Below are 57279 nucleotides of genomic sequence, written 5' to 3' on the forward strand. Positions count from 1 at the left end.
GTTGCCGTCATCCCGTGCGCCACGATCGAGGCGCAGACGATCACGCTCCCAACCGTCCAAACCGCCTCAATCCCCGTTTGGCGCGCGGCGAAGTTGGCGTAGTAGAGCGCAGCAATGCCGATGGGGCCGAACCAGCCCAAAAACAGTGCGTCTGCCCCCGTTTTGAGCTTCGGCAGCAGCGGGCGGAGCGCCAACAGGGCCGGAAGGCGGCGCAGCAGCAGAATGGCGAGCGCCAGCAGTGCCAGCGGCCATCCCAACGCCTCCCACTGCGACCACGGCAGGGCCAACCCGAACAGCAGAAACACCGGCAGCGTAAAAAAAGCGATCGAGGGCTTCGGTAAAGCGTTCCTCTTGCGCGCGCTCGGTGGCGCTGACAGCGCGGTTGAAGGCCACCCCCGCCACGAACACGGCCAGAATGCCGTCGCTGCCCAAGGTGCGAGTGGCGCCCAGCGTGACCCGAGCCAGCGCGATCGCGTAGGACAGAAAGGATGGCTTGTCGATCATGCCTTGGGCCTCAGCCCAATGCAGCAATCGGCCGGCGCCCCAACCCAGCAGAACGCCAAAGCCAACGGCAAAGCCCACCTCCCACACAACGGCACGCAGCGCCCACTCGGAGGCAGCCGCCAGCGGCGAGGCGGCGGTCAGCGCCAGGATGGGCAGCGACACGATGGGATAGGCCAAGCCGTCGTTGGCCCCGGATTCGGCCGAGAGCAGGTCCCGAAGGGCGGCAGGCAGCAGCCGTTGCGGAATCTCGCCAGTAACGATCGAGCTGGCCACGACGGGGTCGGTCGGCGTGATGGCAGCTCCAATCAACAGGGCCACGCCCAGCAGCCCGTAGACCAGCAGGCTGCCAGCCAGCCACATCAGCAGCATGACCGCGCCCAGCATGATGGCCATCGGGCCAGCATGGCGCCGAACGTAGCCCCGCGGGAGAGGGCAATGCCCATCAGGCCCACCGCCAGGGTCAGGCGCGCGGCTTGCTCCAGCACGAAGGCGCGATCGCCGAGCGCGTCCGGCTCGAGCACGCCCAACCCCTGCGGGCCCAGCAGGATGCCAGCCACCATCGACACGAGCGGGTCCGAAAGGGCCGTGCGCCGCAGTACCCCTGAGACCAGGCCTAAGCCCAACACCAAGCCTGCAACGGCAACCAGGATGAGGTTGAAGGTATCCATTCGGGCGACCTGGTTGGCTCCCCGCCGGCCTGGCCTAGCTCAGTTGTTGCCGTTAGTCATGCCCGTCCCATCGGTGCCGCTGCCTTCGCTGGCCGTCGATCGCGACTGCCGGGCTTCTGCTGCCGTGCGAGCTTGCTCGCCGCCGCCAAAGGACCAGAGCGCGATCGCCGCTTGCGCGCGCGTGACAGCCTTTTGAGGCTGCAGCAAGCGAGTGTAGCCCAAAACGTGCCGGATGTTGGAGCGCTCGCCCAGTTGGGCGTCGGCCAACACCGCCGGCCGCACGCGCTCGGGGATGCTGTCGGCATCCTGAAAGCCCCATTCTTGCTGGATGGCTTCCACCGAGGCCGAGGGCAACCCCTGGCGCACATCCAGCGGGACTTTCCAGGCCAGCAGCGTCGCCCGCGAGAGCGGATTGTCCGGGTTGAACGCTGCGGCGCCAGCATCCCCGCTCAAGCGCGAGGCAATCAGGCCGGCTTCGGCCAGGCCTTGAATGGGCCCAAACGCAGGATGCGTGGACGGCACGTCGCTAAAGGCCGGGCGATCAGCGCTCGAGACCGGGCGCACTTGCTTGCCGGGCTGACCGGCGTAAATCCGGTTGTTGGCTCGCAGCAGCCACTGCGCGAACGTATCGCGCGCGATGGGCCTATTGGGCTGAAAGTTGCTCAGATCGGGCTGCGAGTCCGCGTTCTGGTTGCCCGAGCCAGTGGTAAATACGCCCAGCGCCGCCAGATCGCGGATCTTTTGGCGCCACTGCTCGTTCTCCAGGCGCGAGAGCGAGGCCTGCTGGCCCGAATCGGCATCCGTTTGGCTGCCGTTTTCGGCATCGCTGGAGTCGGCGGCCGCTTGCTGGGTGCCAAATTGATAGCGGATGGCAAACGTGGTTGCCTGCTCCGAGGCCGCGCCATCGGCTGGCGCTCGGTCTGATGCTGCTCGGTCCGTTTCCTGAGAGCTGCCGTTGTGCGCAAACGGGATCGTGACCGTCACCCGCAGGTCTTGCTGGCGAGCTGCGACGGTATTGCGCGACTGCTGGCTGCCCTCAATGGGCGTCCAATCCCCTTGTTGGAAGGCTTGGCTATAGAACGCCAACACCTCATCGACCGTATCGGCCGTTCGCCAGCGGGAGCGGCCGCGCTCGTCTCCGTCGCGCGTTTGCGATTGGGCCTCGACGAGTTCGGCATTGGGATAGCGCGGAATGGCTTGGGGGATGGCATTGGCCTCGGTTGGTGCCGAGCCATCCTTGCTGTCGGATGACTGCTGCTGCTCGCTTTCGCGGTCGGTTTTGAGCTTGGGGTCGGCCTGGAATAACTCCTGCATCGACCCGCCGCTGCCGCACGCGCTCAGCAGCGCCAGCAGCGATAGGGCCAGGAGCGGCTGCCGCACCCGTGGCAGTGCAGCCAATCGCGAGATAAGCGACAGCAACCGGGAGCGCTCGAGTTCAACGGCTCCAAGCTAACGCAGCGCCACGCTGCCGTCACGCGGGCAAATCAACTGCGGGGCCACCGCCGGGCCAATGACTGCAACCTGCCTCGGGCATCGCTGGGCACGATTTGCGAGCCGTAGCGGGTCGCGTAAGCCTGGGTAAACTCCGCGCCCAACAAAAAAATCTGGGCTGAGTAATTGACCCAAGCCAGTAACACTACCAGGGCCCCCGCCGCCCCATAGGCCGAGCCAAAGCCGCTCGTTTCCAGATAAAGCCCCAGCAGGGCTTTGCCCAAGGTAAACAGCACGGCAGTCAGGACTGCCCCCACCCCAACATCGCTCCAGGCGATCCGCACATCCGGCAAAAATTTATAGATTGTGGCGAACAGCAGCGTGACGATCGCAAAATCCAGCAAAAACGACAGCGCGCGCCACAGCCATAGCAGATCCCAGCCCAGCAGGGATTGCCCTTCGAGTTGGCTCAGGGCCGAGATGGAAGCGCTCAGCAGGAGCGACAGCAGTACCAGTAGGCCCACCAGCACGACCATGACAAACGACAACAGCCGCTTGCCGATAAAGCCGACAATGCCGCGCTGCGACTGCTCGAGCCAAATCGTGTTGAGGGCATCTTGCAGTTGGGCAAAAACCCCTGAAGCACCAAACAGCAGCACTAGCGCGCTGAGGGCTGATGCCCAACTCCCGGGCTCGGGCGGGCGAGCGCCCTCAAGCACATTCACCAGCAGGCGCGCGCTCTCGGGGCCAACCAGGGCCTGGACTTGGCCGACAATTTGGCCGCGCGCTGCCGCTTCCCCCAAAAAGGTCCCTGCCATTGCCAGCGCCAGCACCAGCAGCGGAGCGAGCGAAAAGACTGCGTAGTAAGCCAGGGCAGCGGCCAGCTGCGGCGCTCGGTCGGCCAGCCATCGGCTGAGCGCCGTTCGGCAAAGCTTTAGAATAGCGTTGGGATGCATGCAGCCCGTCAATCGGCCATCCGGCCTTAGTTTGGCTGCCGCTGCAAGCTGGCATCAAGGCGGCGTCCGCTGCGAGCGCTGCCGACGCCACGCCCCCTTGCTGGCCCGGACGAATTTGCCATGACCGCCACAACGACCGCGCCTGACAGCGAAACGTTTCCCTTAGCCGCTGTCGTGGGACAAGATGCCATCAAGCTGGCCCTGCTGCTGGGGGCTGTCGATCCGGGGTTGGGCGGCATTGCCATTGCCGGGCGCCACGGAACGGCCAAATCAGTCATGGCGCGCGCGCTGCACTCGCTGCTACCCCCGATTGAGGTGGTGCAAGGGGCGATCGCCAACTGCGATCCCTACGATCCCGGCTCCTGGGACGACGACACGCGCGCGCGCTACGGCGCAAGCAATGGCGTTCCCACTGACGTTATTCCTGCCCCCTTCGTCCAAATCCCGCTGGGGGTGACCGAAGATCGCCTGCTGGGCTCAGTCGATGTGGAAACCTCAATGCAGCAGGGGGAGCCGGTGTTTCAACCTGGCTTGCTGGCGCAGGCGCATCGCGGCGTGCTGTACGTTGACGATTTCAACTTGCTCGATGACGGCATTGCTGATCGCCTACTGGGCATCCTCAGCGAAGGCTGCAACCGCATCGAACGGGAAGGGATCAGCATCCAGCATCCCTGCTGCCCCCTGCTCATTGCCACCTACAACCCCGAAGAAAAACCGTTGCGCCAGCACTTGCTGGATCGCCTGGCCATTACGCTCTCGGCCGACGGCGTTCTGGGCCTAGACCAGCGCGTGCAGGCTGCCGATCGGGCGGTGGCGCACGCCGACGATCCGCAAGCGTTTGCCCGCCAGTACGGCGAGGATCTGGATGGCCTGCGCACTGACATCATCCTGGCCCGGGAGTGGCTGCAAGAAACCGAGCTGACCGCCGAGCAAACGCGCTATCTGGTGGATGAGGCCGTCCGCGGCAGCGTGGAAGGGCACCGCGCCGAGTTGTTTGCTGTGCGGGTTGCCAAGGCTGCGGCCGCGCTAGACGGCCGCACCACCGTCACCGGGGACGATCTGCGCCGCGCCGTCGAGTTGGTCATCCTACCGCGCTCGAATTCGGTCGAGGCGCCGCCGGAAGAAGCACCGCCGCAACAAGACCCCACCCAGAGCGATAGCGAGAGCGAGCAGCCAGAAGAGCAAAACGGCAATGACGAGACGGAGTCCTCCGAGCCGAGTGAGCCGCCGGCGCAATCCGCCGAGTCGCAAGAGCAGGATGGCGGCGAGAGCGACGAGGATGAGGCCGACTCGGAACAGCAAGCCCCCAGCTTGCCGGAGGAATTCGTCTTCGATCCCGAAGGTGCGGTGGTCGATCCCAACCTGCTGTACTTTGCCCAGCTGGTGCAGCGGCAGCAGCAGGCCAACTCGGGCAATCGCGGCCTAATTTTTTCCGAGGAGCGAGGCCGCTACGTTAAACCCATCATGCCACGCGGCGAAGTGCGGCGGATTGCCGTGGATGCCTCGCTGCGCGCGGCGGCCCCCTACCAAAAGGCGCGCCGCCAGCGCCATCCGGACCGCAACGTCATCGTCGAGCGCGGCGACTTGCGGGGCAAGCGCCTGGCCCGCAAGGCGGGTGCCTTGGTGATCTTTGTGGTCGATGCCTCCGGCTCCATGGCCCTCAATCGCATGCAGTCGGCCAAGGGCGCCGTGCTGCGCCTGCTCGCCGATGCCTACGAGCAGCGCGACCGGGTGGCGCTCATCCCGTTCCGCGGCGAACGGGCCGAGGTGTTGCTACCGCCCACGCGCTCGATCGCCATGGCGCGGCGGCGCCTGGAGACGCTGCCCTGCGGTGGCGGATCGCCGCTCTCGCACGGGCTGACCCAAGCCGTCCATATTGGGCTCAACGCCCGCAGCTCTGGCGATGTCAGCCAGGTCACCATCGTGGCGATCACCGACGGTCGGGGCAATATCTCGCTCGCCCGCTCCATGAGCGAGTCGCCATCGGAAGGCGAAGGGCCGGATATTAAGACCGAGCTGCTCGATATCGCCGGCCGCATCCGCCACTACGGCATGCATTTGTTGGCCATCGATACCGAAAACAAATTCGTCTCGACCGGCTTTGCCCAGTCGTTGGCCGAGCGCGCCGGCGGTACTTACTATCACCTTCCCAAAGCCAGCGATCGCGCGATCGCCGGCATGACGCAGCAGGCCTTGGCACGCTAGCCGCATGTTCGCCCAGCCCGAGTTTCTAGCTTTCTCCAGCCACGGCCACCTGTACCTCAAGCCCATCGGCCACTACCGCTTTGCTGCCGATCTGGCCGCTGCCCCGCTGAGCGGCTCGGAAGTGCCCGAAGCGGCCAAGCACTTTCCGGTGGTCTTTGCGCGCGAAGGCGAGTCGCTGCTGCCGCGCGCCATTTTCTCGGTGCGCGCTGGGGAAAATGCCTTTGTCGCAGCGGATGGCACCTGGCAAGCGCCCTACGTGCCGACCTACGTTCGCTGCTATCCGTTCGTTTTGAGCCCCACCCGATCGGGCGACCGCTTTGCCATTGCCATCGACCGGACCGCTCCGCAGCTCCAAGCAGCCGATCGAGCCCATCCCGACAGCGACCCCCTGTTCGATGCCAGCGGCAACCCGGCCCCAGCACTGGAGCGCGTCAAAGCGCTTTTGATCCAGTTCCAGCGGGATTGCCACCAAACCGAGCGCCTCCTGAGCCCGCTAGCCCAGCGGCAAGTGTTGGTTGCCCGCCAGTTTCAGCTCAAACTGGGCGAGGAAACGGCCAGCACGCTAGGCGGATTTCGCACCCTCGATCCGCAGCAGCTGGGCGCCGTTGACGATGCCACCCTAGCCGAGTGGGTCCGCAACGGGACCACCGGGATTGCGTTCGCCCACCTGCACTCGCTCAGCAACATGCGGGGACTGGCCGAGCGCCAAAAGGCGCAGCTGGCAGCCGAAGCCCGCTAGCCGGGCGCTGCTGCGCTTGCCAGGCGGCACGCATGCGCGTTAGGAAGGGGCGAGCGATAAACGCTTGCAGGAGGCATTCCTATGGCACTCTCACCCGGGACTCAGGCGCCTGATTTTAGCGCGCAAGACAGCGAAGGCAACACGGTATCGCTATCGGACTTTGCCGGCAAGACCGTCGTTTTGTACTTCTACCCCAAAGACGACACCCCGGGCTGCACCAAAGAAGCGCAGAGCTTTCGCGATCGCTACCCGCAGTACCAACAGCGGGATATGGCCGTGCTGGGGGTCAGCCAGGACGATGCCGCCTCGCACCAAAAATTCAAGGAGAAGTACGGCCTCCCGTTCACGCTCATTGCTGACCCGGATGGCGCCATCAGCCGGGCTTACGACGTCGATCGCGGCGGTAGCGCCCAGCGGGTAACTTACCTCATCAACGCCAACGGCACCATCGACAGCGTCGACACCAACGTCAAAACCGAGACGCACGCCGACGATCTGCTCTCGCGCGTCAGCTAGCGCGCGCCGTCCCCCAGGGCTACTGGCTGGCCTCAGCCTGTCCGCTGGGGGACTCTTGGGCCGATTGCTGCTGTAGCGCTCGCTGCTGCTGCTGCTTGAAGCGCTCGCTGGCGGTTTCCAGGTTGCTGCGGTTCTGCTGCTGGAACCGACCCATGCTGGGCCGCTTGCCCCGCTGCGCCTGGTGGATCAAATCCATGGCCGATAGGCCGCTGCTCCCCAGGCCGGGTTGCGTGGCGCTTCGTTCGTTGTCCGGAAACGGACTGCTCTCAGCGGAGGCCGATTGGGCGCAACTTGCGGCTGGGGCTGCCACCGCAGCGGCCGCGACCCCGAGGCCGAGGGCAAAGCGGAGACCGTGCAATCTTAGAGACGCGAACATGGCAACTGAGCTGCTAAGGCGGCAAGCAAAACGACGCTGCCTCGATTCTAATGGGTTCCTGCCCGCTTCAGGCAAAGCAGCGGCGCAGCAGGGGCTGGATCGCTAGCGATACGGCTGCGGCAAAGCCCAGCAACACTGCTAGGGCGCTTGCCAAGGTGACTTCGCCCCAAGGGGCTTGCAGCACAGCGCTCCCCCAGGCCCAATCCGGGTTGAGATAAACGTAACGGATGGGCGCGATCGCGTAGGTGAGCGGGTTGAGGCTGGCAACCCACTGCAGCCAATCGGCCATAAAGGCAAGCGGTGCCAGCGCCGTACTGGCAAACAGCAGCGGCAAATTGAGCACGAAAATGACCGCAATCAGCTGAACGTGGCCGGGCAAGGCAAACGCCAGGCCCAGGCTCAGGGCCGTGATGCCGGCGGTAACGGCCAAAACCACCGCCGTGATCGTCCCTAGCCCGGCCGCGCCGGGCAAGCCGGCTCCCAAAGCCGCGCTGGCAGCCACGATCGCCGCGGTCTGGATGGCGCTCAGGCTCAGAATGTAGAGCGTGGAAGCCGCCACAATGGAGTAGCGCGATGCCAGCGGCGCCACCAGCAGGCGATTGAGAAAGCCGAACTCGCGATCGAACATTACGGGCAACCCGGCATTGAGGGCGCCCGAGAACGCCGTAAACACGATGATGCCGGGCGCCAGAAACTGCTCGTAGCTGACGTCGCCCCCCAGCATCCCGGCAGGCGCCCGCTCGAACAGGGCCCCAAACAGCACCAGCCACATCAGCGGCTGCAGGACGCCGGCCACCAGCGTTGAAGGCCGGCGCCGCAGCTGGACGAACAGTCGCCAGGTGAGCGCGAGCGTCTCTCGAACGAACTCGCCAAGCGGGTTGCCAGGCGTCGCTGGGGCCGGCTCCTCATTGGGGGCGAGCAGGGCTTGCTGGCGTTCGGCGCTGGCAGTGGGTTGCATCGGGGATCGCCTCCTGCGTGTCAGCGAGCGCGGGCGTTAGCGGCCGTTGCCGGTAGCGGCCAGATCGGCATCCGCCAGGGTGCGGCCGGTCGCGACTAGATAGACATCATCCAAACTGGGCTGGGACTGCGCGATGCTAAAGGTGGGTAAGCCGGCTTCCTGCAGCGATCGCTCGATGGCCGGCAGGACATCGCCATCGCGCGCGACTACCAGATTGAGCGAGTTGCCCTGGGCCGTATTGACAATTGCGGTTTCGACGCAGGGCAGCGATTCCAACAGCGCGCGCGCCTGCTGGGCCTCGCGCTCGGGCGTGAACTCGCGCAGGCGCAGCGTCACCCGATCGCCGCCCAGGCGAGCTTTGAGCTCCGCTGTGGTTCCAGCATCGAGGGTGCGGCCGCGATCGATGATGGCAACTCGGTCGGCGAGCGCATCGATTTCTTCCAGGTCGTGGCTGGCCATCAAAACCGTGGTGCCCGCCGCGCGCAACTGGCGCAATAGGTCCCACACGACCCAGCGGCTCTCGACATCCAGTCCGGCGGTGGGCTCATCCAGCACTAGCACGGCCGGTTGGTGCAGCAACCCAGCGGCCAAATCCAGCCGCTTGCGTAGGCCACCCGAATAGGTCCCCGTACGGCGATGGGCGTACTCGCTCAGCCCCAACAGCGCCAGCAGCTGCTCGATGCGCTCGCGCGCCACCTGCCGGGGGAGGTGATAGAGCGCTGCTTGCAGCTGCAGCAGCTCGCGGCCGGTGAGCACTTTATCCAGCGCGACTTCTTGGGCGACGTAGCCCAACTGGCGCCGCACGCCCTTAGGCTCGTGCTGGACCGAGCGGCCGCAGACCTCGATGGTGCCCCCATCCGGCTGGCTGAGCGTGCAGAGGCAGCGAATGGTGCTCGTTTTACCGGCCCCATTGGGCCCGAGCAGGCCGAAAATCTCGCCCGGTTGCACCTGCAGCGAGACGCCTTGCAGGGCAACGACCTCGCCGTAGCGCTTGTGCAGGTCTTCGATGCGGATGGCAGCCGGCATGGCACTCGCGGCGGTGGCCTCGATAAGGAATGTCCCTGCTAAATAATTTTAAGCACTCGCAACCCAGCCCGCTAAGGCGCGATTGCGGCACTCAAGGCCTCGGCTAGGGTGGCCGTCAACCGATGGGTGACCGGCAAGCTATCCACCACCAGCCCGGCACACAGCAGCATCATGTAGGAGATGGAGTACTTGAACAGCGACCGCGCCAGTTGCCGGTCGGCCGGGGCCTGACTGAGCTGCCAAGCCTTAACCAGCAGGATGGTCCCCAGCGCAAGTGCCAAGCCCCCATAGAGCAAGCCGGCAGCGCCCAGCGGATAAACCAACAGCAGCGTCATGGGCACTAGCAGCGCGGCGTAGGCCAGAATTTGCCGGGCCGTGTGGGCCTCACCGGCAACCACCGGCAGCATGGGCACGCCCACCTGGGCGTAGTCATCGCGAATTAGCAGCGCCAGCGCCCAAAAATGCGGCGGCGTCCAGACAAAGACGATCGCAAACAGCAGCAGCGGCGTCCAGCTCAAATCCCCCGTAACGGCCGCCCAGCCCACCAGCGGCGGCACAGCGCCAGCCGCGCCCCCAATGACGATGTTTTGGGCGCTGCTGCGCTTGAGCCAGTGCGTATAGACCAGCATGTAGATGCCAATGCCGGATAGGGCGAGCGCCGCGCTGAGTAGGTTGGCCCCCGCAGCCAGCAGGCCAAACGACAGGGCCGCCAGCACCAGGGCAAAGATCAGCGCGTGGCGCGATCGCACGCGACCGGCCGGGATGGGGCGCGTGCGGGTGCGCGCCATGGCGTCGTCAATGTCGCGATCGTAGATGCAGTTGAGCGTTTGGGCCGAGGCAGCCGCCAGCGTGCCCCCGGCCAGGGTGACGGCCAGCAACCCCGGATCGATGCGGCCCCGTGAGGCCAGCCCCATGGCTGCTACGGTTGTTGCCAGCAGCAGCGGAATGATGCGCGGCTTGGTCAGCTGTACGTAGCTTCGGATGGCCTCACCGACGGTCTCGTTGCGTTGGGGAAGGCTCGTCCCTGCCATAGCCAGCGTGGGGTGAGGCGTTCAGCCGCTCGGCGCAGCCAGCGGGCGAGCGGCAACAGCGCGATCGCGGGCGGCCAAAACGGTTAGTGCCACCAGCGAGCCTAACAAGGCCGCACCGACGGTTTGGTGGGTGACCGTCAGCGGTTCGGCGCGCAATTGCAGGTGAAACGTTGCAAATCCGAGCAACACCTGCAGGACTAGCAAGCTACCAGCCAACGCCGAGAGCCTCCGAAGCAGCGGATGCAGCCCGGGCGTGCGCCGTGCCACTGCCACGAGCGCCAGCGTTGCCACCGAGGCCGGAATGAAGCCCAATAGGTGGCCGTTCATGACCCCGCAAAGCTCTGAAGCGCCCAAGCAGCGGCTAACTGCCCAACGGGCCGCAATCGAGCCGCCTAGCAGGCTTTGCAGATAAACCAAAACCGCGGCAATGCCTGCCATCCAAGGCAGTTTGGGAGCAGCTGCCGTTCCTTTATAGGGGGTCAGCGCCGTCCCCATGGCAATCAGCAGGCCAAAAACAAGCAAGGCCATCCCCAAATGCGCCGTTACGATGTCGGCCTGCAGTAGCTCGGTAACGGTGAGGCCCCCGAGAATGCCTTGCGCAACAACCAGCAGCAGGGCCAGCGCCGCCGTTCGAGGCAGCCAGCGCGGTAACCGGTCCCGGTACCGCCAGCAGAAGCCCACCAGCGCGATCGCGCTAATCCCGATCGCGGCTGCGTCCGCGCGATGGAGCCACTCCAAAAAGACGCGCCAGCTCATTTGCTCGGCCGGAACGAGCTGGCCGTAGCACAGCGGCCAATCCGGGCAAGCTAGTCCTGCTTCGAAAACGCGCGTTGCGCTGCCAATGGCCATCAAAACGAGCGTGGCAGCTGCGATTTGCCAAATCAGGCGCCGAATTTGGCGCTCGGGCTGCTTGCTGCCATCGGGGGTAGCTGCCAGAACCGACTCGCTCATGGGGACCTAGCCTTCGTTCGCGACGGGCGGCGCGGGCTAACCTACGATTAACCTAGCATCCGCCTTCGCGGGGTTGCCGTGGCTGTCCCCTGGGCCAGGGCTGTTTTAGGCTAGAGCTGGCGAGCCGCACGCCCGAGAGGTCAGCCGTGAGTACTGCTACCAAGATCGGTATCGGGATTGCCAGCCTAATCGCAGCGGCCCTGAGCTTTTGGTACGGCCAAAATCACGGCCTGCTGCCGGAAGCTGCCTCTGGAGACGCCCGCGAGATCGACGATCTGTTCGATCTGATGATGACGATCACGACCGGGCTGTTTTTGCTCATCCAGGGGGTGCTGATCTTTGCCGCCATCCGGTTTCGCAAGCGCCCGGACGACGAGACGGACGGGCCGCCTGTGGATGGCAACGTGCGGCTGGAGGTGACCTGGACGGCCATTCCCACGGTCATCGTGTTGATCCTCTCGGTGTACAGCTTTGAGGTCTACAACGCCATGGGCGGCTTCGATCCCGCAGCGGCCCGGGACGCGGGTCCCAATACGGCTGCCGAACGCCTGGAGGCGCAGCTGGCAGCTGCCGAAGGGTCGCGACGCAATTTGGCGCTAGGGTTGGGGGCTTCCCCGCTGGAGCAGCAAGCGGGCGTCAAGCCGCTGACTGTTGAGGTCAAAGGCATGCAGTACGCCTGGATCTTTACCTACCCCGAACTCGGCATTACCGCCGGCGAGCTGCGCGTTCCCACTGGCCGGCCGGTGGAGCTCAAAATTACGGCCAGCGATGTCATCCACGCCTTCTGGCTGCCCGAGTTTCGTATCAAACAAGACGCCATCCCCGGCCGCCAGAGTCAAGTGCGCTTCCGCCCGGATCGGGTTGGGACCTATCCCATCGTGTGTGCCGAGCTGTGCGGGCCCTACCACGGGGCCATGAAATCGCAACTGCGCGTTCAAACGCCAGAGGCCTTCCAGGACTGGATGCAACAGCGAACGGTGGCCCAGGCCCCCGAATCCCAACGCGCGGCCCGCGATCGCTCGGACCGCGAGTTTCTAACCCCCTATGCCGAGCGCATGGGAGCCGCTGCGACGCTCGGCGAGGGGCTTGAGCCCCAGGCAAGCGCTGCAGCTACTGTAGGGTTGGGCGATTAGGTTCGCCCTACAAGCGAGCCATCCAGCCAGCCGTTAGCGAGGCCAAACTATGGCAGCTCAAGCTACTATCCCTGCAAGCGCTCCGCCCTCGCCATCCCACCCCCAACGGCGCTGGTGGCACTATTTCAGCTTCAACACCGACCACAAGGTCATCGGCATCCAGTACTTGGTGACCTCGTTTTTGTTCTATCTAGTCGGCGGCGCCCTGGCCGGGGTCATGCGCACCGAGCTGGCGACGCCGCAGCCCGATGTGGTTGACCCGGAGCTCTACAACCAGCTGTTTACGGTCCACGGCACCGTGATGATCTTTTTGTGGATCGTTCCGGCTGGGGCCGGGCTAGCCAACTACCTGCTCCCGCTGATGGTGGGAGCGCGGGATATGGCCTTTCCCCGGCTGAACGCCGCGGCTTTCTGGCTGATCCCGCCGGCAGGCCTGCTGCTGCTGGCTAGCTTCCTGGTAGAAGCACCGCAAGCCGGCTGGACCTCCTACCCGCCGCTGAGCTTGGTGATGGGCAAAGTCGGCGAGGAGATTTGGATCCTGAGCCTGCTGCTGTTGGGGACCTCCTCCATCATGGGGGCGATCAACTTCATCACCACCATCGTGCGGATGCGCACCCCCGAGATGGGCTGGAACGACATGCCCCTATTTTGCTGGTCCATGCTGGCCACGTCGTTGATGGTGCTGGTCGCCACGCCAGTGCTGGCAGCCGCGCTGATCCTGCTGTCGTTTGACTTGCTGGCCGGGACCAGCTTTTTCAATCCGGCTGGCGGCGGCGATCCGGTAGTCTACCAGCACATATTCTGGTTCTACTCGCATCCGGCGGTTTACATCATGATCCTGCCCTTTTTTGGGGTCATCTCTGAGGTGCTGCCGGTGCATGCGCGCAAGCCGCTGTTTGCCTACCGCGCCGTTGCTTACTCCAGCTTGGCTATTAGCGTTTTGGGGCTGCTGGTGTGGGCCCACCACATGTTTACCAGCGGCACGCCGGCCTGGCTGCGGATGTTTTTTATGGCAGCCACCATGCTCATTGCCGTCCCCACCGGCATTAAGGTCTTTAGCTGGTGCGCCACGCTCTGGGGCGGCAAGCTTCGGCTCAACAGCGCCATGCTGTTTGGCATGGGGTTTGTCTCGTCGTTTTTGATCGGCGGGTTGAGCGGCGTCATGCTGGCCTCGGTGCCGTTTGATATCCACGTCCACGACAGCTACTTCATCGTTGCCCACCTGCACTACGTTCTCTTTGGCGGCAGCGTCTTGGGGGTCTTTGCTGCCATTTACCACTGGTTCCCCAAAATGACGGGCCGCATGCTCAACGAAACCTGGGGTCGGGTGCACTTTGCCCTGACGCTTGTGGGGCTGAACCTGGCCTTTTTGCCCATGCACCAGTTGGGGTTGATGGGCATGAGCCGGCGCATCGCGCTCTACGATCCCCAGTACGAGACCCTCAACGTCATTTGCACGGTGGGCTCCTACATTTTGGGCGCCTCGACGCTGCCATTTTTGGCCAACGTGGTTTGGTGCTGGTGGCGGGGGCAGCCGGCGCCGTCCAATCCCTGGCGGGCGCTGACGCTGGAGTGGCAGACCGCATCGCCGCCCGAGATCGAAAACTTTGAAACGGAACCGGTCTTGTGGTCCGGACCCTACGATTACGGCATCGAGCGGGCGTATTTGCCCCCATCGACGGCCGGCTCGTCCCAATAAGGCTCGGACCCAGGCGGGAACGATGGACTGGGCGGCCCGCCTGCTCCCTGCTCGACGCGCTAAGGATAAGAACTGGCATGACAGGCTCGACGGTGGGCGAATCCCAGACGGTGCTGGGCGAGACTCAAGCGCCAACGGCGGCTGCCGAGGAACCGGACCATCGCCTGTTTGGCGTTGTCCTGTTCCTGGTCGCCGAGAGCGCCATCTTTCTAGGCTTTTTTGGGGCTTATTTGATTTACTACTCGACCATGCCCCAATGGCCGCCGCAAGGAACGCCCGAGCTGGAGTTGGCCTTGCCGGCGGTCAACACGGCCATCCTGGTTGCCAGTAGCTTTGTCATGCACCGCGGCCAAAGCGCCATCAAGGCCGATGACTTGAGCGGGCTGCGGTTTTGGTTCGGGCTAACGGGCCTGTTGGGCGCGATCTTTTTGGGCGGCCAACTTTACGAGTACGCCACTGTTGAGTTCGGCCTGACCGCCAACTTATTTACCAGCGCGTTTTTCGTGCTGACCGGCTTTCACGGCTTGCACGTCACGTTCGGGTTGCTGCTCATTGCCTTGGTGCTGGTGCGCACGCAGCGACCCGGTCACTACAGCAGCCAGCACCACTTTGGGGTCGAGGCTGCCGAGCTCTACTGGCACTTTGTCGATGTTGTTTGGATCGTGCTGTTTGGGCTGGTCTATCTGCTCTAGAGCGTGACAAACTCCTCGGCCACGGTGGGATGAATGCCCACGGTGGCGTTGAAATCAGCCTTGGTCGCGCCCATTTTGAGTGCGATCGCCACACCCTGCACGATCTCGGCGGCACCCTCGCCCACCATGTGGGCGCCCAGCACGCGGTCGGTGCTGTGATCGACCACCAGCTTGACTGTGGTCTTCTCGTCCCGATCAGTGAGGCTGAGGTGCGTGGCGCGAAACCGCGCCCGATGCACCGCGATCGCCTCACCGTAGCGCTCGCGCGCGAGCGCCTCCGTTAAGCCCACCGTGGCGGCTTCGGGGATGGTGAACACGGCCGAGGGGACGTTTTCGTAGGCCATGACCCGATCCTGGCCGCCGAACTCGGTATCGGCGAGGGCGCGCCCCTCATTGATGGCCACCGGCGTTAGGTTGATGCGGTTGGTGCAGTCGCCCACGGCAAAGATGTGGGGCTGGCTGGTGCGGCTGTAGTCATCGACGCCCACGGCGCCGCGATCGGTCTCGATGCCCGCGTTTTCCAAGCCCAGGTTCTGTAGGTTGGGGGCGCGCCCGGTGGCGGCCAGCACGGCATCGACCGTGACGGTCTGGGCGTGGGCCCCTTGTGTAGTGACCTGGTAGCTGCCATCGGCCTGCTTGTCGATGCGGGCCACATCGCTCTCGGGGAGCAGTTGAATGCCGCGCTGCTGCATGGTGTCTTGCACCCCGGTGCGGATGTCGCTATCGAAGCTGCGCAGGATCCGCTCGCGGCGCACGATTTGGGTTACTTCGCTGCCCAGGCCGTGCAGGATGCAGGCAAACTCGGTGGCAATGTAGCCGCCCCCGACGATCGCAACGCGTGGGGATTGCTGGCGCAATCGGAAGACGTCGTCCGAGACCAGGGCGTGCTCCATGCCAGGCACCTCCGGCTTGACCGGGTGCCCGCCCACGGCGATGGCGATTTTGTCGGCGCTGACCTTGCGATCGCCGAGGTCGATGGTGTGGGCATCCAGCAGCTTGGCGTAGGCATCGAAAGCCTCCACCCCGGCTTTGTCCAGCGTGCGCTGATAGACCCCGTTGAGACGCTCGACTTCGCGGTCGATCGCCGCCACTAGATGCGCCCAGTCGAAGCTGGGTTGGCCCAAGCGCCAGCCGTAGCTGCGGGCGTCTTCAAACCCGTCGGCCAAATGAGCAGCATGGACCATGAGCTTTTTGGGAATGCAGCCGCGGTTGACGCAGGTGCCCCCCAAGCGATCGACCTCGGCAAGGCCCACTCGCGCCCCATGACCGGCTGCCCGGCGCGCTGTGGCAATGCCACCCGAGCCGCCGCCAATCACAAACAAATCGTAGTCGTAAGGCATGGTCCCCCAGCGCTGCGCTCGTCCCCGCCCAGGCTAGCGCACCTTCAACCGGCTATTGCTGCGACTCGGAATCGGTTTTGGGCTTGGCGGCAGCCGCCGTTGCCGAACGCTTTTTGCTGCCCCGCTTCCCGCTCTGGCGCTGCTGCGACTGCGTTTTTTGCTGCAGCGAGGCCCGGCCGTTGCGCACTTCCTGCAGCGAGCTGCTCAGGTAGCGCTCCAGCTCGTCCAGAATGGCCTCCGCGTAGCGATCGGCGCCCTGCTCGATCTGCTCGCACTCGGCGCGGGTTTGCTCGCGCTGCTGCTCGAGCTCGCGCTGGGTTTGCTGGCGCAGCCGATCGAGCTCGGTTTGGGTGTGATCCTGCAACTGCCGGCACTCTTGCTGGACTTGCTCGCGGATGCGCTGGGCGTCTTGCTCGGCCTGCTGCACGATACCGGTTTCGTCTTTGATTTGGGCCGCTTGCTGTTGCGCCGCCTCAAGGATGTTCTGCGCTTGCGACTCGGCCTGCTGCAAGATTTCGTTTTTCCACCGGACGATCTCGACGGCTTCATCAAAGGCCGCCGGCAGGTTCATGCGGACGGCATCGAGCTGCTCGAGCAGCCGCCCCTCGTCCACTAGCGTCCGCCGGGTCAGCGGGATGCGAAAGCTATCCAGAATTAAGGCTTCGAGCCGGTCCAGCTGTCGTTGGACGTCGAACCCGGCCGATCGCGACTCAGCGGATTGCTCCGACGATTGTCGCTCGGGGGACTGGGCGTCGGCGGGGTCGGCGCGTGACATCGATATAGGGCTTGCGCGACATTCGGCGGCGTCAGGTGCTCGACCGAGCCACCAAACTGGGCGATTTCTTTCACTACGCTACTACTTAAGAAACTATATTCGTTGGAGGTCGCCAAAAAAACCGTCTCTAGCTGCGGCCCGAGGGTCTGATTGGTGTGGGCCATCTGCAACTCTTTTTCAAAGTCGGAGAGCACGCGCAAGCCGCGCAGCACAACGCTCGCGCCGCGATCGCGGGCGTAGGCAACGGTCAACCCGCTAAAGCTATCGACCTCAACATTGCTCAAATGCTGGGTGGCCTCCCGGATTTGGGCCATGCGCTCCTGGGCCGAGAACAGCGGCTGCTTGTTGGGGTTGCGCAGGACGGCAACGATGGTGCGCTCGAACAGTCGGCTGCCGCGCTCGATGATATCGAGATGGCCGAAGGTGACCGGGTCGAAGCTCCCCGGATAGATCGCAATCAAAAGCGTGGGTGGGGCCAGCGACTACAGTGGGGATTATAGCGGGAGGGGCTCGGGCATCCGCTCATGCCAGCCGATCGAACCACGGCCGCCGATCCCCAACAGCAGCTGGCGCAGGCCGAGGCATACTTGCAAACCTCGGTTGCGCCCCAGGCCGGCGCCATCGATCGCGACGCGCGCGCCCTCAAAGCAGCGTTGCAAGGCTTAGGCGATCGCGAGCTTCTGGCCCTGCGGGTTCCGCCTAGCTGGGGCGGCGCAGGTTTTGATGCCACTGCATTCTGGCAGTTTGGCGCCATGGTGGCTCGCCATTCGGGGGCGCTGGCCTTTTTACAGGCGCAGCACCAAAGCGCCGCTGCTGCCATTGCCGGCAGCTCTAACGAGTCGCTAAGCATGCGTACTTGCCGCGCCTGGCTCGGGGCGCGGCGTTGCTGGGGATTGGGTTTTCGCACCTGCGACGCCCGGGCGAGCCCCTAGTCCAAGCCACGCCTACCGAAGGCGGCTACTGCTTGGACGGCCGCGCACCTTGGGTGACGGGCTGGGCGAGCTTTGATGAATTCGTCATGGGCGCAACCCTGCCGGACGGGCGCGCGCTTTACGGGTTGGTGCCGCTGCAGGACGCAGATTGCGCCGGCGGCGGAACCGTGCGCTGCTCTGAGCCCATGGATTTGGCCGCCATGGGCTCGACCAATACGGTCAGCGTCGAGCTGGCGGGTTGGCTGCTGCCTGCCGAGCGCGTCCTGGCGGTGAGACCGGCGGACCGCTTGCAGCAGCGCGATCGCCAAACCGTGCTCAATCATGGCTTCTTTGCCCTGGGCTGCGCGCGCGCTGCCCTCGATATTGTCGCAGCAGCCCGCGAGCGCAAGCCGCTAGCGGCACTCCAGCAAGCCTGGCAAGCCCTGGACGCCGAACTCACCGGTTGCCGCGAGGCCATGTTTGCTGCGCTCGAGGCGGAGCAGAGCGTGTTCGAGCAGCGCTTGCAGTTGCGCAGCCAAGCCATCGAGCTGGCCGGTCGCTGCGCGCAAGCGGCCGTTGTGGCCTCGGGCGGTGCTGCCGCTGCCACGAGCCATCCCGCGCAGCGGGTCTATTGCGAGGCGCTGGCATTTGCCGTTTTCGGCCAAACGCGCGCCGTCATGGAAACTTCACTGGCGCGCCTGAGCGGATGCGGCGGCGAGGCGAGCGCTGGGTAATCCCGCGCAGAGGGAGGCGATGCCGGCAGACGAGCTGCAGCTAACGGTTACCGTGCGCGCCTCGCAGCCGGCGCTGCTGCGGGGATTGGACCTGTGGCTGCGTTGGGGACTCATCGATGAGGACCAAGTCAGGCACCTGGGCCGGGAACGTCTGTGCTGCGCGCTGCCGCAACCGAGGCCGACGGTGCGCTCGGTTGCAGGAACCTCACCAGCGGCAAAGCCCCAGCGGGCGCGCAAATCCCAACCGCTGCTGCCCGGGCTGCCGCGCGGCGCTCGCGCCTGGCAGGGATTCAAGGACGAGCTGAGCGTCCGCTGGTTGCTATTTTTGGGCGTCTTTCTGGTCGTGGTCTCCTCTGGGGTCTTGGCGGCAACCCAGTGGTCGCAGTTTCCGCCCAGCGGCCAGTACGCGATTTTGGGCGCTTACACGCTGGGGTTTTGGGGGGCCGGACTGGTTGCCAGCCTGCGCGCGCGCCTGCGCCTGACGGCGCAAACGTTGCAGGCCGTAGCGCTGCTGCTAGTGCCGGTCAATGTTTGGGCGCTGGATTCGTTCGGCTTGGCAGCCTCGCCGGGGGTAAAGGCCGCGATCGCGCTCCCGGTCCTGAGTGCTCTGGTGGGGATAACCCTGCGCCCGAGTGCTAGCTGGGGCGTGATCGCCGTTGTCCTGGGCCTGTCCTTTTTGCAAGGGGGATGGGCATTGCCCCACGGGCCGATTGCGGCTGCTTATGCGGGCACGGCCGGAAGCGCTGCCGCGATCGCGGGCTGGCGGCGCCAGGGGCAAGCGCGCTCGGGCGTAGCAGCACTGGCGGCCTACGCCGGATTGCTGCTGCTGGTGCGGGCCGTTTTTATTGCGCAACTGCCGTTGGGACAGCTCAGCCTTGCCATTGCCCTGGGCGGGAGCGCGCTCGTCCTGCTGGAGGACCACCGCTTGCCGGTGGGACGCTGGCGGACGCTGGGCCTTTGGGAAGGGCTGGGGATGTTGCTGCTGGGCTTGGGCATCGGGAGCGCCGCCAGCACCGGCGTTGCTGGGCAAGCGCTGGCAGCGAGCGTCCTGGCTGGCGCCACCTTCGTGCGGCGCTTGCGGCAATACCAGCAGCGGGCGGATCTGGCCGTCCTGTTCGCCATCGGGTTGCAAGCGCCGTTCTGGCTTTGGCAGTGGCTGCCGTTGCCGTTGCGCCAGCGCGCGCTCGAGGCCCTCACGCACGGATTGGGCCTGGACCCAGCGCTGAGCGACGCGCTGCTGGGCCTATCGCTGTTTCCCTACTTGCTGCTTTGGCTGGGCTTTGCCGGTTGGCTCAAGCGGCGCGGTTGGCAAGCGCTGGCGCACTTTGCCGATGGTTTGGCCCTGCTGTTGGGCCTCATTCTGGCCGCGATCGCCCCCTTCCCGCCCAGTACGCGGACGCTCAATCTAGTCTTGAGCGCCGCAGCGCTCGGGGGCGTCACCTACCGCCGCTACCCGCAACAGGCAAGCCCGGCTTACCTCACGCAAGCCGGCAGCTCGCTGGCGATCCTGTCAGGAGTCGGCTGGGCTAGCCCCTCCATGGGGAGCGTTGGTTGGGGCAGCGTGCTGCTGGGGATGGCTGTGGCTGAGTGGGCAGCCAGCCTGCGTTTCTGGGGGGCCGTGCCGGCGCTCTCGCGCAGCTGCTGGTCTTGGCGGGTGGCAGCTACCTGGCATTCGCCCATCGCGCTTGGGGAGTCCAGGCTTGGGGGTTGTTGTGGCTGGCCGTTCCGCTCGCGCTTGCCGGCATGGCTGCAGTTGCGAGCTGGTCCCGGCGGCGCCAGCAGGCTGCCTGGGCCAGTATCGCTAGCTTTGCCATCGGGCAACCGCTGACGCTGCTTTTGCCCCAGGCGCGCGCCCTGAGTTTGGGGATAGCAACGGCCGGAACGACCGTCAGCGCGTACCGCTTGCGCCAGCCGGCAGCCACTGCTCTCCATCTGGGCTTTGCCATTGGCTGGGCGATCGCGCTGCTGCAAGCGTGGCTGTCGGGATCCGACTGGTTCGTGTTGGTCGCCGCGATTGCGGCCCTGCTTTGGGTCTGCAACGCGGATGCCGGCACCGGGCAATCCCGCTAGCGCGGGCCTACGCGCGCAGTGCCGACAGCTGGGCCATTGCCCTAACTGCGCTGGGCCTGGCCGCGCTAACACCCTACATTGCCAGCAGCTATTTTACCCGATCGCATTGGGCTGGCAGCCGCTAGTGGTGGCGTTACTGCTGGGCGCTGCCATCAGCTGGCGCTACCGGCAGCAGCCTATTTCCGTGGCAACCTACGGTGCGGGCTGGGCAGTTGCGCTTGCCCTGGCAGTAGCCGTGCACCTGGCAGGGGGGTCGGTGCTGGCCTGGTCGGTTGCCAATGTGAGCTTTGCCCTGGGATGGGTGCTGGTTGCCGCCCGCCCGGCCGCTGCGCGCGCGCTGTCGCCGCTGTCCCAAAATCAGGACCTTCCGCTGCTCTACGCCGGGCTGGGCTTATTGCTGCGGGCAGCCAGCTTCACGCCCTACACGGGAGGCATCACGCTAGGAGCTTCGCTAGTGGCGTTGGTAGTGGGACAGCGCCAGGCGCGCAAGCCCATCACCTATCTAGCACTGGCCGGCCTATCGCTGGGGGGGTACGAACTGGCCGCCTATCGGTTGCTGCAAGCTGAACCCGTCGGCTTCGCCAACAGCGTGATCGGCCTGGCGTGGGTTGCGCTGGCGATCGCGGCCGCTTACCGCATGCTGGCCTGGTGGCTGCACCGGAGCGAGACAGCCTTTGCCCTCTCGGCAACCGAACTGGGGCGAGTAGCGCACCTGCATTGGGGCAATGCGGCGGCATTCATGGTGGCAACAATCCTGATAGATGGGTTGGGGGAGGCGCAACCAGTGCTGCCAACCGTCATGGGTTGGGGTGCTCTGGGTGGCTATGCGCTGCTGCAAGGCCGCACGTCGGCCGCAATGGCAGCTCCCGTTGGTCTCCAGGGCTGGGTCTATCTCGGTATAACTGCCCTGTATGCGGCGTTTGCGTCCGCGCGCCAGGGCTGGTGGCTGCTCGAGCTAGATCCGGCGTGGGTCGCCATTGCCTGTGCCTTCGGGCTGGTATTGGCGCTGCCGCGCTGGTCGCGGTGGGGGTGGCCGGACGCAGCCTGGCACCGCGCTGCAGCGCTCCTGCCGCTACCGACCGCCCTACTGAGCTGCTTGGCAGTTGCACCGCTCATACCAATTCTCGTGGTTTGTGCACTAGATTTTGACCTTCGAAACTCCCTCAATATGGGAGTCATGTTCTTTGGTAAGCGTGCATCTGCTGCTCAAATTGGTATCAGCTTGGTAGTTGCGGCAGCCTTTTACGGATGGCTGGCGTGGCGTTGGACTGCCATTCGCTGGAGCTATCTGGGGGTAGGCGCCCTGGTGTGGGCGAGCGGGCTGTGGTTGCACCGCTGGGACGCGCTGGATCCGCTCGCCCAGATCCTGCTTGTTGGGTTGCCGCTGCTGTACCTTGCCCAAGCCGAACCCGAACTGCGGCGCCCCCAGCAACGCTCGCTTCGGCACGGCCTGCGGCTGCTGGGCAGCGGCGCGATCACGGGCGTGGCTTACTGGCAGTACGCAGCTGTTGGCCTGGTTCCCGGCGCCATTGGGCTAGTTCTGATTGCAGCTGGACTGGGCTTGCGCGTGCGCGCCTTTCTGTGGGTTGGGACCCTGACGGTGCTGGGCGTTGCTTTCGACCAGGCCATCGTACTGTTTTTCCGCTACGCCTTTGCCAAATGGATCGTGGGCCTACTGGTGGGCCTGCTGTCCATCGGCCTAGCTGCCAACTTCGAGCGGCGGCGCCAGCAGGCATCCTCAGTCGTTCGCCGCTGGCGCGCTTGGTTCCGCCACTGGTAGTAAGGGCCTCAATCAGGCTTGCGGGTGCGAACCACTTGCAAGCTGCCCCCCGCGTGCAGCGTCCGCTCGCACTGCTCAAAGCCCAGGGGCTGGAGCTCGGCGATCGCGTCCGCCTGCAGCAGCTGCCAGGCTGTCTCGGTCTCGAACAGCCCAAGAAACAACGCCAACCCAGGCCAGTAGAGGAGGTTAGTCGGCGAGTGAAAGTCCAGCATTACAAACGTCCCGCCCGGTTTGAGGATGCGATAAACAGCGCGATAAATTTGCCGCCGCTGCGCGGCAGCCATCTCGTGCATGGCAACGCTGGTATGGACCAAATCGAAGCGATTGCTGGCTAGCGGCGGTGCTTCTGCCTGGCCGACGATGTAGTCGGCTCCAGGGGCGCGCCGAGCGGCCCGCTGCAGCGCGACGGGCGAGGCATCGAGCCCAGTGACGCGGCGCGAGTAGTGCAGCAGCTGCTGCGTGACTGGCCCGGCACCGCAGCACAGATCGAGCACTTCGCTATCGGTACCGATGGCTAGCCCCTGTAGCGGCAGCTGGCGAAAGCGGCGATTCCCGCCCACTGCCAGGGCTGCTAGGCTAGAGACAGTATCGTAGAGCCACTGGTAGCGGTAGCTCCAATGGCGCAGGAGGGTTGCCATTGCGGTTGCCGCGCTTGAGGGGGTTGCCTGGATGCGTGCCGCTCGCGCTATCTGGGTAGCTTGTTACACTCGCTCACGCATTGGCAAGCTGGCGCACGAATGCCATGGGTCGCACTGGGGTCTTATTGCTAAATCTGGGCGGACCCGACGAGCTCGAGGACGTCCAGCCGTTTCTGTTTAATTTGTTTGCGGATCCCGAGATCATCCGCCTGCCTTTTCCTTGGCTGCAAAAGCCGCTGGCCTGGCTGATCTCGACCCTACGCGCCAAGCAGTCGCAGCAGAACTACGAGCAAATCGGCGGCGGATCGCCGCTGCGCAAGATCACCGAGGCGCAAGCCGAAGCACTCGAGGCCCGACTGCAAGAACGCGGGCATCAAGCCAAAACGTATTTGGGGATGCGGTATTGGCATCCCTTTACTGAAGAAGCCATCGTTCGGATCAAGCGCGACCGGCCCGATAACCTAGTCATCTTGCCGCTCTACCCGCAGTTTTCGATCAGCACGAGCGGTTCCAGCTTTCGGCTGCTAGAGCAAATTTGGCAAGAAGATCCCATCCTCAGGCACCTCAACTACACGATTGTGCCCTCCTGGTACCGCCAGCCCGGTTACTTGCAGGCCATGGCGGATCTCATCGCGCAAGAACTGGACCGCTTCCCCGATCCCGATCGGGTCCACCTTTTTTTTAGCGCCCACGGCGTCCCCAAAAGCTACGTGGAAGAAGCGGGCGATCCCTATCAGCAAGAAATTGAGGAATGCGCTCGCTCCATCGTGCGCACCCTCAACCGACCCAATGCGTATACGCTGGCCTATCAAAGCCGCGTGGGGCCGGTGGAATGGTTGCGGCCCTATACGGAAGAAGCCCTACAGGAATTGGGTAGTTACGGGGTGCAAGATTTGGTCGTCGTTCCCATTAGCTTTGTCTCCGAGCACATCGAGACGCTGCAGGAAATCGACATCGAGTACCGCGACGTTGCCCGACAGGCCGGGATTGAGAACTTCCAGCGCGTGCCCGCTCTCAACACGCACCCCACCTTTATTGATGGACTGGCCGAATCCGTCGAGGAAGCGCTTCAGGCCCCTGCCCGAACCTTCGCCGATGTCAATCGCATGAAGAAAAAGGTCAAGATCGAGCCGCAAGAGCGCTGGCAGTGGGGCATGAACTCCAACGCCGAGAAGTGGAACGGGCGCTTGGCCATGGTGGGTTTTATCGCGCTCCTGCTGGAGCTGATTAGCGGTCACGGCCCCCTGCACTTGGCCGGCGTCCTTTAGCAGACAAGCAGGCTGTCTGGGGAGCGATCAGCGCACGTATTCTTTGAGAATGCTGTTGCGGTTGGGGTGGCGCAGCTTGCGTAGGGCTTTGGCCTCGATCTGGCGGATGCGCTCGCGCGTGACATTGAAGAACTGGCCGATTTCTTCCAGCGTTTTCATGCGCCCGTCCTGCATACCGTAGCGCAGCCGCAGGACGTCCCGCTCGCGGGGACTGAGCGTTTCGAGAACGTCTTCGAGGTCTTCGCGCAGCAGGTTTTTGGAAACCTCATCTTCGGGGCTCTCGCCGTCCGCTTCAATAAAATCGCCCAAGCGCGAATCCTCTTCTTTGCCAATAGGCGTCTCCAGCGAAATCGGAAGCTGCGCCGATTTGGCAATAAAGCGCAGCTTCTCGATGGTCATTTCCATGCGCGTGGCAATTTCTTCTTCGCTAGGTTTGCGCCCCAGCTCTTGCGAGAGGACTTTGGTCGTTTTTTTGATGCGCGAGATCGTCTCGTAGAGGTGGACGGGCAAGCGGATCGTGCGCGATTGATCGGCAATCGCCCGAGTAATGGCCTGGCGGATCCACCACGTGGCGTAGGTGGAGAACTTGTAGCCTTTTTCATGGTCGAATTTCTCGGCAGCCCGAATCAGGCCTAGCGATCCCTCCTGAATCAGGTCCTGAAACGATAGCCCTCGGTTCATGTATTTTTTGGCAATGGAGACCACCAGGCGCAGGTTGGACTGCACCATTTTTTCCTTGGCGCGCCGCCGGGTATGGAGGTAGCGCTGGAACTCAGCCAGCGGCATGCCGGCTTCGGCAGCCCATTCCTGTTGGGTGGGCTCGCGCTCGAGGGCATCAGCCAGTTCGTCCCGGCTGCGCTCGAGTTCTAGCAGCTCGGCAATTTGGCGGGCGAGTTCGATTTCCTCATCCGCACGCAGCAGCCGAACGCGGCCGATTTCTTGCAGGTAGAGGCGAATGGAATCTTCGGTATAGGGTTGGGTTTCGTCGCGGTCTTCGGCTGGTTTCTCCGCTGGCTCTGAAGGCGCTGGTTGCTGGGAACTGGTATTGGCTGGCTTTTGCGCGCTCGCGTTGTCCTGCTCGGCACTGATGTCCTGCTCGACAGCCACCTCGAGCTCTTCCCGGATGGACTCGTCCGCTTCCTGCTCGAGTAACAACTCGAGCTCGCCTTGGGAATCGTTCAAGTTACCGAGCATTTCGTTGGCCTGCGTCATGCTGTTTTGCCTCGTCCGTACCGTTACAGCAGAGTTAGGGAACGTCCGCGAGCTGCGCTCGTCGATTGGCTTAACCATCGCAAGCTGCATGCCTTGCCTACTGGCAACCATTGGCAGCTACAACCCCACTCAGGCCTAGCTGGGCAAGTTCCCCCAAGCGCTGTCGCTGAATGAGCTTGCAGTCCAGGCTCAATCGAGTGCCAAGCTAGCAGAGCGCTGCTCGGTCAGCTGCCTACCCGAGCAACAACCCCCGGGTCGGCAAAATGCACGCGCGCTCGCACTCTCGATTGGCAAGCAACCGAGCCGTGGGCCTGCTGCCAGCAGCCGCTCGTTGCTAACGTATAGAGGATAACGAAACGGCCGCTACGCTGCAATGCACTCGCCAACCGCTCGGCAGTCGCACCCGGGCTGACCTTGGCGCATAATCGTAGGGCAACGCTCGTCTATTTTGTTTGCTGGAGGTCACGCCATCGAGCCCATCGGCGTTGAGTCCCAAGCGATCGCGACGTCGCTGGGGCGCATGGTGTACTACACCCCCTCGCAGTCGCCCTGGCTCGCGAGCGAGGCCGGGCGATCGCCGCTGGTGTTTCTGCACGGCTTTGGCGGCGGCTCGTCGGCTTACGAATGGTCCCAGGTCTATCCAGCCTTTGCCGATGGCTACCGCGCGATCGCGCCCGACTTACTCGGGTGGGGGCGCTCCGAGCATCCGGCGCGGGCCTACCGGGCCGAAGACTACATCAATACGATTCTGGAATTTTTGGATGGGTTGGCGGCAGGGGCAATCCCGGTGGTCGCGTCATCGCTGACAGCCGCTTTTGTCGTGCGTGCCGCCGTCCATCGCCCCGATCAGTTCGCATCGCTGGTACTGGTGGCGCCCTCTGGGCTCGCCGACTTCGGCCAAGATGCTCGCGATTGGCTCGCTCAACTAGCCGCAGTTCCGGGGCTAGATCGGGGGCTCTACACCACAGCCATCGCGACGGATGCCGGCATCCGCAACTTCCTCGAGACGCGCCAATTCGCCCGCCCAGAGCGCGTTTCGCCAGCCATGGTCGAGGCGTACTTGCAATCGGCGCAGCAGCCCAATGCCGAGTACGCTGCTTTGGCGTTTTTGCGCGGCGATCTGAGCTTCGATCTGGCGCGCTATATGGGGCAGCTGCGCGTTCCCACTGCCATCCTGTGGGGCGAGCAATCCCAATTGACAACGCCCCAGTTGGGCAAGCAGTTGGCCGAGCTCAACCCGCAAGCCGTACGGGGCTTTCAAACAATTGCAGATGCTGGCCTGACGCCCCAGCTAGAAACGCCAGCCGTCGCGATCGCGCTCATCCAACGGTACTCGCGCCAGCTAGCCGCTCACTCTTGAACGCGAACGTCGATGGTACTGGCACCAAAGCGGTAGCGCTCGCCCTCCAACTTGATGGGCGTGCCGATTTTGATTTTATTGTTGCCCAGAACAGGGCCGCTGTCGGTCATTCGGGCATCGCCGCCCAGCGTCAGGATCCAGCTCCCTTCATGTTGGCTTTGCGGAGCCGGATTGGGCCGCATCTCGAGCGAGCCGTCGGGTTGGGTGACCGGAACGGCGTTCGGTAGGCGCTCGGCCGATTTAAGCTGGACTTGGCCGTAGGGGTGGTTGCGCACGATCAGCTTGGTCGTCTCGGCCTGCTCGAACGTTCCCTGCATCTGCTGGGGATCGCGGACGTTCAGCCCCTGAACGAGAACGTCCACCTCAATGGGCTGTGTTCCGCTCACCTGGGCTACCGACCCCGAGCGCCCGGGAACTAAGAAAATCCCCACCACCACCAGTAGGATGACCAAGGCAGCGCCCACATCCAGGATGCTGATTTTGCCCAGAAGGCGACCTTGCGAATCTAGAAGGGGCATGAGCGTTTCGATGCGTGCGTACCGACATCCGGCCGAGCAGCCCTCAATTTAGCACGTCGGGTGGTGCCCAATTGTGCTGCCAGCAGGTCAAAATGTTGCTCGAGCGACTCACACGCGTGCAACTTTGCAGGCGCCGCGATCGTCATTCCGACTAAGACGCAGTCGTTCCTTGTCGTTTAGATTGTTTAGTTGCTCATGATACTAGCTCGTTCGCACCCACGACGCTTGCAACGCCGGGCGCTGTATTGGGTCCTATCCGGGACCACAGCACTGGGTCTGGTCGCTGCAATGCCGCAGCCAGCCTACAGCTTCTCTTGGTTGGAGATCCTCAGGCGAGGCGCCCAGGTTTACCAACTCTCCACCATCTCGGACGAGCGCGAGGTCAAGCTGGGCAATCGCATCCACCAGCAGCTGACCCAAAAGCGTATCGAGCTCTACCGCGGCCAAGCCCTCAACCAATACGTCAAGCGCATCGGGCAACGCTTGGTCGAGCGCAGCACGCGCTCCGACATCCCCTACAAATTCCACATCGTTCGCGATGACAGCATTAACGCCTTCGCCGTCCCCGGCGGCCATATCTACGTCAACACGGGCCTGCTGCAGCTGGCCGATAATGAGGCCGAGCTGGCCGGCGTCCTAGGTCACGAAATCGCGCACGTGGCTGCTCGCCACGCCATCGAGCAGATGCGGCAGCAGGCGATCGCGCAAGGCGTGCTCTCGGCGGCCGGGCTGGATGAGAGTCAAGCCGTCCAGATTGGGGTGGAGTTGGCCCTAAACCGCCCCAACAGCCGTGAGGATGAGCTAAAAGCTGACCGGCTGGGGCTGCAAATGATGGCCAAGTCGCGCTATGCACCCATTGCGACGGTTACCTTCCTGCAAAAGCTGCAGCAGCAACAGCAAAGCGGCTCCCCACCCACCTTTTTGAACACTCATCCCGGTATCGACCAGCGCATTACGCAGCTCCGCCAGGAGCTCCCCGAGGATTCCCGCAGCGGAACAGGGCTGGATGAAGATACCTATCAGTGGCACACGCGGAAGCTGCGCTAGCAACTGAGGGCCGGATAACAACGAGACCCGCTCGGCGAGCGGGTCTCGTTGTTGCTATCCATCGGAGCGGCGGGATTTGAACCCACGACCCCCACTACCCCAAAGTGGTGCGCTACCAAACTGCGCTACGCCCCGATTGGCACGTTCGAATATATCACAGTCGCCCGAGCGGCGGGCTCAGAAGACGGTGAGCGTCCGCGCAGCTTGGACCAACGCTGGCACAGCTGAGGGCGACCAGCTCCCCTCGCCGCGCCGACCAGTCTGGAGGATGCAGCGCAGCGAGTAGTGGTGGGGGTAGCCCTCTGCTTCCAGCCAGAGCCACTCGCTCTCGAGCTCGCAGTCGATGCGCTCTTGCTCCATGAGCTCCTCGGCCATGCTGCCGATCGCAGCAACCATTTGCTCGAGCAAGCGGCAGAATTCGTTGAGCTCGGTTTCGCTTAGCTCGAGCGCCCACCCATCGCCGCCGATCAAGCCGCGATAAGTGGGCGCATCGGGATCCCAACCAATGCGCCAGCCATCGCCCGAGCGTAGCAGGCGCCCCATAGCGCGACCGGCTCAATCGCCGATAATCTCGGGTTGGGTCAGCTCATCCGACATCTCGATGATGGCGCGGATGGAGGGCTTCATCATGGGATCTTCAAGGTTTTCAAACTCTTCGTAGCGGCGGCGCTTGGCACGTGCGGCCACCTGCACGGTGATGCGGTAGCGGTTGGAAGCCGCCGTGAGGAGTTCCTCGGCGCGGCTGACGATTTGCTCGGAGTCAAAGGCAGATCGCTTGGACATGGGAGAGAACTAGCTTGCAGTCGGGAACTGGCATTAGGGTAGCAATCGCTCGGATCGCTAATCGCGCTGGAAGCAACGGTAGGCAGCCTCGGCCATCAGCTGCGATAGCTCGGGATCGCCGCGCTGGTGGTACAGATCGGCAAGGGCATTAAAAATCTCGAACGCCGAGATGCCCCGGCCTTCCAGGTCGCGGAAAGCAGCTTGGGCCATGCGCATGCCATCGCGCTCGGAGACGCTGCGCGGATCGGCGGGGGCAGCCATTACCAAACGGCCTTGTAACGCTACAACCAGCCTAGCGAAAGCGCGATGGCGCTCCGGCAGTGCAAGCAGCCGGCTGCCGCGGGCACAGCCTAGGATGGAGGGCGGCGATCCCGATCCGCGCAAGCATGGCAACGCTGGTGCCCGTCATTCTGGCTGGCGGCAAGGGCGAGCGCTTCTGGCCGCTGAGCCGCCAGACACGCCCCAAGCAATTCGCCGCGCTCGATGGCAGCGGGCAGAGCCTGCTGCAAGCCACCGCTGATCGGCTGCTGCCGCTGGCGGGCGATTGGGCGCACGTCTGGGTCATTACCAACGCCCAACTGGCAGCCGGCGTTCGCGAGCAGCTCTCCTCGCTGCCGGACCGGAACGTACTGGTCGAGCCCGAAGGCCGCGATACGGGACCGGCTGTTGCCTGGGCAACCGAAACCATCGCCCGGCTCTACGGTCAGGATGCGGTCGTTGGAATCTTCCCGGCCGACCACTGGATCGGCGATCGCGCCGCTTTCCAGGCCACCCTGACCTCGGCCGCAACGCTGGCAGCCAGCCAGGCTGCGATCGCCACGCTAGGCATTGCCCCCACCTACCCGGCTACAGGGTACGGCTACATCGAATGGGGCGGCGCGCTGGGCGACTTTGCAGGCATGGAGGCCTACGAAGTGGCGCGCTTTACCGAAAAACCGCAGCGCGAAACAGCCGAGTATTTCCTCCAAACCGGCGGCTTTAGCTGGAATAGCGGCATGTTCGTGTTCCGCGCCGGCGTAGCATGGCAAGCGCTGCTGGCTCATGCGCCCGAGATCGCGCACCCGCTGGCGGAGCGAGGTGAGGCAGCCTATCCCGAACTACCCAAAACGAGCATCGATCAGGCCCTGATGGAAAAAACGCAACAAGCGGCCGTGCTGCTCGCGCAGTTTGGTTGGGACGATCTGGGCGATTGGCAAGCACTAGAGCGCTTGTTCGGTGGCGAGGGAGCCAACGTAACCTTGGCCCAGCACGTAGGCCAGGACACCCAAGGAACGGTGCTTTATGCCAGTGACAGCGAGGAGGTCATTGTTACTATCGGGCTGAACGATCTGGTGGTGGCCCGCGACGGCCGGGCTACGCTGGTTGCCCGCAAGGATCGCATCCAGGAGCTCAAAGCCGTCCTCGAGCAACTGCAAGCCGATCCCAAGCTGCAACGCTTTCTCTAGCGACCGGCGGCGAGCCAGTCCCGCCCGTTCCAGCGACCCCAAAGGACACGCCCGTGGTCATCTCGCTACGAAAAAGCACGTCTCGCCAGCGCGAAATCCTGGAAGTCGTCTTTCGGCACGGCTGGGACTACATGCGCCGGTTGCTGGCCGGCGGCAAGCCGGATGAGCCCCAACTGCCTACCCCCACCGTGCTGCGCAACATTTTGGTGGATTTGGGGCCTGTTTACGTCAAGCTAGGGCAGCTTTTGAGCACGCGCCCCGATCTGCTGCCAGCCGACTACATTGAGACCCTGACGGCCTTACAGGCACAGGTGCCGCCAGTTGCTTGGTCGGAGGTCGAAGTCTCGATCCGGCAGCAGCTCGATCGCCCGCTAGAAACGGTTTTCAGTCACATCGAGCAGGAACCGGTCGCTGCCGGCTCGGTGGCCCAGACCCATCGCGCCACCCTCAGCAACGGCCAGGCGGTGGCCCTCAAAGTGCAGCGCCCTGGCATCGATACGGTCGTCGAGCAAGACATCGCACTCATCAAGGGGCTCGCCGAGCTGGTCGCGCGCACTGAGTTCGGCCAAGACTACGATGTCATGGCGGTCGCGCAGGAGTTCACCGACGCCCTGCGGGCCGAGCTCGACTTTGCCCGGGAAGCCAGCCACACTGACCGCCTGCGGCAGAACTTAGCGCGCAGCCGCTGGTTCGATACCAAGCAACTGACCGTTCCAGCGATCTATTGGGAGATTACGACGCCCAAGCTACTGGTGATGGAGTGGCTTCAGGGAAAGCCCATTCTAGAGTCCGAGTTTTCAGCCTCAGTTGATCCCAACGGGGGGGCGCAGCGCCGCCAGCAAATCTCGACGCTGTTGTTTCGGTCGTTTTTCCAACAAATCTACATCGACGGCTTTTTCCATGCCGATCCCCACCCAGGCAACATTTTCTACTTGCAGGACGGCCGGGTGGCGCTTCTGGACTGTGGCATGGTGGGCCGGCTCGATCCGCGCACCCAGCAGATCCTGACCGAGCTGCTGCTGGCAATCGTTGATATTGATGCCCGGCGCTGCAGCGAGCTAACGCTAGAGCTCTCCGAAACTGCTACGACGGCCAACTTGGCGCAGCTCGAGACCGACTACGATCGCATGCTGCGCAAGTACTACAACCTCAGCATCGCCGAGATCAATTTCAGCCAAGTTTTTTACGAAATCCTGCAGGTAGCGCGGGACAACAAAGTCAAGCTCCCCAGCAATATGGGGCTGTATGCCAAAAGCTTGGCTAACCTAGAGGGACTGGCGCAAAAGTTCAACCCCCAAATCAACTTTCTGGATGAGATCAAGCCGCTAATGAGCGATCTGTTCCGGCGCCAGATCCTGGGGACCAACCCGCTCAATACGGTGCTGCGAACGGCGCTGGATGTCAAAAACCTGTCCGTTCAGTCGCCGCGGCAAACCGAGCTGTTGTTGGATCGCGTTACCTCAGAGACGCTGCAGTGGAACGTGGCGCTGCGCGGGCTGGACCCGCTGCGCCGTAGCTTGGACGAATCAGCCAATCGCCTCTCGTTCAGCATCGTCATCGGGTCGCTGATCGTCGGTGCCGCCATCATCTCGGCCAACGCGCAAGCGGGGCAGCTCTCTTGGATTAGCAACACCCTGTTTGGCGCCGCCAGCTTTATTGGCCTGTGGCTGCTGCTCAGCATCTGGCGCTCCGGCCGCCTGCGCTAGTCGCTCAGCAGCTTGGCAATCTCTTGCTGCTCGCCTGGCTCGTAGGGCTGGCTCTGGCGCGTATCGGTGATGAGCCAATCCAGCGAAGCCGCCTGCAGGTCGATGGTGGTACCGGTTTTGTCGACGCAGTAGCGCCCAAAGACTAGCTTGTCGACCAAATGCGCTTTCGATCCCAAGCGCGAGTACTCGAAAATGACGCTGTTGTCGACCGTTGCCCCGCTGCTGACGTGGCAGTTGGGGCCGATCATGGTGGGGCCAATGATGGTGGCACCATCCTCGATTTGGGTCATGCCGCCCACATACACCGGTCCGGTGACGTTGATGCGGTCCCAATTGGCAGCCACATTGAGGCCGGTGTGGATGCCGGGGGCCACTTCAGTGCCCGGAATGTCGACGTTTTGAATTTCGCCGCGCAGCACGCCGCGCACGGTTTCCCAATAGTCAGGGACCTTGCCAATATCGATCCACTGGAAGTCGCGCGAGATGGCATAAAACGGCGCGCCCATCTCCACGAGCTTGGGAAAGAGCTGGCTGCCGATGTCGTACTCAGTATTGGGCGGGATGTAGTCGATCGCCTCGGGCTCGAGGATGTAGATGCCCGTGTTGATGGCGTTGCTGCGAGCTTCCTCGGGGCTGGGTTTTTCTTGAAAGGAGCGGACCCGGCCGGTGCCGTCGGTGACCACGACACCGTAGTTGGAGACCTTCTCCGGCGGGACGGGCTTGGTGACCACCGTGGCGATCGCGCCTTTTTGCCGGTGCCAGTTGACCGCCTCAGTCAGGTCCAGATCGACGAGCGCATCGCCGCAGAGCACCACGAACGTATCGTCAAAAAACGGGTTAAAGTCTTGAATGCGCCGGATACCACCGGCCGATCCCAGCGCCTCACCCACTAGCTGACCCTCGACAATACGGCCTTCAAACGAGTAGGCCAAATCGACGCCAAAGCGCTGGCCGTCGCGAAAGTAGCGCTCGATTTCGTGGGCCAGGTGGCTGACGTTAACCATGACTTGGTCGAAGCCGTGCCCGCGCAGCAGCTCGAGCAAGTACTCCATGACCGGCTTCTGCAAGACCGGGATTAGGGGTTTGGGAATGGTGTAGGTGATGGGACGCACGCGCGTCCCCTTACCGGCAGCCAGGATCATGGCTTTCATAGGGGGTCACTCCTCAACGGGTTCAGCACTCACTCGCTCGCGGGCAATGCCATCGGATTCTAGCTTGCTGGTATTCGATGCCCCGAGCTGCGGCCGGATGTAGAGTTCCTGATAGAGTGCGGCTTGCCAGAGTTCCACCTGCGAGCGTGCTGCCAGCCACAAAAGCGCCCAGAACGTTTCAACCCGATCGCCGGCGGCTGCCTCGCCCGCTGCCTGCTGCCACCACACCAGCAGCTGCTCTAGGCTAATTCCCCAATCCGGCCCGGACCAATACTGCGGCAGCTGCTCGCCCAAAAAGCGCTCCAGCCGAGCGGCGACCGCACTAAAGTCTTCCTGGTGGGCCAGCTCGGCAACAGCCGCTTCGCTGGCGGGCGGCGAGGGCTCGCGCCGGGCGCGCCCCTGAGACTCTGACGCCTCGATTTCGCTGGCGATCTGGCGGAGCTGGCCGATCAGCTCGGGCAGGGTGACGCGGCGCTGGCGCGGTGGTAGGGCCGAGCGGCGGCGGCGGATGCCATGCTCCCAGCGAGCAGCCCCCGACAAGGCTGCAGGCGCTTCCTCTGCCTCGGCCCCATCGAGCTCGGCATCGAGCGCTTCCGCCTCAGGTGAGCCTTGCGCCCCCTCGGCCGGATCGGACTCGGCGGCCTGCAAGGTCTGGGCTTTGAACGCCACCAAACGCGAGCCCCACAAAAACGCTTGGCCCGAGCGCGCCAGATCGGTAGCAGCAGCACTGCCCTCCGCGTCGGGCTCGAAGGCAGGCAGTTGGCTCAAAAACCGATCGACGACTTCAATAACGGCAACGTTCCAGGGGTCAATTTCGCCACGCTGGGCCCAGTCGATCAGCTGCGTGATCGCCGCTTGCGCCTCTCGGATCGCCATGCACTACTGCGCGACTGCCTGCGTCTGGTTCTCGCCATCAGCTTGGTCGCCCTCGGAGGGAGGCAGTTTGCGCTGCTGCTCGAGCTCGATTTTGTAACCTTGCAGGTCTTGCTCGAGGTCTTCAATTTTGCGGTCTTTTTGGCGCAGCTGCCGCCGCTGGCGAAGCAAGTCCACTTGCCGCTGCAACCGGTTCCAGATGCTAAACAGCCACGCCAGCACAGCACCAATGCCCATGGCAAAAATTAGCTCGATGGCCAGTGGGGCTTGAACTTGATAGCCGGGTACCACCTGAATCACCGTGGGCTCGGTATTTTCGAGGCTAAACAAAACGAGTCCCAAACCGATGGCAAAAATGAGCGCAAAGTTGATCTGTCGCATGGCGTCCTCTCCTGGGTCTCCAGCCTGCTAGGACGGCAGTTGCCCGTTGTACGCGACCGCACGGCTTTTGGCCGCAATCCTAACGCTCGAGCTAGGCAGCTGATAAATTTGGAACGAATCTAGAGTGCCCCGAGGCTGCACGACCGTCAATCCCCATGCCGCCGTCCCAGCCTTTTCAACCACGGCAATGTTCTGTCGCCGAGCTGCGCCGAAATTACGCGCAGGCCGCACTGAGCGAGCAGGATGCGGCCGACGAACCCCTACAGCAGTTCCGGCAGTGGTTCGAGCAGGCCTGCGAAGCGGATTTGCCTGAGCCCAATGCCATGACGCTGGCCACGGCCGATGCCAATGGCCGTCCCAGCGCTCGGATTGTGCTGCTGAAAGGCTTTGACGAGCGCGGCTTTACCTTCTATACCAACTACCGCAGCCAGAAAGGCCGGCAGCTAGAGGCCAATCCCTGGGCAGCCCTGGTGTTTTGGTGGGCCGAGCTCGAGCGGCAAGTGCGCATTGAGGGCCGCGTTGGCAAAACATCCGCCTCGGAATCGGATGCCTACTTCCAAAGCCGTCCGTACGACTCGCAACTGGGGGCTTGGGCGTCCCAGCAAAGCGAGCCTCTGACCTCGCGCCGCACGCTCGAGCAAGCCTACCGGCAGCTGCAGGCGCAGTACGCTCAGGGGCCGGTGCCGCGCCCCACGTTCTGGGGCGGGTTTCGCCTGTCCCCCGATACCTTGGAATTCTGGCAAGGGCGCGCGAGCCGCTTGCACGATCGCATCCGCTACCGTTGGACGGCCCCCGGCGACTGGATCAAGGAGCGCCTGGCGCCCTAGCTGGCTAAATTCGCTACCAACGCGCCGCAGCCGCGATCGCTACAATCGAGGCAACCTTTAGCTCATTCCTTGCAGGTCACCGTTGAGCGCACCGCCTGCTTACTTGCTAGTCGCGCACGGCAGCCGCGATCCGCGCCCGCAGATCGGGCTGGAGCAGCTCGCCCGCCGGTTGCAAGCGCGCTTGGCCGCCCCCGAGGGCGCGTCGCATTTGCCCGTCAGCGATGGCGTCTCGACGGCGGTCGCGACGGCATCGGCGAGCTCGACCGCGCTAGTGCGAACGGCCTCGCTGGAGCTCGCACCACTGCAGCTGCACCAGCGCATCGTGCAAGTGGCGCAAGAGGCTAACTCGGCTGGGGCTTCGCAGTTGCAGATTGTGCCGCTGTTTTTGCTGCCTGGGGTGCACCTCAAGCAAGACATCCCGGCTGAGGTGGCGCGCGCGCAGCAAACGCTGGCCGGCCGGATGCCGCTGCGGTTGCGATCGCATCTGGGCAGTCGGTCCAGCATGCAGCATCTGTTGGCCCGGCGCTTCGAGCGGCACGCAGCCCCAGCGCGCGTGCTGCTGGCCCACGGCAGCCGCCGCACCGGCGGCAACCAGCCGGTCGAGGCCATGGCTGCCCGTTTGGGGGCCGTGGCGGCCTATTGGTCGGTTGCGCCCACTCTAGACGAGCGCCTGGCATCGCTGGCCCAACAGGGCAACGAGCAAATCGCGATCATGCCCTACTTTCTGTTCCCGGGCGGGATCGCCGATGCCATTGCCGAGCGGGTGGCGCAGCTGCGCTCGGCGCAGCCACAGTTATCGCTGCAACTGGATGAACCCCTAGGCGCGACCGATGAGCTCGCCGACGCCATCTGCGAGGGGTTGCACGCATGAGCCGCCCCGAGCCCTACCGGGCCGATGGCGCTGACGGGAGCCGTAGCGCCGCCCCAGGTAAGGTCTATCTGGTGGGGGCGGGTCCGGGCGATCCAGGGCTGCTGACACTCAAGGGCAAGGTCTTGCTCGAGCAAGCCGATGCTGTCGTCTACGACGCGCTGGTCAGCCCCACCATTCTGGGCATGATTGGGGAGCAGGCCGAGCGCATTGATGCGGGCAAGCGGCGCGGGCGCCACAGCCGGTTGCAAGCCGAGACAACGCAACTTCTGATCGATAAAACGCGCGATTGCGCGGTCGTCGTACGGCTCAAGGGCGGCGATCCCTTCGTCTTTGGGCGCGGTGGCGAAGAAATGCAGGATCTGGTGGCAGCCGGCGTTCCGGTTGAGGTGGTGCCCGGGATTACCTCGGGGGTGGCAGCTCCTGCCTATGCCGGCATTCCGCTGACCCACCGCCACCTCGGGTCCTCGGTTGCCTTTGTGACCGGCCACGAAGCGGCCGGTTGCTACCGGCCCCAAGTTGACTGGCACGCGCTCGCGCGCGGTACCGACATGATCGTGGTCTATATGGGCGTGCGCAACCTGCCGGCGATCGTCGCGCAGTTGCGCGAGGCCGGTTTGAGCTCGCAAACGCCCATTGCGCTGGTGCGTTGGGGCACTTGGTCCCAACAAGCCATCCTGACTGGGACGCTGGCAACCATCTGCGATCGCATGGCAGCAGCCCAATTTGGGGCGCCCGCAATCGCGGCCATCGGCAATATCGTTCAGTTAAGCGAGATCCTACCCACCCTCGATCCGCCCCAATAGGGCAATAGCGCGTTAGCACCTAGGCAGCTGCCGGCAATGCGTTCAATCGCAGCGGCGCAGTGGAGTAGAATTTGGGGTGTGCTACTGAGGCGAACGCTCGGGCCGATCGTGCCTGACTGAGGCACTTAGCGTCTATCGCCCCTAACGGTACTTGCGGACTCATTCATTTCATGCCATCGCGATCGAGCGGGTTGGGCGCAGTGCCAGGTGTCGGGACGAGCTGCCAGCGAGTGCGCCCATGGCCTGTCGCCCGATGTGCTTTGAGGAGAACCATGCTAAAGCAACTCATTGGGATTGCCATCGCAACCCTTGCCTGCATCCTGCAACTTTCGGTCGGGAGCGCTAGCGCGCTGGAGCTAGACGAGCAAACGCGCACTGTGCCGCTGGATGCTGAAGGCGAGCAAAAGACGCTCAGTCTACAAGAGGCGCAACGCGGCAAGCGATTGTTTAACGATGTTTGCGCCCAGTGCCATTTCAGCGGCCTAACCAAAACCAATCCCAACGTCACCCTCTCGCAAGAGGATCTGGCAGGGGCCATACCGCCGCGCGACAACATCGAGGTGATCGTCGATTACCTGCACGAGCCCACCAGTTACGACGGCGAGCTCGATTTGAGCGAGTACCATCCCACCGTCGAGCGGCCCGATCTCTATCCGGAAATGCGCAACTTGACCGACAAAGACCTGCGCGACATTGCCGGCCACATTCTGATTCAGCCCAAGGTGGTAGGCGAGAACTGGGGCGGCGGTAAAGCTTATTTCTAAGCCATCATCCGCACTGGTGCCATTCGCTGCCATTGGCAAGACGATTGATGCGATCCTGGCTGACTGCAACCATCGGCCGCTCGCTCCGGCCATCGGGCTTGCCCGGCCGAGCCGGGCTAGTGCTTGCCGCCGCCGGCCTCTGCCTCGCTTGCTGGAGCGGGCCGGCTGCGGCAGCTGTGGATGACTACATCAAGCGCTACCTGGCTGATGGCCCCATCGAGCTCGAGCTGGACGAGCAGGGGAACGCGCGCACCTTCACGCCCAGCGAGCTGGGCCAGGGTAAGCAGCTGTTCGAGGACAACTGCCTTAGCTGCCACGTGGGCGGATCGACCTTGCCCCAGCCTGAGGTATCGCTCTCGGCCCAGGATTTGGCGGGCGCCACGCCCCCGCGCAATAACATCGATGCGCTAGTGGCCTTCATGCGCAATCCCCAAACGTACGACGGCCGCGATGCCAACCTGCTGTGCCGTCAAGTGCCGCCTAGCTGGATGCCGCGCGAGCGCGTGGAGAAAATTGCCGCATTTATCCTGCGAGCCTCACAAAAAGCGCCCGGTTGGGGCACCAAAGACTTTTAGATGGCGCAGCACGCGGGCTAAGCCGCTAAAACAGGCCGTCTCTTTCGGTGATAGAATCCTCGCTGGTCCAGCCACTTTGCGGAGGTACGCCATGCTAAAGCAACTCGGATTGACCCTATCGGCGCTTTTGATGGCCCTAGCTGGCTTCGCCCTGTCCGCGCTGCCGGCCTCGGCGGCAATGTACGAAGTCAAAATGGGCTCGGATACGGGGCAGCTCAAATACGTCCCCGAAACGCTCACCGTCGAACCGGGCGATACGGTCAGCTTTGTCATGAACCAGATTCCGCCTCACAACGTCGTGTTCGATGCCGGCCAGATTCCCGGCGATAACGCCCTGGCCAGCCAACTATCCGAAGAGCAACTGCTGTTCTCGCCCGGTGAGAGCTACAAAGTCACTTTCCCAGAGGATGCGCCAGCTGGCGAATACAACTATTACTGCCAACCCCACCGCGGCGCTGGCATGTCGGGCAAGATTGTCGTGGAATAGTCCGTTCCCATCGCTCAAGCGAACGATTGCCAGCCCGCCTGCCTGACTTTGGGCGGATTCGCTGCCCACTCCTGCGCGAGTGGGTTTTTTTACGGCGGCGATCACCAGGCAGCGCTTGCCAACTAGCGGCGGAGGCGAGCCTCTTGGACTGTGATTCCGCCGCTGTTTTTGTTGCCCTTCCGCGTGCCTGCGTTTTTCTTTTTGTGGGGATGGTTCCTGCAGCAGGCACTCAACGGCGCAGCCAGCCTGGGAGCGCCCAAGCCGCATCGGCCGGCGGCATTGCCTACTGGGCGCACGCTTGCAGCTTTGCCGCCATTTGGGGGGCGCCGTTCGGCCTGTTTGCCTCGCGCCAGGCAGAGCAGTCCTAATACCAATTTGAGTAGCGGATGCACGCTTGCCAAAGAACATGACTCCCACATTGAGGGAGTTACGGAGACGCAATCTAGTGCACAAGCCACGAGAATTGGTATAACGAAGGGCGCTCGGTTGGAGGCGCTCGTTAGCCGCTTCGGGGATGCCACACTAGAGGCAGTTATTTACTATCGCATCGCCCAGCAACGCCCATGCCTAGCGCGCCCCCCTATTTGAGCGGTCCCCAAATCCGGCAGACGTTTTTGGATTTTTACGCCCAGCGCGGCCACCAGGTGCTGCCCAGCGCCTCGCTGGTGCCTGAGGATCCGACCGTCCTGCTGACCATTGCCGGGATGCTGCCGTTCAAGCCCTACTTTTTGGGGCAGCGCACCCCACCGGCGGCGCGCGTGACCACCTCACAAAAGTGCGTTCGCACCAACGACATTGAGAACGTGGGGCGCACGGCGCGCCACCACACGTTCTTTGAGATGTTGGGCAACTTCAGCTTCGGCGACTACTTCAAAGAGCATGCTATCGCCTGGGCTTGGGAGATCTCGACCCAGGCGTACGGCCTACCGCCCGAGCGCCTCATCCCCACTGTCTATCAAGACGACGAGGAGGCGTTTGCCATCTGGCGTGATCGCGTCGGCGTCCCCGCCGAGCGCATTTTTCGCATGGACGCCGAGGAAAATTTCTGGGCAGCCGGCCCGACCGGGCCCTGCGGTCCCTGCTCCGAGCTCTACTACGACCTCTATCCCGAGCGCAGCGGCGAGATCGATTTGGAGGACGACTCGCGCTTCATCGAGTTCTACAACCTCGTCTTTATGGAGTACAACCGCGATGGCGAGGGAACCCTAGAGCCGCTGCAGAGCAAAAACATCGACACGGGCCTGGGCCTAGAGCGGATGGCGCAGATCTTGCAGGGGGTGTCCAACAACTACGAAACGGATCTGATCTTTCCCATCATCCGCACAACCGCCGAGATAGCCGGCATTGACTACGCGCAAAGCGACGAGCCCACGCGCGTCTCGCTCAAAGTCATCGGCGACCACGTGCGCGCGCTGATCCACACGATTGCCGATGGCGTCACGGCTTCCAACGTCGGGCGCGGCTACGTCCTGCGCCGCCTGCTGCGGCGGGTCGTGCGCCACGGGCGCACGGTGGGCATTGAGGGCAGCTTTTTGCCCCAGGTAGCTGAGACCGCCATCTCGCTGGTGGAAGACCACTATCCCCACGTCCGCCAGGCTGAGCGCACTATCCAAGCCGAGCTCCAGCGCGAGGAGGAGCGCTTTTTGGCGACGCTGGCGCGCGGCGAGAAGATCCTGGCCGAGATCCTGGCCGACAATCCCAGCCAAATCTCAGGCCGGGATGCCTTCACGCTCTACGACACCTACGGCTTTCCGCTAGAGCTGACCCAAGAAATTGCGGCCGAGTCGGGCCTGGCGGTGGACCTCGACGGCTTCGAGCGTGAGATGGAGGCACAGCGGCAGCGATCGCAGGCCGTGCAAGAGACAATCGACCTGACGCAACAGGATGCGGTGGCCGAGCTGGCGCAGCAGCTCGAGCCCACCGAGTTCGTGGGCTACAGCCACCACGCCAGCCAGGTGCAGGTAGCTGCCCTGCTAGCCGAGGGCCAGCGCGTTGGGTCGGCGCAAGCGGGCGAGTCGGTGCAAGTGGTGCTGGATCGAACGCCGTTTTATGCCGAATCGGGCGGGCAAATCGGCGATCACGGCTACCTCTGGGGCGAGGATGTCGTGGTGCGCATCGAGGACGTGCAGAAAGCAGGTGACTCGCTCTACCTCCACCTCGGGCGCGTCGAGCGCGGCACCCTCCAGCAGGGCATGCCCGCGAGCGCTCAAATCGATCACGCCTGCCGCCGCCGCGCCAAAGCCCACCACACCGCCACCCACCTGCTGCACGCCGCGCTCAAACAACTCATCGATCCCAGCATTTCCCAAGCGGGGTCGCTGGTGGCCTTCGACCGGCTGCGCTTCGATTTCAACTGCCCCCACGCGCTCTCGCAGCAGGAGCTGCAGCAGCTCGAGGACCAGATCAATACCTGGATTGCCGAGGCCCATCCCACCCAGGAAGCAGTGCTGCCTTTTGATGAGGCCAAAGCCCAAGGCGCGATCGCCATGTTCGGCGAAAAATACGGCGATCACGTGCGCGTGATTGATGTGCCTGGCGTCTCAATGGAGCTGTGCGGTGGCACCCACGTCAATAACACCGCCGAGATTGGGCTGTTCAAAATCACCGCCGAAACGGGCATTTCCTCGAGGGTACGGCGCATCGAGGCGGTTGCCGGACCGGCTGTGCTGGCGTACCTCAACGAGCGCGATCGCATCGTGCGGCAGCTGAGCGAGCAGTTCAAGGCGCAGCCCGAGGCCATTCCGCAGCGCGTGAGCGAGCTGCAAGCCGAGCTCAAAAGCAGTCAGAAAGCGATCGCCTCGCTCAAGCAGGAGTTGGCCGTTGCCCGCTCGGAGGGCTTGCTGTCCCAAGCCGAAACGGTAGGGGATGCCAAACTCCTGGTGACCGAAATGGAAGGGGCCGATCCGGATGCGCTCAAAAGTGCTGCCGAGCGCCTGCAGCACAAACTGGGTGAGAGTGCCGTCGTTTTGGGCTCGGTCCCAGAAGCAGGCAAAGTGAGCTTGGTTGCTGCCTTTAGCCCCGGCCTGAACGAGCGCGGCTTGCAGGCGGGTCAGTTCATTGGTGGTATCGCCCAGATTTGCGGCGGCGGCGGCGGCGGCCGGCCCCACTTGGCGCAAGCCGGCGGGCGCGACCCCAGCCAGCTATCGGCAGCCCTGCAGCGCGCCCGCGAGCGACTGCACGCGGAACTGGCTGCCTAACACTAGGGGCCAATCGGGGTAGCCTGCCTGTTTGAGCGGCCCAGATCGTCGCTAAAATGGGCGTCAGTTTGGCCGGTGCGCCTCGGCCGCTGGCCAACAGCTTGGACCGGGTTACGGTTCTCGCCGCTACCGGTCGCCTTGCTTGTCTCGCGCCATTGGGGTCGTTGAGGATGCCAAGGAGGAGCCGCCATGGCAACGAATGAGGCGGATCGCAACCGCCGGATCGAGCGCACGCCGGGCGACACCAACATCCAGAAGTTTGGTTTCGACCTGCAACCCTGGGTAGCCTTCGTTGCAGGCGGCCTGATCTTGGCCTTTATTGTCCTGACGTTGCTTTTCCAGCCGGAGGCCAAGGCTGCCTTTGAACGGATGCAGGAAGCCATCGCCACGGTGGGTGGCTGGTGGTACATCCTGGTCGTCAACGTATTTATTGGCGTTCTGATCGTATTTGCCTTTGGCCAATTCGGGCGCCTGCGCCTGGGCGGCCCAGGCGCTCAGCCCGAGTTCTCCCGCTTTGCCTGGTTCGCCATGCTGCTGAGTGCAGGTATGGGCATCGGATTGATGTTTTGGAGCGTGGCCGAGCCCATCTTTCACTTTGGTAGCCCACCAGCTTTTTCTGGATTGGAGGGCAACAATCCGCCCTCCGCCGAGATGGCCATGACGGTGACGTACTTTCACTGGGGTCTCCACGCTTGGGGCATTTACGCACTGGTAGCGCTGGCACTGGCCTTTTTTGCCTTCAACCGGGGGCTGCCGCTGAGCATGCGCTCGGTGTTCTATCCAGTGCTGGGCGAGCGCATCTATGACGGTCCCGGTCACGCCATCGACATCCTGGCAGTAGTTGCCACCCTATTTGGCCTGGCGACCTCACTCGGCTTTGGTGTCAAGCAGGTCAATGCCGGTGTTAGCGAGCTCATCCCGGCGGTTCCCAACGAGACTTGGGTTCAGGTTTTGTTCATCGCCATCATTACCGGCTGCGCGACGCTATCGGTTGTCTCGGGATTACAAGGTGGCATTCGGCGCTTAAGCGAGCTCAACTTGCGCGTAGCGGCCCTTTTGATGGTGCTGGTGTTGTTGGTTGGGCCGACCCTGTTCATTCTCAATAGCTTCGTACAGAGTCTGGGGCAGTATGCTGCCAACCTACCTGTTTTGAGCTTTTGGACCGAGAGCTATTCCGGGACTAACTGGCAGCACAGCTGGACCGTCTTTTACTGGGGTTGGTGGATCTCCTGGTCGCCGTTTGTGGGTACCTTTATTGCCCGCGTTTCCATGGGCCGAACGGTACGCGAGTTCGTTTTGGGCGTACTGATCGTCCCCTCGCTGCTGTCGTTTTTGTGGCTCTCAGTCTTTGGCGGATCGGCGCTGTTTCAGGAACTCGGTGGCTTAGTCGATCTGCAAGCCGCCGTCAGCGAGGGGCCGGAGGTGGCCATGTTCCGCTCGCTGGCAGGCGCTCCTCTCGACTCGCTTTGGGGACTGCCCATTGCCTGGCTGACCTCGCTAGTGGCCATTTTCTTGGTCGTCATTTTCTTTGTGACTTCCTCTGACTCGGGGTCGCTGGTGGTGGACCACCTCACCTCGGGCGGCAAGCTCGATCCACCTATTCCGCAGCGTGTTTTTTGGGCAGTCCTGGAAGGCGTTGTAGCAGCCGTCTTGCTTATTGGCGGCGGCGAGCAAGGCCTGACGGCCCTGCAAACGGCGGCCATTACAACGGGCTTGCCCTTCTCAGTCGTGCTGCTGCTAATGTGCTTTAGCCTCAATCGCGGCCTGAATGCCGAGTACGCCGAGCTTGAAGCATCGCGCTTGCAAGGCAGCGAAGCGCCGAGCGGGCCGCAGCGCGCCCCCTCGACAGCGCAAGCTTACCGCGAGTAAGGGCGGCGACCTGTCCTATAGCCGAGAGGCCGGGCATGTACGGCAAAATCCTGGTTCCGCTGGATGAATCCCAACGATCCGAGGCCATCCTGCCCCATGCTGAGAACCTAGCGCGGCATGGCGAGACGCAGCTGGTGCTGGCTAGCGTCGTCGAGCCGCAAGCGCGCAGTACCATCATCGACCTCAACCGGGAAAAAGAGGTCCGCTTCCAGCCCCGGCGCATCGAGCAGACCGAGCGCTATCTCACGGGGTGGCGGAATCGGCTGCGCGATCGCAGTATCGCCAGCGACATCTTGGTGCTGAGCGGCACTGCCACCGACGGCATCCTGCACGCTGTCGAGCAGCTCCAGCCCGATTTGCTCGCCATGTGCAGCCACGGCCGGACTGGGCTGGCTCGGGCGTTTCACGGCAGCGTGGCTGCTGGGGTCTTCAACCGCGTCCAGTGCCCGCTGCTGCTAGTGCGCGCGCAAACTGAGGTGCGGCAGGCCAGCAACGACCGCATCTTGGTTGCGTTGGATGGATCCCAGCGAGCTGAGGCCATTTTGCCCCACGCTCAGGAAGTTGCGCGTCGCTACGGGGCCCAACTAACGCTGCTGCGCGTGCTGCGCACCAACTACCAGACGGCTGCCGAGATTGGGCTGGACGAGCCGTTTGAGGAAACCGCCACGGCCAACGACCTGTTCGATCGAGTCGGCGGCCACCAAGAGGCCGAGCGCGTCCGAGACGCCCAACACTACTTGCGCAGCTGGCACGATACTCTGCGCGAGCGCGGGTTTGCTGCAGAGGCGCGCTTGCTCTTCGGCCAACCCATCGAGGCAATTGCGGCGGTGGCCGACAGCATCGACGCGGATTTGATTGCCATGACCAGCCACGGGCAAAGCGGCTGGACGCAGGCATTCTACGGCAGCGTTGCGTCGGGAACGCTCCACCGCACGGCGCGACCGCTACTGCTGGTGCGGGCGGATGGGTAAAGCACCGACCGGGTTGGGATAAGCGAGCTTAGGGGTTGCCATCGCGGCGCTCGACCGCTGCAATTTGCCAGCGTCCGTCTTGGCGGACCAGCGAATAGCGCAGCGCGAGCGTGCTGTCGTAGCTGCTCTCCGGCGACGGCGCGCCCTGTCGGTAAGTTTGGGCGCGCTCGCGGACGGTCGCTTCCACCTGGGCACTCTCCTCCGAGCGCTCGCTAACGCTCACCGATTCGATTGCATGCTCGAAGCGTTGGTAGCGATCGCGGCGCTGCAGCGCTCGGGCGCTGGCCTGGCGCTTCGACAGCATGGGATCGCTCAGCACTTGCTCCAACTGCCCGATCTGGTGTTCGGGGCCCATGGCTTGGGCTTTGGCCTGGAGCCAGTCGCGAATGGCCTGGCGCGCTTGCGAGGCTTGCAGCGACGGTGAGGCGGGCGGCACCTCCACAGTGGGCCGATCTAAGCGCAGGACCAGGGCTTCCCCAGCTGGCGCAGTGGGCGAGCTGGCACTGCGATCCCCTAGGTTTTGAAAAGCCCGAACTGTGGCATAGCTAGCCGTTGCAATGCCGGCAACGCCCAGCCCTGCCAGTAGCAGAAGCCGCCCCCGACGAAAGCGCAAGCGCTGCTGCGACGGATGCAGTTGGCGGCTATCGCCGGGTGGCCCCGTGGCAGGTGCGGCGCGCTCGTGGCTACTGCCAGCTGACGCTGGCACTGGCTCGGTCGCAACGGCCGTTGCGGTGGCGGATGGCACGGCTCGGTCTGGCTCGGTGTGGGCGCTGCCTGCCTGGGCGCCGCCTGCCCAAAACTGAGCCTCGACTGGTCCGTAAGGTCGCTCGTCGCTGAACTGTTGCTGCTCGAGCTCCCACTGGACGCGCTCGTCGGCAAAGTAGTCTTTGAGCGAAGCTGCTTGCTGGGCCAGATCCTGGAAGTGGGGAAAAACCTGGGTGCGCAACCAAGACTCGCTGTAGGCGCAAAGGCCGGGCAACCAATCGGGCGCCCCGACCGAGTTGCGGCGGATTTCGCGCGCAACGTCCGGATCGGCAATTTGCTCAGCCGCTTGGTGGGCGCGATCGGTTTGGCCCAGCAACAAGGCACAAACCGCCTGCTCGAGGCCAACCTCCTGCTCGCGCTCCCAGCGCGCCAGCAGCGTTTGAGCGCCCGCGATCGCGCCCAGTTGGCGGTAGGCAAAGCCGCGCGCAATCTGCGCGCGAGCAGCCAGGTACGCGGCGGTTGCCGAGGGGCGCTGCGCTTCGGCATCGAACAAAGTCTGCTGCTGGGCGGCTGTCAGGTAAGGGCGCAGCTGCTGAACGAACAGCAAAAAGGCATCAGCATCCAGCCCAGAGCCATCTCGATCGCTCCCTTCGATACCGCCGCGCGCTTCCAGCATCTCGCGCAAAAGCTGCAATCCCTGATGCTTGCGCCACGACCCCTCGCCCGATTGCGAGACGGCCTCCAAAATGCGGTAGGGGCGCAGTTTGGCCAAATCGGCAGCGATTGCCTGTTTGAGATCCCCAAACAGCCCTTCTCGGGTGAGCAAGTCCCAGCCTTGTTGGCCCAGCCTCGCCGCGCGTTCGTATTGGCCCTGGCGCCACGACTCGCGGCTGCTTTCTAAATAAGCGACGGCCAGCACGCGGACCAGATCGCCCCGCTCGGAGGCGGTTTCCCAGCCAGCTGCCTCGGTGCTAGGGTAGTAGCGATCGCGAAAGCGAGACTCGGCGATACCGCGAGCGCGCTCGCACTCGCCCAACTCCTGCAAAATGAGCAGTGCGCCCACAACCCGATCGTCGCGAACCTCGATCCAAGGAGTGGCTGCATCCTCGCTGCCATGGCTCTGCCAGGAAGGGCGCTCCGTTTGGGGCAGCTGGATGGGTGCGGACTCGCGCTCGGGCGGCGGGGACAAAAAATGGGCATCGTATTCGGCCCGCCGTTCGGGATCGCACAAGATATCGCGCGCCACGGCCAATAGTTGCTGTCGCGCTTCTAGCGCCGTGGCGCTGTATGCCTGGCGAGGCTGTTGCTGGATGCGATCTTGGTAAGCCCGTTCGATCTCATCAGCCGTTGCCTGAATGGGAACCCCCAGAATCTGGTAGTAGTCGAGTGGAATTCGCACGATATGCTTCCCGCACGCTTCGCGAGCGAACTGAACGGGTTACCCCTAGAGGCCGCCTGGCTCGAGGCGCGGGCTCAGCCAGCCGCTAGCCTCAATGCCAAAGTCTAGCTCAAGCTCGCCCCCTTGCAACGGTCTGGCGTCCTGCGAGCGAGTGCCGCTGCCGCTTTGGGCTTGACCCGCCACCGCGTTTTGCCGTCAGCACCAACCACCCTATGGTTTCGGAACGGACCTTACCCAAATTCCACGACACGCCGCCCCAAATCACCAAAGCGCAAGGCCTGCAGCTCTACGAAGACATGAGCCTAGGCCGCGCGTTCGAAGACAAATGCGCCGAGATGTACTATCGCGGCAGAATGTTTGGCTTCGTTCACCTCTATAACGGCCAGGAAGCGGTCTCGACTGGCGTCATTCAAGCCCTGCGCCGGGGAGAGGATTTCGTTGCCAGTACCTATCGCGATCACGTCCATGCCCTAAGCTGCGGCATCTCGCCCCAAACCATCATGGCCGAGCTGTTTGGCAAAGAAACCGGCTGCAGTCGGGGGCGCGGCGGCTCGATGCACTTGTTCTCTCACACTCATCGCCTGTTGGGCGGCTACGCTTTTGTTGCCGAAGGGATTCCGGTGGCAACCGGCGCAGCCTTCCAAGCCCAATACCGGCAGCAAGTCTTCCAACAGGCAGACGCCGATTGGGTCGTGGCTTGCTTTTTGGGCGATGGGGCCACCAACAACGGGCAGTTTTTCGAGTGCCTCAACATGGCCTCGCTCTGGAACCTGCCCATTGTCTATGTGGTGGAGAACAACCAATGGGCAATCGGCATGGCGCACGAGCGGGCGGCGGCCCAGCCCGAGATTTACAAAAAAGCCCACGCCTTCAATATGCCCGGTGTCGAGGTCGATGGCATGGACGTTTTGGCCGTTCGCTCGGCCGCGCAGGAAGCGATCGAGCGCGCTCGCAGCGGTAACGGACCGACGCTAATCGAAACGCTCACCTACCGGTTCCGCGGGCACTCGCTCGCCGATCCCGATGAGCTGCGCTCGGACGAAGAAAAGCAGCAATGGCTGACGCGCGACCCGCTCAAGCGGTTTGCCGCTCACCTAACCGAGCGGAACTTGGTCGATCGCGAGGAGCTGCAGGCCATCGACGAAAAAGTCGAGCGGCAAGTCGAAGAAGCGGTCGAGTTTGCCGAGAACAGCCCTGAACCGGATCCCAGCGAGCTCTACCGCTACATCGAGGCTGACAGCGACTAGGGGGTCCCCTCCTCGCTGGCCGTTGTGCCGGCGGCCTGCGAGGGGGGAGTAACGCCGGCATTGGGGGCAATCGCTTGGCTGGCACGCTCGTTGGGATCGGCGGAGGGCTCGAGCGAGTACTTGACCAGATCGGCCAGATCTTGCAGTTGCCCGATGGCTTCGGCCCCCTCCAGCTTCATCAGCTCGTGATCGTCGCGCATCTCGGTCCAGGTGATACCGTAATCGGACACCAGGAAGCGGATGAGGTGATTGTCATCCAGGCTCACCATAAAGGAGGCGCTGCTCATTTCATTGCCGCAGGTGTAGCAAGACGCCAAGTAGCCGCGCTTTTCCAAAACAATCGCGAGCGCCTGGAGGTTCATGACCAAATCGCGCACGAACTGGCGGTGCTGCTGGGCGAGCCGTACGAACACTGCGATTCCTCCAAAGCCATCACGCGGTATTGCTTGTCAGGCGACTGCGCCAGCTCAAGCAGCGATACGATCCTAGCTTAGCTCGCCAGCGGCGGGGCGTCCAGCAACTGCCCCGGGAGTGGTGGCATCCCGCTAGCAGCAGCGTTGGCTGCAATGGCACCACCTCCGCGCGCTTTCGGCTAAGATGAAACGGATGGAGGACTGTAAGATGGCACCCGTTAGGTGGGTCTGCCTGAGGAACGTATTATGAGCCAGGAAATTTTTGAGAAGGTGCAAAAGATCGTTGCCGAGCAGCTCGAGGTCGATGCCAGCGAGGTTCAGCCTGAGGCCAGCTTTGCCAACGACTTGGGGGCTGACTCGCTAGATACGGTCGAGCTCGTGATGGCCCTGGAAGAAGAATTCGACATTGAAATTCCGGACGAAGCGGCCGAGAACATTGGGACCGTGCAAGCGGCGGTCGATTACATTAGCGAGAAGGTTACTGCGTCGGCCTAAGGGCGCTGCTGCCCCTAACTGTCCCGGATGCTCGCGGCATCCGCTAGCTAGCGATAGACATGGCAGATTGGCAACCCAGACGCGTGGCCGTTACCGGGCTGAGTGCGATCGCCCCAGTAGGGAACACGCTGGAGGCATACTGGGAGGGACTGCTAAACGGGCAAAACGGCATCGCGCCCATCTCGCACTTCGATGCCTCCGAGCATGCGTGCCGCATCGCCGGGGAAGTTAAAGGCTTCGATCCCAGTCCCTACCTGCAGCGCAAAGAGAGCAAGCGCATGGATCGCTTCGCGCAGTTTGCCGTTTGCGCCAGCAAGCAGGCCCTAGCGGACGCGCAACTCGAGATTGACGAGCGTAATGCCGGCCAAATTGCCACCATCATCGGGACTGGCATTGGCGGCATTAAGGTCCTCGAAGACCAGCAAGCGATCTATCTGTCCCGCGGGCCCGATCGCTGCAGCCCGTTCATGGTGCCGATGATGATCGCCAACATGGCTGCCGGCCTGACCGCCATTCACACCGGCGCGCAAGGCCCCAACTCCTGTCCGGTGACAGCCTGCGCGGCCGGTTCTAACGCCGTGGGTGACGCGTTTCGCACCATCCAGCGCGGCGACGCCCAAGCAGCCATCTGCGGCGGCACCGAGGCTGCCATTACGCCGCTAGCTGTGGCTGGCTTCTCCGCTGCCAAGGCCCTCTCGGCCAACAACGAGGCTCCCGAGCGCGCCTGCCGCCCCTTTGATCGTGATCGCGATGGGTTCGTCATGGGCGAGGGAGCTGGCATTTTGATCCTCGAGGAGCTCGAGCACGCCCGCGCGCGCGGGGCCTCCATTTACGCAGAAGTGGTGGGCTATGGCATGACCTGCGATGCCTACCACATGACCTCCCCCGATCTGAACGGTCAGGGGCCAGCCCGCGCCATCGAGCTAGCCCTCAAAGACGGCGGTATTGCCCCCGAGCAAGTCAGCTACATCAACGCCCACGGCACCAGCACCGCCGGCAACGACGCCACCGAAACCCGCGCCATCAAGCAGGCGCTCGGCGATCGCGCCCGCGAGGTCGCTATCAGCTCGACCAAATCCATGACCGGTCACCTGCTCGGCGGCGCCGGCGGCATCGAGGCAGTTGCGACGGCCATGGCCACCGCCCGCGATCGCGTGCCGCCGACGATCAACTTGGATGCCCCCGATCCCGAATGCGACCTCGACTATACCCCGCACGCCAGCCGCGCTCAGCCAGTGGAGGTGGCGCTCTCCAACTCGTTCGGCTTTGGGGGGCACAACGTTACGCTAGCCTTGAGAAAATATGCCTAGCAGTCTCGAATTCGCGGTGCCAGGTAGGGCACGATGCGCGTTCGAGCCGAGTTTCCCCTACAGCGCTCGCTCGAGCGTTGCCGCCACCGCACCGGCCTAGCGCTCAACACCATTGCCGTTTAGCCCAACGCAACTATGGTCGCGACCAGCCAATCCCTGGAACAACTCTGTATCAACTCGATTCGCTTCCTAGCGGTCGATGCGGTCGAAAAGGCAAGCTCCGGTCACCCGGGACTGCCCATGGGGGCCGCTCCCATGGCATTCGTCCTGTGGGATCGCTTTTTGCGCCACAATCCCAAAAACCCGGACTGGTTCGATCGTGATCGTTTCGTGCTCTCGGGCGGTCACGGCTGCATGCTGCAGTATGCCCTGCTCTATTTGACCGGCTATGAGGGCATGACCCTCGACGACATCAAGCAGTTCCGCCAGTGGGAGTCCAAAACGCCAGGCCACCCCGAAAACTTCATGACCGAAGGGGTCGAGGTGACCACGGGGCCGCTGGGCCAAGGCATCTCCAACGCCGTCGGACTGGCCCTGGCCGAGGCCAACTTGGCCAGCCGCTTCAACCAGCCCGATTGCAACATCATCGACCACTACACCTACGCCATCGCCAGCGACGGCGACATCATGGAAGGCGTCTCCAGCGAAGCCTGCTCGCTGGCGGGCCACATGGGGTTGGGCAAACTGGTTGTCCTCTACGATGACAACCACATCTCTATCGACGGGCCCACCGAGCTGGCCTTTAGCGAGGATGTGAATAAGCGCTACGAGGCCTACGGCTGGCACGTCCAGCACATCGAGGGCGGCAACGAGGATCTGGACGCCATCCACCGCGCGATCGAGAACGCGCAGGCTGCCACGGATCGACCCTCGCTCATCCGCGTCACCACCACCATCGGCTACGGCTCGCCCAACAAAGCCAACACCCACGAGGTCCACGGGGCACCGCTCGGGGGCGATGAAGTTACTACGACCCGCCAGCAGTTGGGGTGGGACTACCCGGAATTCACGGTTCCCGAAGACGCGCTCAACCACTTCCGCCAGGCCGTGGATCGCGGCTCCAAGCTCGAGGCCGACTGGAACGAGCGCTGGCAGCAGTACCGCACGCGCTACCCCGAAGCAGCGGCAACGCTGGAGCGCCTAATGGCCGGCAAGCTCCCCGAGAGCTGGGAGAGCACGCTGCCAACCTTCTCCCCAGAAGACAAAAAAGACGCCACGCGGGGATACTCGCAGGGCGTGCTCAACGCCCTCTCGGGCGTCATGCCCGAGCTCATCGGTGGCTCCGCCGACTTGGCCCCCTCCAACAAGACCCTGGTCAAAGCCGAAGGCGACTTCAGCAAGCACGACCACGCCGCCCGCAACCTGCGCTTTGGGGTGCGCGAGCACGGCATGGGGGCCATCTGCAACGGCATTGCCCGGCACGGCGGCCTGATTCCCTATGGGGCGACCTTCACTATCTTTACCGACTACATGCGGGCCGCCATCCGGCTCTCGGCGCTCTCGCGTACGGGCTCGATTTGGGTCACCACCCACGACTCCATCGGCCTGGGCGAGGACGGCCCCACTCACCAGCCCATCGAGCAGCTCGCGTCGCTGCGAGCTATGCCCAATCTGACCGTCATTCGCCCTGCTGACGGCAACGAGACCTCGGGGGCCTACAAAGTAGCCATCGAGCAGCGCAACGCCCCGACGCTGCTGTCGCTCTCGCGCCAGAAAGTCCCCAACTTGCCCGGCACCTCAATTGAGGGGGTCACCAAAGGCGCTTACGTTCTCTCCGACAGCAACGGGCCGCCCGAGCTGATCCTGATCGGCACGGGCAGCGAGGTGGAACTCTGCCTCCAGGCCGCCCAGCAGTTGCGCGATGAAGGGCGCAACGTCCGCGTGGTCTCCATGCCCAGCTGGGAGCTGTTCGACCGGCAGGATGCCGCCTATCGCGAGTCGGTCCTGCCAGCATCGGTAAGCAAGCGCCTGGCGGTTGAGGCCGGTGCCACCTTCGGCTGGTGCCGCTACGTGGGTACCCAAGGCGATGCCATCGGTATCGATCGCTTTGGCGTCTCCGCGCCCGGCGATGTCGCTCTCGAGAACTTTGGCTTCACCACCGATAACGTGGTGGCTCGCGCCAAGCAGCTGCTGGGCTAGCGCAGCCAGCACCGAGTCCAGCTCGATTGCTCCCCTGCCTGCAGGCAGGGGAGTTGACTTTAGGTATCCGGCTCTGCGGTCGAGGTCACGTGCAGCTCCTTGAGCTGGCGCTCCTCAACCTCGCTGGGAGCCTCGGTGAGCGGGCAGGTCCCCTGCTGCGTTTTGGGGAAGGCAATGACATCGCGGATGGAGCACTCGCCCGCCAGCAGCATGGCCAAACGATCCAAGCCGTAGGCAATGCCGCCGTGCGGCGGGGCGCCGCTATCGAGCGCTTCCAGCAAAAAGCCGAACTGGCGGTAGGCCTGCTCGAGCGGAATGCCGATGGCCTCGAATACCTGCTCCTGTACGGCGCGCTGGTGGATGCGCAGGCTGCCCCCGCCAATTTCGACGCCGTTGTAGACCAAATCGTAGGCCTGGGCCCGGGCCGTTTTGAGATCGCCCAGGTCATCGGGATGGGGAGCCGTAAACGGGTGATGCAGCGGTTCCAGGCGCTTTTCCTCTGGGTTCCACTCAAATAGGGGGAAATCCACAATCCAGAGCAGCTGCGGTTGGCGATCGTCGATGAGCTCGAGCTCGGCGCCCAGCGTTTGCCGCAGCGCGTGCAGGGTCTGGTTGACCGTAACGGCATCGCCGGCCCCGAACAGCAGCAGATCGCCGGGCTGGGCCTCCGCGCGCTCCAGGATTTGGTTTTGTTGCGCCGCGCTCAAGTTGCTCTCGAGCGCCCCGATGGTCTCAATGGCGTTGCCCTCGCGCACGCGCATGTAGGCGAGCCCCTTGGCCCCTGCCTCGCTGGCCACGTTGAATAGGTCGCCGCCCGGCTTGATGCGCACGTTGGCAATGCTCTCGTTGCCGCCGGGTACGGGCAATACCTTGACGATGCCGCCGCTGCTGACGGCATCGGCAAAGACTTTAAAGCCGCAGTTCGCGACAATATCGGAGATATTGGCGAGTTCTAGGCCAAAGCGCGTATCGGGTCGGTCGGTGCCGTAGCGCGCCATGGCTTCGTTGTAGCTCAGGCGTGGGAACGGGCGCGGCAGCTCGATGCCGCTAACGGTACGGAACACGTGGGCAATCAGGGCTTCGTTGAGCTCTAGGAGCTGGGCCTGGGAGACAAAGCTGGCCTCCAGATCGAGCTGGCTGAACTCGGGCTGGCGGTCGGCGCGCAAGTCCTCGTCGCGGAAGCAGCGCGCGATCTGGTAGTAGCGCTCGAAGCCTGAGACCATCAGCAGCTGCTTGAACAGCTGCGGCGACTGTGGCAGCGCGTACCACTTGCCGGGATTGAGCCGCGAGGGGACCAGGTAGTCGCGCGCGCCCTCAGGGGTGGAGCGCGTCAGGATGGGCGTCTCGACCTCGACAAAGCCGGCTTCGTCTTCCAGAAAGCGGCGGATCGCCTTGACGACCTGATGGCGCAAGTGCAAGTTGCGATTGAGCCGCTCGCGGCGCAAATCCAGATAGCGATACTGCAGCCGCAAGGTCTCGCGTGCCGTTTCGGTTTCGGTGGCCGAGACCTGCAGCGGGAGCTGCTTGCCCACACTGTTGAGGAGCTCGATGCGATCGGCATAGACCTCCACTTCGCCGGTGGCGAGCTTGGGATTGACTGACTCGGACGGACGTTGGCTGACGCGCCCGGCAACGCGCACGACGTATTCGTTGCGCAGCCCATCCGCCGGTTCGTAGGACTCGGGCGTCCGCTCCGGATCGCTAACGACCTGCACGATGCCGCTGCGATCGCGCAGGTCTAAAAAGATCACGCCCCCGTGGTCGCGGCGGCGATCGACCCAGCCGCAGAGCGTTACGGTCTCGCCAGCTTGAGCAGCGCGCAGCTCGCCGCAGTAGTGCGTTCGCATAAACCTCGAGTGTCAGAGCTTGCTAGCCACCGGCAGCCGCCCATTATCCAGCATTAGCCCCGCCGGTTGCAGCGGCCCCCGACGCAAAAAACCGGGTGCGCCAGCACCCGGATCCAAAAGTTTAGCTAGCAGGGCGAACGATGGGATTCGAACCCACGAATAGTGGAACCACAATCCACCGCCTTAACCGCTTGGCGACGTTCGCCGCGCATCTAGGCTACTATAGCACCTCAATTGGGAGCGTGGGGTCGTAGGAGGGGACAGGGCATGCGGATGGTGCCGCTCGCATTGCCGGCTGCGGGCTTGGCTGCGCTGGCCGCAGCAATGGCCGCCACCAACCCGGATCGGGTGGCCTACGAACGCTACGCCACCCAGCGCCTGTCGCGCTACCTCAAAACTGACCTTTGCCCGCAAGCCTCGGCGGCGGGCGGCAAGAGGTGGCCGGCGTGGTTGCAGCGCCAGTGCGATCGCGCCGTCGAGTCCGGCCAGCCCCAAATCCGCCGCGCCATCGCCCAGGCCACCGAGTGCCAAGACTGGGTGCTGTTCAGCATTTACCGGACCGAGCTCTCGGCTTCCCCCATCGGGCCAGCCTATCGGGTCGCCACCGTGGGCGCGTTCCAACAGTTCGTCACCTACCGAGTGCAGCGGCCTTAGCCCCAATAGCCCCCTACTCGAGCTGGGCGAACAGATCGGCCAAGACCGCATTGGAGACCAAAAACCCTTCAGGGTCGCTCAGGCGCAACCGCCCTTGAGCTGGCACCGGCTGGCCGTTCTCGAGGGCAACGGCTCGGCCGCTGGCATCGAGCGCCTCGATCCAACCGCGCTGGTTGTGGTGCTGCAGGATGGGCTCAATTCGGTGCAGCGCGGGCGAGCTGCAGTGCTGGCGCAGCCAACGCAGGCGGATGCCTTCGCGCAGGCGCAGCCCCAACATTAAGCCCTCGAGCAGGTCATCGGCCTCGGGGGCCGACGCTCGCGATGGTTGCCAACCGTGGCGCTGCAACTGCCAGACCCAGGCGTAGTAGCGGCGCCGCGTGACCGGTCGCGTCAGCCGTTGCCCGCCCACGCGATCGCTGGCCCCCATACCTAGACCGTAGAAAGGCCGGTTCTCCCAATACTGGCGATTGTGGCGGCACTGGTAGCCGGGCAGGGCATAGTTGGCGATTTCGTAGTGGGTATAGCCTGCTGCAGTGAGCGTGCGCTGCGCCTGGCGATACATTTGGGCGGCCGCGTCCTCACTCGGTAGCGGCGGCCGGTTGGGAGACAGCTGGCGCCCGAAGGGGGTCTCGGGCTCGAGCGTTAGGCCGTAACAGGAAAGGTGCGTCGGGCCCAGGCGCACGGCCTCAGTTAGCGACGCTTGCCACTGGGTCTGGCTTTGGTGGGGCAGGCCGAAGATCAAATCCAGGCTGAGGTTAGAGAAGCCGGCACGCTGGATGCAATCGAGGGCCGCATACGTATCGGCAAGCGAATGCGCCCGCCCGCAGACAGCGAGCAGCTCGCCCTGAAAGGCCTGGACGCCCAAGCTCAGGCGGTTGACCCCGGCTGCCCCATAGCCGCGCAGGCGCTCGGTGTTGAAGGTGCCCGGATCCACCTCCATCGAGATCTCAGCATCGGCCGCTAGGCCAAAGCGGCGATCGAGGCGCGTTAGGAGGTCGCCCACCTGCTGAGGCGATAGCAACGAAGGGGTTCCACCCCCCAAAAAAACGGTCTCCAGCGGCACGCCTGAAGGCGGTGTTGCCGCGATTTCTTGGCCCAGAACCGCAACGTAGTGCGCCAGGGTATGGCGCGCGCCGTTGAGGGGGCGATCACCGACCACCGAAACGGGAAAATCGCAATAGTAGCAGCGGCGGTGGCAGAACGGAACGTGCAGGTAAGCTGCGCGGATGAACTCGCCCTGTCCCCGTTCGCAATGCTGGCTCTGGTGCGAGCGAAAACGGCTCGCTATGTCAGTTGCCATGCCCGGGCAGTGGGAAGCAACGGCTAAGCCTCATTCGCAATTGCTGGCTGCCGATATAATTGATAAACAATACCGCTACGCTCGTGCAGCCAGAATCGCCATGATTGATGCCATTATTATTATTGTTTTTATCTTAGCAGGGGCGGGCCTGGGCTTCGACAGCGTAGCGCTTTTGCCGGAGCGGGTGCTGGAGCCGGTAACGGATGTAGGCGGACTGCGATGGGTGGTTGCCGGCTTTGGCGCGTTGGTAGGGGGCGCCTCAGGCTTGGGCGCTCAGGCTGTCTATCGGCGCTTGGAAGCCCAAGCGCGCAATACCCCTGTTGCCGTCATTCTGACCCGCTCGGCGGGACTGGCCTTGGGGTTGCTGTTGGCCAATTTAATGTTATTGCCGCTGTTTTTGCTGCCCATACCGGCTGAGCTGGGGTTGCTCAAGCCGTTTTTGGCAATTGTGGGTAGTTTGATTTTTGCGGTTTTGGGGGTGAGTTTGGCCGATACGCACGGCCGGACGTTTTTGCGCTCGATCGATTCC

Annotated in this window: 50 protein-coding genes, 2 tRNA genes and 3 pseudogenes (2 of these 55 running past the window's edge); 30 read left to right on the forward strand and 25 right to left on the reverse strand. The window is 63.7% G+C overall.

Annotation, left to right across the window (positions count from 1 at the left end):
* From BRC58_01095 to BRC58_01105, 3 genes and pseudogenes are all read right to left on the reverse strand, one after another.
* Positions 1-1172 (reverse strand): annotated as a pseudogene (locus BRC58_01095) (sodium:proton exchanger) (it extends 58 nt beyond the left edge of the window).
* A gap of 39 nt (positions 1173-1211) precedes the next feature.
* Positions 1212-2552 carry an S-layer protein gene (locus BRC58_01100; GenBank protein PSP19403.1) on the reverse strand — a complete coding sequence of 447 codons (1341 nt, stop codon included), beginning with the start codon at positions 2550-2552 and terminating at the stop codon, positions 1212-1214.
* Positions 2553-2656: 104 nt separating this feature from the next.
* Positions 2657-3559: a ribonuclease BN gene (locus BRC58_01105; GenBank protein ID PSP19404.1), complete on the reverse strand. Its 903-nt coding sequence runs from the start codon at positions 3557-3559 to the stop codon at positions 2657-2659.
* 120 nt (positions 3560-3679) lie between these two features.
* Between BRC58_01105 and bchD the strand changes: the two genes are divergently transcribed.
* The 3 genes from bchD to BRC58_01120 all read left to right on the forward strand — a co-directional run bounded on the left by bchD (position 3680) and on the right by BRC58_01120 (position 7019).
* On the forward strand, positions 3680-5764 hold the full coding sequence (bchD, locus tag BRC58_01110) for a magnesium chelatase ATPase subunit D (GenBank protein ID PSP19405.1): 2085 nt from the start codon (positions 3680-3682) through the stop codon (positions 5762-5764).
* Positions 5765-5768: 4 nt separating this feature from the next.
* Positions 5769-6503: a hypothetical protein gene (locus tag BRC58_01115; GenBank protein PSP19406.1), complete on the forward strand. Its 735-nt coding sequence runs from the start codon at positions 5769-5771 to the stop codon at positions 6501-6503.
* An 81-nt stretch (positions 6504-6584) separates the two neighbouring features.
* Positions 6585-7019, forward strand: a complete 435-nt coding sequence (locus BRC58_01120) for a peroxiredoxin (GenBank protein ID PSP19407.1) — start codon at positions 6585-6587, stop codon at positions 7017-7019.
* Positions 7020-7462: 443 nt separating this feature from the next.
* On the opposite strand, the gene BRC58_01125 is transcribed toward BRC58_01120, so the two are convergent.
* The 4 genes from BRC58_01125 to BRC58_01140 form a co-directional block, all read right to left on the reverse strand.
* Positions 7463-8353: a transporter gene (locus BRC58_01125; protein ID PSP19408.1), complete on the reverse strand. Its 891-nt coding sequence runs from the start codon at positions 8351-8353 to the stop codon at positions 7463-7465.
* A gap of 36 nt (positions 8354-8389) precedes the next feature.
* Positions 8390-9379, reverse strand: a complete 990-nt coding sequence (locus BRC58_01130; protein PSP19409.1) for a lysozyme — start codon at positions 9377-9379, stop codon at positions 8390-8392.
* 71 nt (positions 9380-9450) lie between these two features.
* Positions 9451-10410: a protoheme IX farnesyltransferase gene (locus tag BRC58_01135; protein ID PSP19410.1), complete on the reverse strand. Its 960-nt coding sequence runs from the start codon at positions 10408-10410 to the stop codon at positions 9451-9453.
* A 21-nt stretch (positions 10411-10431) separates the two neighbouring features.
* On the reverse strand, positions 10432-11361 hold the full coding sequence (locus tag BRC58_01140; protein PSP19411.1) for a heme A synthase: 930 nt from the start codon (positions 11359-11361) through the stop codon (positions 10432-10434).
* A gap of 146 nt (positions 11362-11507) precedes the next feature.
* Here BRC58_01140 and BRC58_01145 point away from each other — a divergent pair, with 146 nt between their 5' ends.
* The 3 genes from BRC58_01145 (at position 11508) to BRC58_01155 (ending at position 14885) form a co-directional block, all read left to right on the forward strand.
* The gene (locus tag BRC58_01145; GenBank protein PSP19412.1) at positions 11508-12494 is read left to right on the forward strand and encodes a cytochrome C oxidase subunit II; all 987 of its coding nucleotides are present in this window, start codon (positions 11508-11510) and stop codon (positions 12492-12494) included.
* A gap of 49 nt (positions 12495-12543) precedes the next feature.
* Entirely contained in the window at positions 12544-14193 is a 1650-nt protein-coding gene (gene ctaD, locus BRC58_01150) for a cytochrome c oxidase subunit I (GenBank protein ID PSP19413.1), read from the forward strand.
* A gap of 77 nt (positions 14194-14270) precedes the next feature.
* Positions 14271-14885 (forward strand): heme-copper oxidase subunit III, encoded by a 615-nt coding sequence (locus BRC58_01155; GenBank protein PSP19414.1) that lies wholly within the window; start codon positions 14271-14273, stop codon positions 14883-14885.
* Here the strand turns inward: BRC58_01155 and BRC58_01160 are convergent.
* The 3 genes and pseudogenes from BRC58_01160 to BRC58_01170 all read right to left on the reverse strand — a co-directional run bounded on the left by BRC58_01160 (position 14882) and on the right by BRC58_01170 (position 17461).
* A complete protein-coding gene (locus tag BRC58_01160) occupies positions 14882-16225 on the reverse strand; it encodes a glutathione-disulfide reductase (protein ID PSP19415.1) in 1344 nt (447 codons plus the stop codon). The two genes, BRC58_01155 and BRC58_01160, sit on opposite strands and share 4 nt — an antisense overlap.
* A gap of 148 nt (positions 16226-16373) precedes the next feature.
* Positions 16374-16901 (reverse strand): annotated as a pseudogene (locus BRC58_01165) (hypothetical protein).
* Positions 16880-17461, reverse strand: a complete 582-nt coding sequence (locus tag BRC58_01170) for a pantetheine-phosphate adenylyltransferase (protein ID PSP19416.1) — start codon at positions 17459-17461, stop codon at positions 16880-16882. Before BRC58_01170 ends, BRC58_01165 begins: the two are co-directional and overlap by 22 nt.
* Before the next feature lie 63 nt (positions 17462-17524).
* Between BRC58_01170 and BRC58_01175 the strand changes: the two are divergent.
* From BRC58_01175 to BRC58_01190, 4 genes and pseudogenes are all read left to right on the forward strand, one after another.
* A pseudogene (locus BRC58_01175) lies at positions 17525-18645 on the forward strand (acyl-CoA dehydrogenase).
* A 19-nt stretch (positions 18646-18664) separates the two neighbouring features.
* Positions 18665-20473, forward strand: coding sequence for a hypothetical protein (locus BRC58_01180; GenBank protein PSP19417.1), 1809 nt, complete (start codon positions 18665-18667; stop codon positions 20471-20473).
* 8 nt (positions 20474-20481) lie between these two features.
* A complete protein-coding gene (locus BRC58_01185; GenBank protein ID PSP19418.1) occupies positions 20482-20715 on the forward strand; it encodes a hypothetical protein in 234 nt (77 codons plus the stop codon).
* Positions 20716-20821: 106 nt separating this feature from the next.
* Positions 20822-22495 (forward strand): hypothetical protein, encoded by a 1674-nt coding sequence (locus BRC58_01190; GenBank protein PSP19419.1) that lies wholly within the window; start codon positions 20822-20824, stop codon positions 22493-22495.
* Positions 22496-22503: 8 nt separating this feature from the next.
* Here BRC58_01190 and BRC58_01195 read toward each other — a convergent pair whose 3' ends face one another.
* Complete coding sequence (locus BRC58_01195) at positions 22504-23133, reverse strand: SAM-dependent methyltransferase (protein PSP19420.1); 630 nt, start codon at positions 23131-23133, stop codon at positions 22504-22506.
* A 104-nt stretch (positions 23134-23237) separates the two neighbouring features.
* On the opposite strand from BRC58_01195, the gene BRC58_01200 reads away from it, so the two are divergent.
* Entirely contained in the window at positions 23238-24401 is a 1164-nt protein-coding gene (locus tag BRC58_01200) for a ferrochelatase (GenBank protein PSP19421.1), read from the forward strand.
* Positions 24402-24428: 27 nt separating this feature from the next.
* Here the strand turns inward: BRC58_01200 and BRC58_01205 are convergent, their stop codons facing one another.
* Positions 24429-25613 (reverse strand): RNA polymerase sigma factor RpoD, encoded by a 1185-nt coding sequence (locus BRC58_01205; protein PSP19422.1) that lies wholly within the window; start codon positions 25611-25613, stop codon positions 24429-24431.
* 520 nt (positions 25614-26133) lie between these two features.
* Here BRC58_01205 and BRC58_01210 point away from each other — a divergent pair.
* Positions 26134-26973: an alpha/beta hydrolase gene (locus BRC58_01210; GenBank protein ID PSP19461.1), complete on the forward strand. Its 840-nt coding sequence runs from the start codon at positions 26134-26136 to the stop codon at positions 26971-26973.
* On the opposite strand, the gene BRC58_01215 is transcribed toward BRC58_01210, so the two are convergent.
* Positions 26964-27491, reverse strand: coding sequence for a pyruvate/2-oxoglutarate dehydrogenase complex,dihydrolipoamide dehydrogenase (E3) component (locus tag BRC58_01215; GenBank protein ID PSP19423.1), 528 nt, complete (start codon positions 27489-27491; stop codon positions 26964-26966). The genes BRC58_01210 and BRC58_01215 overlap by 10 nt on opposite strands.
* Before the next feature lie 195 nt (positions 27492-27686).
* On the opposite strand from BRC58_01215, the gene BRC58_01220 reads away from it, so the two are divergent.
* Positions 27687-28538 (forward strand): peptidase, encoded by an 852-nt coding sequence (locus tag BRC58_01220; protein ID PSP19424.1) that lies wholly within the window; start codon positions 27687-27689, stop codon positions 28536-28538.
* A 61-nt stretch (positions 28539-28599) separates the two neighbouring features.
* Here BRC58_01220 and BRC58_01225 read toward each other — a convergent pair.
* From BRC58_01225 to BRC58_01240, 4 genes are all read right to left on the reverse strand, one after another.
* Positions 28600-28673: transfer RNA gene (locus BRC58_01225), tRNA-Pro, on the reverse strand.
* Between the two features lie 42 nt (positions 28674-28715).
* Positions 28716-29081, reverse strand: coding sequence for a DUF1818 domain-containing protein (locus BRC58_01230; protein PSP19425.1), 366 nt, complete (start codon positions 29079-29081; stop codon positions 28716-28718).
* A gap of 12 nt (positions 29082-29093) precedes the next feature.
* Positions 29094-29321 carry a DNA-directed RNA polymerase subunit omega gene (locus BRC58_01235; protein ID PSP19426.1) on the reverse strand — a complete coding sequence of 76 codons (228 nt, stop codon included), beginning with the start codon at positions 29319-29321 and terminating at the stop codon, positions 29094-29096.
* Positions 29322-29378: 57 nt separating this feature from the next.
* Entirely contained in the window at positions 29379-29582 is a 204-nt protein-coding gene (locus BRC58_01240) for a hypothetical protein (GenBank protein PSP19427.1), read from the reverse strand.
* 125 nt (positions 29583-29707) lie between these two features.
* Here BRC58_01240 and BRC58_01245 point away from each other — a divergent pair, with 125 nt between their 5' ends.
* On the forward strand, positions 29708-30766 hold the full coding sequence (locus tag BRC58_01245; protein PSP19428.1) for a mannose-1-phosphate guanylyltransferase: 1059 nt from the start codon (positions 29708-29710) through the stop codon (positions 30764-30766).
* A gap of 59 nt (positions 30767-30825) precedes the next feature.
* Positions 30826-32472 (forward strand): ABC transporter, encoded by a 1647-nt coding sequence (locus tag BRC58_01250; GenBank protein PSP19462.1) that lies wholly within the window; start codon positions 30826-30828, stop codon positions 32470-32472.
* Here the strand turns inward: BRC58_01250 and BRC58_01255 are convergent.
* From BRC58_01255 to BRC58_01265, 3 genes are read right to left on the reverse strand one after another with little or no spacing between them, the layout of a single operon-like run.
* Positions 32469-33623, reverse strand: a complete 1155-nt coding sequence (locus BRC58_01255) for a mannose-1-phosphate guanyltransferase (protein PSP19429.1) — start codon at positions 33621-33623, stop codon at positions 32469-32471. The two genes, BRC58_01250 and BRC58_01255, sit on opposite strands and share 4 nt — an antisense overlap.
* 6 nt (positions 33624-33629) lie before the next feature.
* The gene (locus tag BRC58_01260) at positions 33630-34499 is read right to left on the reverse strand and encodes a segregation/condensation protein A (GenBank protein ID PSP19430.1); all 870 of its coding nucleotides are present in this window, start codon (positions 34497-34499) and stop codon (positions 33630-33632) included.
* 3 nt (positions 34500-34502) lie between these two features.
* Positions 34503-34877: a DUF1049 domain-containing protein gene (locus BRC58_01265; GenBank protein ID PSP19431.1), complete on the reverse strand. Its 375-nt coding sequence runs from the start codon at positions 34875-34877 to the stop codon at positions 34503-34505.
* Positions 34878-35032: 155 nt separating this feature from the next.
* Between BRC58_01265 and pdxH the strand changes: the two genes are divergently transcribed.
* From pdxH to BRC58_01310, 9 genes are all read left to right on the forward strand, one after another.
* The gene (pdxH, locus tag BRC58_01270) at positions 35033-35704 is read left to right on the forward strand and encodes a pyridoxamine 5'-phosphate oxidase (GenBank protein PSP19432.1); all 672 of its coding nucleotides are present in this window, start codon (positions 35033-35035) and stop codon (positions 35702-35704) included.
* Between the two features lie 82 nt (positions 35705-35786).
* Positions 35787-36575 carry a cobalamin biosynthesis protein CbiX gene (locus BRC58_01275; protein PSP19433.1) on the forward strand — a complete coding sequence of 263 codons (789 nt, stop codon included), beginning with the start codon at positions 35787-35789 and terminating at the stop codon, positions 36573-36575.
* Positions 36572-37378: a uroporphyrinogen-III C-methyltransferase gene (gene cobA, locus BRC58_01280; protein ID PSP19434.1), complete on the forward strand. Its 807-nt coding sequence runs from the start codon at positions 36572-36574 to the stop codon at positions 37376-37378. The genes BRC58_01275 and cobA overlap by 4 nt, the downstream gene beginning before the upstream one ends.
* Positions 37379-37650: 272 nt before the next feature.
* Positions 37651-38142, forward strand: coding sequence for a cytochrome c-550 (locus BRC58_01285; GenBank protein PSP19435.1), 492 nt, complete (start codon positions 37651-37653; stop codon positions 38140-38142).
* Positions 38143-38189: 47 nt separating this feature from the next.
* Positions 38190-38717, forward strand: coding sequence for a photosystem II cytochrome PsbV2 (locus BRC58_01290; GenBank protein ID PSP19436.1), 528 nt, complete (start codon positions 38190-38192; stop codon positions 38715-38717).
* Between the two features lie 91 nt (positions 38718-38808).
* A complete protein-coding gene (locus BRC58_01295) occupies positions 38809-39204 on the forward strand; it encodes a plastocyanin (GenBank protein PSP19437.1) in 396 nt (131 codons plus the stop codon).
* 563 nt (positions 39205-39767) lie between these two features.
* Positions 39768-42401: an alanine--tRNA ligase gene (locus BRC58_01300; protein PSP19438.1), complete on the forward strand. Its 2634-nt coding sequence runs from the start codon at positions 39768-39770 to the stop codon at positions 42399-42401.
* A 189-nt stretch (positions 42402-42590) separates the two neighbouring features.
* On the forward strand, positions 42591-44270 hold the full coding sequence (locus BRC58_01305) for a choline transporter (GenBank protein PSP19439.1): 1680 nt from the start codon (positions 42591-42593) through the stop codon (positions 44268-44270).
* Between the two features lie 35 nt (positions 44271-44305).
* Complete coding sequence (locus BRC58_01310) at positions 44306-45241, forward strand: hypothetical protein (protein PSP19440.1); 936 nt, start codon at positions 44306-44308, stop codon at positions 45239-45241.
* 28 nt (positions 45242-45269) lie between these two features.
* Here the strand turns inward: BRC58_01310 and BRC58_01315 are convergent, their stop codons facing one another.
* Positions 45270-47345 (reverse strand): molecular chaperone DnaJ, encoded by a 2076-nt coding sequence (locus BRC58_01315; protein PSP19441.1) that lies wholly within the window; start codon positions 47343-47345, stop codon positions 45270-45272.
* 212 nt (positions 47346-47557) lie between these two features.
* Here BRC58_01315 and pdhA point away from each other — a divergent pair, with 212 nt between their 5' ends.
* Entirely contained in the window at positions 47558-48592 is a 1035-nt protein-coding gene (gene pdhA / locus BRC58_01320) for a pyruvate dehydrogenase (acetyl-transferring) E1 component subunit alpha (protein PSP19442.1), read from the forward strand.
* Here pdhA and BRC58_01325 read toward each other — a convergent pair.
* Complete coding sequence (locus BRC58_01325; protein ID PSP19443.1) at positions 48589-49005, reverse strand: DUF1815 domain-containing protein; 417 nt, start codon at positions 49003-49005, stop codon at positions 48589-48591. The two genes, pdhA and BRC58_01325, sit on opposite strands and share 4 nt — an antisense overlap.
* A gap of 246 nt (positions 49006-49251) precedes the next feature.
* Here BRC58_01325 and BRC58_01330 point away from each other — a divergent pair, with 246 nt between their 5' ends.
* The 3 genes from BRC58_01330 (at position 49252) to tkt (ending at position 52949) form a co-directional block, all read left to right on the forward strand.
* Positions 49252-49500: an acyl carrier protein gene (locus BRC58_01330; protein PSP19444.1), complete on the forward strand. Its 249-nt coding sequence runs from the start codon at positions 49252-49254 to the stop codon at positions 49498-49500.
* 59 nt (positions 49501-49559) lie between these two features.
* Entirely contained in the window at positions 49560-50810 is a 1251-nt protein-coding gene (gene fabF / locus BRC58_01335) for a beta-ketoacyl-[acyl-carrier-protein] synthase II (GenBank protein PSP19445.1), read from the forward strand.
* Between the two features lie 135 nt (positions 50811-50945).
* A complete protein-coding gene (tkt, locus tag BRC58_01340; protein PSP19446.1) occupies positions 50946-52949 on the forward strand; it encodes a transketolase in 2004 nt (667 codons plus the stop codon).
* Positions 52950-53008: 59 nt separating this feature from the next.
* Here tkt and BRC58_01345 read toward each other — a convergent pair whose 3' ends face one another.
* On the reverse strand, positions 53009-54796 hold the full coding sequence (locus BRC58_01345; GenBank protein PSP19447.1) for an aspartate--tRNA ligase: 1788 nt from the start codon (positions 54794-54796) through the stop codon (positions 53009-53011).
* A gap of 132 nt (positions 54797-54928) precedes the next feature.
* Positions 54929-55001 (reverse strand) — tRNA-His (locus tag BRC58_01350).
* Between the two features lie 83 nt (positions 55002-55084).
* Here BRC58_01350 and BRC58_01355 point away from each other — a divergent pair.
* Positions 55085-55450, forward strand: coding sequence for a hypothetical protein (locus BRC58_01355; protein ID PSP19463.1), 366 nt, complete (start codon positions 55085-55087; stop codon positions 55448-55450).
* A gap of 13 nt (positions 55451-55463) precedes the next feature.
* Here the strand turns inward: BRC58_01355 and BRC58_01360 are convergent, their stop codons facing one another.
* The gene (locus BRC58_01360) at positions 55464-56750 is read right to left on the reverse strand and encodes a coproporphyrinogen III oxidase (GenBank protein ID PSP19448.1); all 1287 of its coding nucleotides are present in this window, start codon (positions 56748-56750) and stop codon (positions 55464-55466) included.
* 100 nt (positions 56751-56850) lie between these two features.
* Between BRC58_01360 and BRC58_01365 the strand changes: the two genes are divergently transcribed.
* Positions 56851-57279: the beginning of a hypothetical protein gene (locus tag BRC58_01365; protein PSP19449.1), read on the forward strand. Its footprint extends 651 nt past the window's final position; 429 of the gene's 1080 nt are visible here — the first part of the coding sequence; the start codon lies at positions 56851-56853; the stop codon falls past the right edge of the window.

The organism is Cyanobacteria bacterium QS_8_64_29 (genome assembly GCA_003022125.1).
Classification (GTDB): Bacteria; Cyanobacteriota; Cyanobacteriia; order Cyanobacteriales; family Rubidibacteraceae; genus QS-8-64-29.

Coding starts and splice junctions, on each gene's coding strand:
- BRC58_01105 (PSP19404.1), bottom strand. CDS start 3,559: ATGCATCCCAACGCTATTCTAAAGCTTTGCCGAACGGCGCTCAGCCGA.
- bchD (PSP19405.1), top strand. CDS start 3,680: ATGACCGCCACAACGACCGCGCCTGACAGCGAAACGTTTCCCTTAGCC.
- BRC58_01115 (PSP19406.1), top strand. CDS start 5,769: ATGTTCGCCCAGCCCGAGTTTCTAGCTTTCTCCAGCCACGGCCACCTG.
- BRC58_01120 (PSP19407.1), top strand. CDS start 6,585: ATGGCACTCTCACCCGGGACTCAGGCGCCTGATTTTAGCGCGCAAGAC.
- BRC58_01125 (PSP19408.1), bottom strand. CDS start 8,353: ATGCAACCCACTGCCAGCGCCGAACGCCAGCAAGCCCTGCTCGCCCCC.
- BRC58_01130 (PSP19409.1), bottom strand. CDS start 9,379: ATGCCGGCTGCCATCCGCATCGAAGACCTGCACAAGCGCTACGGCGAG.
- BRC58_01135 (PSP19410.1), bottom strand. CDS start 10,410: ATGGCAGGGACGAGCCTTCCCCAACGCAACGAGACCGTCGGTGAGGCC.
- BRC58_01140 (PSP19411.1), bottom strand. CDS start 11,361: ATGAGCGAGTCGGTTCTGGCAGCTACCCCCGATGGCAGCAAGCAGCCC.
- ctaD (PSP19413.1), top strand. CDS start 12,544: ATGGCAGCTCAAGCTACTATCCCTGCAAGCGCTCCGCCCTCGCCATCC.
- BRC58_01155 (PSP19414.1), top strand. CDS start 14,271: ATGACAGGCTCGACGGTGGGCGAATCCCAGACGGTGCTGGGCGAGACT.
- BRC58_01160 (PSP19415.1), bottom strand. CDS start 16,225: ATGCCTTACGACTACGATTTGTTTGTGATTGGCGGCGGCTCGGGTGGC.
- BRC58_01180 (PSP19417.1), top strand. CDS start 18,665: ATGCCGGCAGACGAGCTGCAGCTAACGGTTACCGTGCGCGCCTCGCAG.
- BRC58_01195 (PSP19420.1), bottom strand. CDS start 23,133: ATGGCAACCCTCCTGCGCCATTGGAGCTACCGCTACCAGTGGCTCTAC.
- BRC58_01200 (PSP19421.1), top strand. CDS start 23,238: ATGGGTCGCACTGGGGTCTTATTGCTAAATCTGGGCGGACCCGACGAG.
- BRC58_01205 (PSP19422.1), bottom strand. CDS start 25,613: ATGACGCAGGCCAACGAAATGCTCGGTAACTTGAACGATTCCCAAGGC.
- BRC58_01210 (PSP19461.1), top strand. CDS start 26,134: ATGGTGTACTACACCCCCTCGCAGTCGCCCTGGCTCGCGAGCGAGGCC.
- BRC58_01215 (PSP19423.1), bottom strand. CDS start 27,491: ATGCCCCTTCTAGATTCGCAAGGTCGCCTTCTGGGCAAAATCAGCATC.
- BRC58_01220 (PSP19424.1), top strand. CDS start 27,687: ATGATACTAGCTCGTTCGCACCCACGACGCTTGCAACGCCGGGCGCTG.
- BRC58_01230 (PSP19425.1), bottom strand. CDS start 29,081: ATGGGGCGCCTGCTACGCTCGGGCGATGGCTGGCGCATTGGTTGGGAT.
- BRC58_01235 (PSP19426.1), bottom strand. CDS start 29,321: ATGTCCAAGCGATCTGCCTTTGACTCCGAGCAAATCGTCAGCCGCGCC.
- BRC58_01240 (PSP19427.1), bottom strand. CDS start 29,582: ATGGCTGCCCCCGCCGATCCGCGCAGCGTCTCCGAGCGCGATGGCATG.
- BRC58_01245 (PSP19428.1), top strand. CDS start 29,708: ATGGCAACGCTGGTGCCCGTCATTCTGGCTGGCGGCAAGGGCGAGCGC.
- BRC58_01255 (PSP19429.1), bottom strand. CDS start 33,623: ATGAAAGCCATGATCCTGGCTGCCGGTAAGGGGACGCGCGTGCGTCCC.
- BRC58_01260 (PSP19430.1), bottom strand. CDS start 34,499: ATGGCGATCCGAGAGGCGCAAGCGGCGATCACGCAGCTGATCGACTGG.
- BRC58_01265 (PSP19431.1), bottom strand. CDS start 34,877: ATGCGACAGATCAACTTTGCGCTCATTTTTGCCATCGGTTTGGGACTC.
- pdxH (PSP19432.1), top strand. CDS start 35,033: ATGCCGCCGTCCCAGCCTTTTCAACCACGGCAATGTTCTGTCGCCGAG.
- cobA (PSP19434.1), top strand. CDS start 36,572: ATGAGCCGCCCCGAGCCCTACCGGGCCGATGGCGCTGACGGGAGCCGT.
- BRC58_01285 (PSP19435.1), top strand. CDS start 37,651: ATGCTAAAGCAACTCATTGGGATTGCCATCGCAACCCTTGCCTGCATC.
- BRC58_01290 (PSP19436.1), top strand. CDS start 38,190: ATGCGATCCTGGCTGACTGCAACCATCGGCCGCTCGCTCCGGCCATCG.
- BRC58_01295 (PSP19437.1), top strand. CDS start 38,809: ATGCTAAAGCAACTCGGATTGACCCTATCGGCGCTTTTGATGGCCCTA.
- BRC58_01300 (PSP19438.1), top strand. CDS start 39,768: ATGCCTAGCGCGCCCCCCTATTTGAGCGGTCCCCAAATCCGGCAGACG.
- BRC58_01305 (PSP19439.1), top strand. CDS start 42,591: ATGGCAACGAATGAGGCGGATCGCAACCGCCGGATCGAGCGCACGCCG.
- BRC58_01310 (PSP19440.1), top strand. CDS start 44,306: ATGTACGGCAAAATCCTGGTTCCGCTGGATGAATCCCAACGATCCGAG.
- pdhA (PSP19442.1), top strand. CDS start 47,558: ATGGTTTCGGAACGGACCTTACCCAAATTCCACGACACGCCGCCCCAA.
- BRC58_01330 (PSP19444.1), top strand. CDS start 49,252: ATGAGCCAGGAAATTTTTGAGAAGGTGCAAAAGATCGTTGCCGAGCAG.
- fabF (PSP19445.1), top strand. CDS start 49,560: ATGGCAGATTGGCAACCCAGACGCGTGGCCGTTACCGGGCTGAGTGCG.
- tkt (PSP19446.1), top strand. CDS start 50,946: ATGGTCGCGACCAGCCAATCCCTGGAACAACTCTGTATCAACTCGATT.
- BRC58_01345 (PSP19447.1), bottom strand. CDS start 54,796: ATGCGAACGCACTACTGCGGCGAGCTGCGCGCTGCTCAAGCTGGCGAG.
- BRC58_01360 (PSP19448.1), bottom strand. CDS start 56,750: ATGGCAACTGACATAGCGAGCCGTTTTCGCTCGCACCAGAGCCAGCAT.